This window comes from Pseudoalteromonas sp. T1lg76, from assembly GCF_002964725.1.
Taxonomy (GTDB): Bacteria; Pseudomonadota; Gammaproteobacteria; order Enterobacterales; family Alteromonadaceae; genus Pseudoalteromonas.
Map to the genome: position 1 here is coordinate 1 of NZ_PQCE01000018.1, position 57,671 is coordinate 57,671.

General features: G+C 50.3%; 47 protein-coding genes, 1 other RNA gene and 2 pseudogenes (1 of these 50 running past the window's edge). 15 read left to right on the forward strand and 35 right to left on the reverse strand.

Features of this window, described 5'->3' with window-relative positions; translation table 11 throughout:
- Positions 1–222 precede the first annotated feature (222 nt).
- The 4 genes from ggt to secA all read right to left on the reverse strand — a co-directional run bounded on the left by ggt (position 223) and on the right by secA (position 7,446).
- The gene (ggt, locus tag C2M35_RS07350; RefSeq protein WP_105264973.1) at positions 223–1,932 is read right to left on the reverse strand and encodes a gamma-glutamyltransferase; all 1,710 of its coding nucleotides are present in this window, start codon (positions 1,930–1,932) and stop codon (positions 223–225) included.
- 183 nt (positions 1,933–2,115) lie between these two features.
- Entirely contained in the window at positions 2,116–4,203 is a 2,088-nt protein-coding gene (locus tag C2M35_RS07355; RefSeq protein ID WP_105213436.1) for a M13 family metallopeptidase, read from the reverse strand.
- 94 nt (positions 4,204–4,297) lie between these two features.
- Entirely contained in the window at positions 4,298–4,687 is a 390-nt protein-coding gene (mutT, locus tag C2M35_RS07360) for an 8-oxo-dGTP diphosphatase MutT (RefSeq protein ID WP_105264974.1), read from the reverse strand.
- Positions 4,688–4,743: 56 nt separating this feature from the next.
- Positions 4,744–7,446: a preprotein translocase subunit SecA gene (secA, locus tag C2M35_RS07365; protein ID WP_105264975.1), complete on the reverse strand. Its 2,703-nt coding sequence runs from the start codon at positions 7,444–7,446 to the stop codon at positions 4,744–4,746.
- A gap of 436 nt (positions 7,447–7,882) precedes the next feature.
- On the opposite strand from secA, the gene C2M35_RS07370 reads away from it, so the two are divergent.
- Positions 7,883–8,389, forward strand: a complete 507-nt coding sequence (locus C2M35_RS07370) for a DUF721 domain-containing protein (RefSeq protein WP_105265000.1) — start codon at positions 7,883–7,885, stop codon at positions 8,387–8,389.
- 44 nt (positions 8,390–8,433) lie between these two features.
- Here C2M35_RS07370 and lpxC read toward each other — a convergent pair whose 3' ends face one another.
- From lpxC to C2M35_RS07460, 18 genes and pseudogenes are all read right to left on the reverse strand, one after another.
- Positions 8,434–9,345 carry a UDP-3-O-acyl-N-acetylglucosamine deacetylase gene (gene lpxC, locus C2M35_RS07375; protein ID WP_105199373.1) on the reverse strand — a complete coding sequence of 304 codons (912 nt, stop codon included), beginning with the start codon at positions 9,343–9,345 and terminating at the stop codon, positions 8,434–8,436.
- Positions 9,346–9,431: 86 nt separating this feature from the next.
- Positions 9,432–10,700: a cell division protein FtsZ gene (gene ftsZ / locus C2M35_RS07380; RefSeq protein WP_105199372.1), complete on the reverse strand. Its 1,269-nt coding sequence runs from the start codon at positions 10,698–10,700 to the stop codon at positions 9,432–9,434.
- Between the two features lie 22 nt (positions 10,701–10,722).
- Positions 10,723–11,952 carry a cell division protein FtsA gene (gene ftsA, locus C2M35_RS07385; RefSeq protein WP_105199371.1) on the reverse strand — a complete coding sequence of 410 codons (1,230 nt, stop codon included), beginning with the start codon at positions 11,950–11,952 and terminating at the stop codon, positions 10,723–10,725.
- Entirely contained in the window at positions 11,949–12,728 is a 780-nt protein-coding gene (locus C2M35_RS07390) for a cell division protein FtsQ/DivIB (protein ID WP_105199370.1), read from the reverse strand. Before C2M35_RS07390 ends, ftsA begins: the two co-directional genes overlap by 4 nt.
- A complete protein-coding gene (locus tag C2M35_RS07395; protein ID WP_105264976.1) occupies positions 12,729–13,640 on the reverse strand; it encodes a D-alanine--D-alanine ligase in 912 nt (303 codons plus the stop codon). It lies immediately after the preceding gene.
- Positions 13,637–15,109, reverse strand: a complete 1,473-nt coding sequence (gene murC / locus C2M35_RS07400) for a UDP-N-acetylmuramate--L-alanine ligase (RefSeq protein ID WP_105264977.1) — start codon at positions 15,107–15,109, stop codon at positions 13,637–13,639. Before murC ends, C2M35_RS07395 begins: the two co-directional genes overlap by 4 nt.
- Positions 15,109–16,164, reverse strand: coding sequence for an undecaprenyldiphospho-muramoylpentapeptide beta-N-acetylglucosaminyltransferase (murG, locus tag C2M35_RS07405; protein ID WP_105264978.1), 1,056 nt, complete (start codon positions 16,162–16,164; stop codon positions 15,109–15,111). The genes murC and murG overlap by 1 nt, the downstream gene beginning before the upstream one ends.
- Complete coding sequence (gene ftsW / locus C2M35_RS07410; RefSeq protein WP_105213441.1) at positions 16,161–17,381, reverse strand: cell division protein FtsW; 1,221 nt, start codon at positions 17,379–17,381, stop codon at positions 16,161–16,163. Before ftsW ends, murG begins: the two co-directional genes overlap by 4 nt.
- Positions 17,378–18,712 (reverse strand): UDP-N-acetylmuramoyl-L-alanine--D-glutamate ligase, encoded by a 1,335-nt coding sequence (gene murD / locus C2M35_RS07415; RefSeq protein ID WP_105264979.1) that lies wholly within the window; start codon positions 18,710–18,712, stop codon positions 17,378–17,380. Before murD ends, ftsW begins: the two co-directional genes overlap by 4 nt.
- Positions 18,713–19,795, reverse strand: coding sequence for a phospho-N-acetylmuramoyl-pentapeptide-transferase (gene mraY, locus C2M35_RS07420; RefSeq protein WP_105264980.1), 1,083 nt, complete (start codon positions 19,793–19,795; stop codon positions 18,713–18,715). It lies immediately after the preceding gene.
- Positions 19,795–21,180 carry a UDP-N-acetylmuramoyl-tripeptide--D-alanyl-D-alanine ligase gene (locus tag C2M35_RS07425; protein WP_105199363.1) on the reverse strand — a complete coding sequence of 462 codons (1,386 nt, stop codon included), beginning with the start codon at positions 21,178–21,180 and terminating at the stop codon, positions 19,795–19,797. The genes mraY and C2M35_RS07425 overlap by 1 nt, the downstream gene beginning before the upstream one ends.
- A pseudogene (gene murE / locus C2M35_RS07430) lies at positions 21,177–22,647 on the reverse strand (UDP-N-acetylmuramoyl-L-alanyl-D-glutamate--2,6-diaminopimelate ligase). The gene C2M35_RS07425 and the pseudogene murE overlap by 4 nt, the downstream one beginning before the upstream one ends.
- Positions 22,640–24,463 (reverse strand): peptidoglycan D,D-transpeptidase FtsI family protein, encoded by a 1,824-nt coding sequence (locus C2M35_RS07435; protein ID WP_105258065.1) that lies wholly within the window; start codon positions 24,461–24,463, stop codon positions 22,640–22,642. Before C2M35_RS07435 ends, murE begins: the two are co-directional and overlap by 8 nt.
- A complete protein-coding gene (gene ftsL / locus C2M35_RS07440; protein WP_105188517.1) occupies positions 24,460–24,786 on the reverse strand; it encodes a cell division protein FtsL in 327 nt (108 codons plus the stop codon). The genes C2M35_RS07435 and ftsL overlap by 4 nt, the downstream gene beginning before the upstream one ends.
- Positions 24,783–25,721 (reverse strand): 16S rRNA (cytosine(1402)-N(4))-methyltransferase RsmH, encoded by a 939-nt coding sequence (rsmH, locus tag C2M35_RS07445; RefSeq protein ID WP_105264981.1) that lies wholly within the window; start codon positions 25,719–25,721, stop codon positions 24,783–24,785. Before rsmH ends, ftsL begins: the two co-directional genes overlap by 4 nt.
- A gap of 23 nt (positions 25,722–25,744) precedes the next feature.
- A complete protein-coding gene (mraZ, locus tag C2M35_RS07450) occupies positions 25,745–26,203 on the reverse strand; it encodes a division/cell wall cluster transcriptional repressor MraZ (protein ID WP_105213444.1) in 459 nt (152 codons plus the stop codon).
- A gap of 499 nt (positions 26,204–26,702) precedes the next feature.
- The gene (locus C2M35_RS07455; protein ID WP_105264982.1) at positions 26,703–27,683 is read right to left on the reverse strand and encodes a glutathione S-transferase family protein; all 981 of its coding nucleotides are present in this window, start codon (positions 27,681–27,683) and stop codon (positions 26,703–26,705) included.
- 9 nt (positions 27,684–27,692) lie between these two features.
- On the reverse strand, positions 27,693–28,526 hold the full coding sequence (locus tag C2M35_RS07460) for a pirin family protein (protein WP_105264983.1): 834 nt from the start codon (positions 28,524–28,526) through the stop codon (positions 27,693–27,695).
- 285 nt (positions 28,527–28,811) lie between these two features.
- Between C2M35_RS07460 and C2M35_RS07465 the strand changes: the two genes are divergently transcribed.
- From C2M35_RS07465 to C2M35_RS07475, 3 genes are all read left to right on the forward strand, one after another.
- A complete protein-coding gene (locus tag C2M35_RS07465; protein WP_105264984.1) occupies positions 28,812–29,384 on the forward strand; it encodes a TetR/AcrR family transcriptional regulator in 573 nt (190 codons plus the stop codon).
- A gap of 133 nt (positions 29,385–29,517) precedes the next feature.
- Positions 29,518–30,498, forward strand: coding sequence for a DUF2860 family protein (locus tag C2M35_RS07470; RefSeq protein WP_105199356.1), 981 nt, complete (start codon positions 29,518–29,520; stop codon positions 30,496–30,498).
- Positions 30,499–30,683: 185 nt separating this feature from the next.
- A complete protein-coding gene (locus tag C2M35_RS07475; RefSeq protein WP_105258070.1) occupies positions 30,684–32,087 on the forward strand; it encodes an MBL fold metallo-hydrolase RNA specificity domain-containing protein in 1,404 nt (467 codons plus the stop codon).
- A gap of 69 nt (positions 32,088–32,156) precedes the next feature.
- Here C2M35_RS07475 and rnpB read toward each other — a convergent pair.
- Together rnpB and rsmI are read right to left on the reverse strand one after the other, a co-directional pair.
- Positions 32,157–32,527: RNase P RNA component class A (rnpB, locus tag C2M35_RS07480), an RNA gene on the reverse strand.
- 40 nt (positions 32,528–32,567) lie between these two features.
- A pseudogene (gene rsmI, locus C2M35_RS07485) lies at positions 32,568–33,436 on the reverse strand (16S rRNA (cytidine(1402)-2'-O)-methyltransferase).
- Positions 33,437–33,502: 66 nt separating this feature from the next.
- On the opposite strand from rsmI, the gene C2M35_RS07490 reads away from it, so the two are divergent.
- From C2M35_RS07490 to dolP, 4 genes are read left to right on the forward strand one after another with little or no spacing between them, the layout of a single operon-like run.
- Entirely contained in the window at positions 33,503–35,443 is a 1,941-nt protein-coding gene (locus C2M35_RS07490; RefSeq protein WP_158677935.1) for a penicillin-binding protein activator, read from the forward strand.
- On the forward strand, positions 35,409–35,780 hold the full coding sequence (locus tag C2M35_RS07495; protein WP_105213452.1) for a YraN family protein: 372 nt from the start codon (positions 35,409–35,411) through the stop codon (positions 35,778–35,780). The genes C2M35_RS07490 and C2M35_RS07495 overlap by 35 nt, the downstream gene beginning before the upstream one ends.
- Positions 35,781–36,371, forward strand: coding sequence for an SIS domain-containing protein (locus C2M35_RS07500; protein WP_105213453.1), 591 nt, complete (start codon positions 35,781–35,783; stop codon positions 36,369–36,371).
- Positions 36,372–36,941: a division/outer membrane stress-associated lipid-binding lipoprotein gene (gene dolP, locus C2M35_RS07505; RefSeq protein WP_105213454.1), complete on the forward strand. Its 570-nt coding sequence runs from the start codon at positions 36,372–36,374 to the stop codon at positions 36,939–36,941.
- A 122-nt stretch (positions 36,942–37,063) separates the two neighbouring features.
- On the opposite strand, the gene C2M35_RS07510 is transcribed toward dolP, so the two are convergent.
- Genes C2M35_RS07510 through C2M35_RS07530 form a run of 5 tightly spaced genes read right to left on the reverse strand, consistent with a single transcriptional unit; the run spans position 37,064 to position 41,948 of the window.
- Positions 37,064–39,199, reverse strand: a complete 2,136-nt coding sequence (locus C2M35_RS07510; protein WP_105264986.1) for a type IV pilus secretin PilQ — start codon at positions 39,197–39,199, stop codon at positions 37,064–37,066.
- Complete coding sequence (locus C2M35_RS07515; RefSeq protein ID WP_105199348.1) at positions 39,183–39,719, reverse strand: pilus assembly protein PilP; 537 nt, start codon at positions 39,717–39,719, stop codon at positions 39,183–39,185. Before C2M35_RS07515 ends, C2M35_RS07510 begins: the two co-directional genes overlap by 17 nt.
- Complete coding sequence (locus C2M35_RS07520; protein ID WP_105264987.1) at positions 39,719–40,318, reverse strand: type 4a pilus biogenesis protein PilO; 600 nt, start codon at positions 40,316–40,318, stop codon at positions 39,719–39,721. The genes C2M35_RS07515 and C2M35_RS07520 overlap by 1 nt, the downstream gene beginning before the upstream one ends.
- Positions 40,315–40,881 (reverse strand): PilN domain-containing protein, encoded by a 567-nt coding sequence (locus C2M35_RS07525; RefSeq protein WP_105264988.1) that lies wholly within the window; start codon positions 40,879–40,881, stop codon positions 40,315–40,317. The genes C2M35_RS07520 and C2M35_RS07525 overlap by 4 nt, the downstream gene beginning before the upstream one ends.
- Entirely contained in the window at positions 40,869–41,948 is a 1,080-nt protein-coding gene (locus C2M35_RS07530) for a pilus assembly protein PilM (RefSeq protein WP_105213457.1), read from the reverse strand. Before C2M35_RS07530 ends, C2M35_RS07525 begins: the two co-directional genes overlap by 13 nt.
- A gap of 134 nt (positions 41,949–42,082) precedes the next feature.
- Here C2M35_RS07530 and C2M35_RS07535 point away from each other — a divergent pair, with 134 nt between their 5' ends.
- Positions 42,083–44,668 carry a penicillin-binding protein 1A gene (locus tag C2M35_RS07535; RefSeq protein WP_105264989.1) on the forward strand — a complete coding sequence of 862 codons (2,586 nt, stop codon included), beginning with the start codon at positions 42,083–42,085 and terminating at the stop codon, positions 44,666–44,668.
- Between the two features lie 58 nt (positions 44,669–44,726).
- Here the strand turns inward: C2M35_RS07535 and metL are convergent, their stop codons facing one another.
- Together metL and metB are read right to left on the reverse strand one after the other, a co-directional pair.
- On the reverse strand, positions 44,727–47,072 hold the full coding sequence (gene metL / locus C2M35_RS07540; protein WP_105264990.1) for a bifunctional aspartate kinase/homoserine dehydrogenase II: 2,346 nt from the start codon (positions 47,070–47,072) through the stop codon (positions 44,727–44,729).
- 15 nt (positions 47,073–47,087) lie between these two features.
- Complete coding sequence (gene metB / locus C2M35_RS07545) at positions 47,088–48,248, reverse strand: cystathionine gamma-synthase (RefSeq protein WP_105264991.1); 1,161 nt, start codon at positions 48,246–48,248, stop codon at positions 47,088–47,090.
- A 177-nt stretch (positions 48,249–48,425) separates the two neighbouring features.
- On the opposite strand from metB, the gene metJ reads away from it, so the two are divergent.
- Positions 48,426–48,746, forward strand: a complete 321-nt coding sequence (gene metJ / locus C2M35_RS07550) for a met regulon transcriptional regulator MetJ (protein ID WP_105199341.1) — start codon at positions 48,426–48,428, stop codon at positions 48,744–48,746.
- A gap of 63 nt (positions 48,747–48,809) precedes the next feature.
- Here metJ and C2M35_RS07555 read toward each other — a convergent pair whose 3' ends face one another.
- Both C2M35_RS07555 and rpmE read right to left on the reverse strand, forming a co-directional pair.
- Positions 48,810–50,057, reverse strand: a complete 1,248-nt coding sequence (locus C2M35_RS07555) for a malic enzyme-like NAD(P)-binding protein (RefSeq protein WP_105264992.1) — start codon at positions 50,055–50,057, stop codon at positions 48,810–48,812.
- Positions 50,058–50,664: 607 nt separating this feature from the next.
- Positions 50,665–50,880, reverse strand: coding sequence for a 50S ribosomal protein L31 (rpmE, locus tag C2M35_RS07560; RefSeq protein WP_105188542.1), 216 nt, complete (start codon positions 50,878–50,880; stop codon positions 50,665–50,667).
- Between the two features lie 193 nt (positions 50,881–51,073).
- On the opposite strand from rpmE, the gene priA reads away from it, so the two are divergent.
- From priA to C2M35_RS07585, 5 genes are all read left to right on the forward strand, one after another.
- Positions 51,074–53,326 (forward strand): primosomal protein N', encoded by a 2,253-nt coding sequence (gene priA / locus C2M35_RS07565; RefSeq protein ID WP_105264993.1) that lies wholly within the window; start codon positions 51,074–51,076, stop codon positions 53,324–53,326.
- Between the two features lie 19 nt (positions 53,327–53,345).
- Positions 53,346–53,879, forward strand: a complete 534-nt coding sequence (locus tag C2M35_RS07570; protein WP_105213462.1) for an SPOR domain-containing protein — start codon at positions 53,346–53,348, stop codon at positions 53,877–53,879.
- 205 nt (positions 53,880–54,084) lie between these two features.
- Complete coding sequence (gene hslV / locus C2M35_RS07575; RefSeq protein WP_105199337.1) at positions 54,085–54,603, forward strand: ATP-dependent protease subunit HslV; 519 nt, start codon at positions 54,085–54,087, stop codon at positions 54,601–54,603.
- A gap of 13 nt (positions 54,604–54,616) precedes the next feature.
- A complete protein-coding gene (gene hslU, locus C2M35_RS07580; protein WP_105264994.1) occupies positions 54,617–55,945 on the forward strand; it encodes an HslU--HslV peptidase ATPase subunit in 1,329 nt (442 codons plus the stop codon).
- Positions 55,946–55,987: 42 nt separating this feature from the next.
- Positions 55,988–56,362: a gamma-butyrobetaine hydroxylase-like domain-containing protein gene (locus C2M35_RS07585; protein WP_105264995.1), complete on the forward strand. Its 375-nt coding sequence runs from the start codon at positions 55,988–55,990 to the stop codon at positions 56,360–56,362.
- A gap of 87 nt (positions 56,363–56,449) precedes the next feature.
- On the opposite strand, the gene C2M35_RS07590 is transcribed toward C2M35_RS07585, so the two are convergent.
- Entirely contained in the window at positions 56,450–57,478 is a 1,029-nt protein-coding gene (locus C2M35_RS07590) for an MJ1255/VC2487 family glycosyltransferase (protein ID WP_105264996.1), read from the reverse strand.
- Positions 57,475–57,671 carry the 3' end of a phosphatase PAP2 family protein gene (locus C2M35_RS07595; protein WP_105199333.1) on the reverse strand. The gene runs 328 nt beyond the window's last position, so 197 of the gene's 525 nt are visible here — the last part of the coding sequence; its start codon lies beyond the right edge, outside the window; its stop codon occupies positions 57,475–57,477. The genes C2M35_RS07590 and C2M35_RS07595 overlap by 4 nt, the downstream gene beginning before the upstream one ends.

Consider the following 57,671-nt stretch of genomic DNA (forward strand, 5'->3'; position numbering starts at 1 on the left):
ACGCATTCTGATCACGACGCTCGTTATGCTGCATAGTCATTCTATGTACATAGCGAGCAACACAGAGCAGGATGCGTTTAGATGAACCCGTAGGGCAGCGCTTGTAGTGCATTTCTACTGTGTTGTTACATGCTTATGTAGAATAACTACACCACACATGTGCCGCCTTGTATAAATACACTACAAGCTGCTGCAGAAACGAACAACAAAGGTCAACAGACCCTAGTAACCGGCGGCTTGGCCATCCTTTCTGGATTCGGAAGCGCCATAATAAACGCCGCTTTGCGGGTCTTTGAGAATCGCCTGATAGCCACCATAGGGGCCCACGGCTTCTTGCAGGGTATGGCCTTTTTTCATTAATTCTCGGCGCGTTTCCATGCTAAAACCGGACTCCAGGGACACTACACCACCATCTGTCATGATCTCATCGGTGGGCTGAGTTGAGCCCGAGTGCAGAATACGCGGCGCATCCCCCGCCTCTTGCAGATTCATACCAAAATCAATCATATTGATCAGGATCTGCGCATGCATTTGTGGCTGCGTCGCGCCGCCCATCACCCCGTAGCTCATATAAGGTTTACCGTCTTTGGTGACAAACGCCGGGATAATGGTGTGAAAGGGCCGCTTGCCCGGCTCATACTGATTGAAGTGCCCTTCTTTAAGCGAGAATAATTCACCGCGGTTTTGCAGCACAAAGCCAAGCTTTTCAGGTGTCATACCCGAGCCCATGCCACGGTAATTGCTTTGGATCAGCGACACCATGTTGCCGTACTTATCCGCCGTGGTCAGGTAGATGGTATCCCCTTCAACCGGGCCGGCATGGTCGCGCTTGGCCGCCTTATTGGGGTCGATGAGTTTGCGACGCTCGGCGGCATATTCCTTGGAAATCAAACGCTGCACCGGAATATCGTTAAAAGCAGGATCGGCGTAGTACTTGGCCCTATCGGCAAAGGCGAGCTTCTTGGCCTCAACAAAGGTGTGAATATACTCGGGGCTGTCAAAGCCCATGGCGGCAAGATCATAGTCTTCGAGGATATTCAGGATCTGCTGGGCGGCGATACCCTGGCCATTGGGCGGTAACTCCCACAAGGTGTGTCCGCGATAGGTGGTGGCCACCGGCTCAACCCATTCACTGGTGTGGGCCGCCAGGTCTTGGTAACGGATATAACCGCCATTTTCCTGCATATAACGGTCGATTTCCTTGGCGATATCGCCCTTGTAAAAGGCATCGCGACCACCTTCTGCCAGTTGCTTGTAGGTGTTGGCCAATGCCGGGTTTTTAAATATCTCACCTTTTTTCGGCATCTCGCCGTCGGCCATAAAGACCTCTTTAAAACCCGGGTATTCGCCCCGAGCACCGACACTGCGCTGCATGTAATAGGCGATCACCTCGCTGACGGGAAAGCCCTTTTCGGCATACTCGATGCTGGGTTTTAAAATTTCTGTCATGGGCAGTGAGCCAAACTTTTCGTGTAACTCAAACCAACCATCAACGGCACCGGGCACGGACACCGGCAGCGGTCCATAGGCGGGGATCTTCCCCTCGTCCTTGGTTATTTTCTTAAGCTCTTCAAAGCTCAAACCAAGCGGTGAGCGACCCGAGGCATTCAAGCCATGCAGCTTGCCGTCCTCGGCGGAATAAACAATGGCAAAGAGATCACCGCCAATACCACAGCCGGTAGGCTCAACCAAGCCCAGCATGGCATTGGCGGCTATGGCCGCGTCAATGGCATTACCGCCCTGGCGCAAGATATTCAGCGCAACCTGGGTGGCTAAAGGCTGAGAGGTGGCGGCCATGGCCTCGCTGGCAATGACTTCGGAGCGGGTGGCAAATTCCTTGCCGGTAATGCGGTCGTGGGCAAGCGTGGCTGAAGGTGCCAGTAGACTTAGCGAAATCCCTGCTAGAAAAAAACCTCGTTTTATTCGCTTCATAATTCTCTACTCTTTGCTTTTATTTATTAGATAACAAAGTTAGTAGATAAATAACGACCAAGGCAATGGGTTTGCGTTAACGGGGGAAACAAGTGCGATAAAAAACAAAGGCGCCGCCCCATTACCCTTGCCCTTATTTGGCGAGGATAACAAGACTGGCGCCTTGGCAGTAATTAGCCGAACTTACCAGATCTTAACGCGATCTTCCGGCTTAATGTACATTTCGTCGGTCTCTTTCACGTCGAATGCCTTATAGAACTCAGGCATATTTGGTAGCACACCGATAACACGGTAGTGACTTGGTGAGTGCGAGTCCGTCATCAGGCGGTTGCGCAGCTCTTCATCACGGTACTTACGACGCCAGATCTGCGCCCACCCCATAAAGAAGCGTTGATCGCCGGTGTAACCATCCAGAACCGGGGCTTCTTCGCCACCCAGTGATAACTGGTAGGCTTTATAGGCTACGGTTAGGCCGCCTAGGTCACCGATGTTCTCGCCCAGCGTCAGCTGGCCGTTCACATTAGCGTCTTCAAACGGGGCATATTCGTTGTACTGCGATACCAGTTGCTGACCACGCTCCTGGAACTGCGCCAAATCTTGCTCGCTCCACCAGTTACGCAGGTTACCGTCACCATCGTATTTTGAACCCTGATCGTCGAAGCCATGACCTAGCTCGTGGCCAATTACCGCACCGATGGCGCCGTAGTTCACCGCGTCGTCCGCTTCCAGGTTAAAGAATGGCGGTTGCAGGATGGCCGCAGGGAACACGATTTCGTTGTTCACCGGGTTGTAGTAAGCATTCACCGTTTGTGGTGTCATAAACCACTCGCTGCGATCCACCGGCTTGCCCAGCTTGTTACGCATATCATCGTATGCCCACTCACTGTGACGAATAAAGTTACCCGCCAGGTCGTCCGCTTTGACCTCTAGCGCCGAGTAGTCTTTCCACTTGTCTGGGTAACCAATCTTAGGCGTGAACTTGTTCAGCTTCTCTTTGGCTGCCACTTTGGTTTCGGCACTCATCCACTCAAGACCGTCGATGGCTTGGTCGAAACCCTTGATCAGGTTGGCAACCAACTCTTCCATGCGTGCTTTTGCTTCAGGTGGGAAGTTATCTTTAACGTACACCTTACCAAGCAGCTCACCCAGTACCGAGTTGGCTGAGTCTACCGCTTTTTTCCAACGCGGTTGCTGTTCTTCAACGCCACGTAAGGTGGTGCTGTAGAAAGCAAATTTACGGTCAACAAATTCCTTGCTTAGCTCATCGGCGTAGTTGCTAACAAAATGGAATGTTAGGTAATTCTGCCAAGTAGCCAGGTCGGTTTGCTCATAGATACCACCTAGCTTTTCAAAATAAGAAGGCTGACGTACAACTAAATCTTCGGTGTTGATTTTTGATTGCTTTAAGAACTGGGCAAAGTCGAATGCACCGGTTAGCTCATTGGCTTCGGCAACCGTCATCTTGTTGTATGACTTGGTGGCATCGCGGCTTTCTACTCGGCTCCACTGCGCCGTAGCCAGCTCGGTTTCAAGAGCAAGAATACCCTTTGCCGCTTGGTCTGCGTTTTCAACGCCGGCCTTGGTTAGCATGTCCGTGATATAAGCCAGGTATTGCGTGCGGATGGTAGAGAACTTCTCGTCATCTTTAAGGTAGTAATCACGATCCGGTAAACCTAAGCCCGACTGAGACACATAAAGGGCATACTGGCTTGAGTTCTTGGCATCGTTATTGACATACCAAGCAAACGGCGTGGTGCCCCCTTGAATGCGCAGATCCGCCATCAGCGATACTAGCGCTGATTTATCGGCAACCGTGGCAATCTTATCCAGGTAAGGCTTAAGCGGAGCGATGCCTTTTTCTTCCAGGGCATCGGTATTCATATAGCTGCTGTAGAAGGCGCCCAGCTTTTGCTCATCGCTGCCCGGTGCCGCCTTGGTGTTTTTAGCCGCCGCTTCGATCACTTCTTTCAGTGCCGCTTGTGACTGATCGTATAGGGCGGTGAAAGAGCCATAGTTAGACTTGTCGCCCGGAATTTCGGTGCGCTCTAGCCATTTACCATTGATGTGGTAGTAAAAATCATCTTGTGCACGCACCGCGGTATCGATGTTTTCTAGCTCAATACCCGAGCTAAGTTGTTGCACTTGTTTTGTTTGTTCTGCAGCAACGCTTTGCGCCTGAGTTTCGGTCTTCGCACTTTGTGCTTGCTCACTACAACCGGTAAGTCCTAGTGCCAGCGCCGTTGCGGCCGCTGCTAAGGTTACTTTAAACATATTGTTATCCCATTTTTAATTATGAAAGAGGTGATCCCCAACTAGCCCATATTAAACCTATGGGCGCAGAGCGAGAAACCCAGTTTGTAACAATTTATGAACATAGTTTTTCTAGGATGGCCTGGTTTGCTTTGGGGAAGGCATAACGGTGTAAATCGTTGAGTGCCACCCACTCCCCTTGCTGGCCTTCCGCACCATGAGGCTCACCACTAAAGTCGCTGACCTTATGGATATCCAGGCGCACCTGCTTATCGCCATAGTCATGCTCAATCAGCATAAAGGAGTCGCTGCTGTGCACCTCAATGGCGACTTCTTCCAACAGCTCTCTGGCCAAGGCCGCAGTGGTCGTTTCACCGGCTTCGATTTTACCGCCAGGAAACTCCCACAAGCCGCCTTGGTGTTTGTCGTCCGGGCGCTTACATATGTAGGTTTGCGCGCCGCGAAGAATAATGCCTACGGCAACATTAACCACTTTCTGACTCATTAACTGCTCCATAAAAAAAGCGGCATAGGCCGCTTTTTATTTAACTAAGAGAATGCTTAGCTGAGTTTGCCACAGCATTGCTTGTATTTCATACCCGAGCCACATGGACAAGGCGAATTACGACCCACCTTAGGCTCGACGCGCGCCGATACCGGCGCAGGTGCTTCACCACCAACCTGCTCGGCTTCAGCGTGTTGATACTGACGCGGCGCTTCTTCAGACTTGCGATGTTGTTCTTCAACTCGTTCAACATCTTCCTCGGCACGTACCTGAACCTTGCTTAGGATGTTTACTACATCTGTTTTCAGGTTCTCTAGCATGGCTGAGAATAGCTCGAATGATTCACGCTTATATTCTTGCTTCGGATTCTTCTGCGCATAACCACGTAGGTGGATACCCTGACGCAGGTGATCCATGGCAGCCAGGTGATCTTTCCAATGCTGATCCAGGCTTTGCAGCATAACCGCTTTTTCGAACTGGCGAAGTACCTGTGGACCCACCATTTCTTCTTTTGCTTTATATGCGTTAGTTGCTTCTTCGACGATGCGATCACGCAGTTTTTCTTCAAACAACTTGTTGTCTTCGGCAAGCCATTGCTGGATAGGCAAATCAAGCAGATAGTCTGCCTTCAAGCGATCTTCCAAAGCAGGCACGTCCCACATTTCCGCCAGCGATTGCGGTGGAATATACTGATCGATTACGCCGTTGATCACGTCGTTGCGAATAGCATCTATGGTTTCTGAGATATCACCCTCTTCCAGCAGCTCGTTACGCTGAGCGTATACCACGCGGCGCTGGTCGTTGGCCACATCATCGTACTCAAGCAACTGCTTACGAATATCGAAGTTACGGGCTTCTACCTTACGCTGGGCGTTTTCAATGGCACGGTTAACCCAAGGGTGTTCGATGGCTTCGCCACGTTGCATGCCTAGTTTACGCATCATGTTAGTCATGCGCTCACCGGCGAAGATACGCATCAGGGCATCTTCCATCGACAGATAGAAGCGGCTTGAACCGGCATCACCCTGACGACCCGAACGACCACGTAGCTGGTTATCGATACGACGAGACTCGTGACGCTCGGTACCTATGATGTGCAGACCACCGGCAGCGATGACATCGTCATGACGCTTTTTCCATTGTTCTTTAATTTTTGCGATTTGCTCTTCACTTGGATTATCAAGCTTTTCGGCTTCGCTCTGCCAGTTACCGCCTAGCATGATATCGGTACCACGACCGGCCATGTTGGTGGCGATAGTCACTTTACCCGGCAGACCCGCATCGGCAACGATGTCGGCTTCCTGAGCGTGGAACTTGGCATTCAATACGTTGTGCTGAATTTTCTCTTTACGCAGGAACTGCGACAGGTATTCCGAGCTTTCGATTGAAATAGTACCCACTAGCACCGGCTGACCGCGCTCTTGGCAGTCTTTAATGTCGGCCAAGATCGCTTCGTATTTTTCTTCCTGAGTCAGGTAAACCAGGTCGGCACGATCATCACGGATCATCGGTTTGTTGGTTGGAATAACAACCGTGTCTAGGCCGTAGATAGACTGGAATTCGAACGCTTCGGTGTCCGCCGTACCCGTCATACCGGCTAGCTTGTCGTAAATACGGAAGTAGTTCTGGAAGGTGATTGAAGCCAGGGTTTGGTTTTCATTCTGGATCTTCACGCCTTCTTTGGCTTCTACCGCCTGGTGCAGGCCTTCAGACCAACGACGGCCTTCCATGGTACGACCCGTGTGTTCATCAACAATGATAATTTCATTGTCTTTAACCACGTAATCGACGTCTTTTTGATACAGTTTGTGGGCACGCAATGCGGCGTACACATGGCTAAGCAGGGTAATGTTACCCGCCGAGTACAGTGAGTCGCCCTCTTCAATCAAGCCGCGCTCGGTAAGAAGCTCTTCAACCTTGATCTGACCGCGCTCGGTAAGGTGAACCTGCTTGCCTTTTTCGTCTATGGTGTAATCACCGTCGCCTTCAACGCCTTCCTCATCTTCTTTTTCCTGCTGTACCAGCTCAGGAACTATCTTGTTGATTTGCGTGTAAAGCTCAGATGAATCTTCCGCAGGACCGGAAATAATCAGCGGCGTACGGGCTTCATCGATAAGGATTGAGTCAACCTCATCCACCACCGCGAAGTTAAGCGGACGCTGCACGCGCTCATCAATACTGAACGCCATGTTGTCGCGCAGGTAGTCAAAGCCAAATTCGTTGTTGGTACCATAGGTAATGTCGGCGCTATAGGCGTCTTTTTTCTGCATTGGCATCATGCCAGGCACATTACAGCCCACGGTTAAGCCCAGGAATTCAAACAGCGGACGGTTGGTTTCGGCGTCACGCTTGGCCAGGTAGTCGTTCACGGTAATTACGTGTACACCCTTACCCGACAGACCATTAAGGTAGGCTGGTAGGGTTGCGGTCAGGGTTTTACCTTCACCGGTACGCATCTCAGCGATACGGCCTTGGTGCAACACCATGCCGCCTATCATCTGCACATCGAAGTGGCGCATGCCATACACACGCTTTGATGCTTCGCGTACCACCGCGAAGGCTTCTGGTAAGAGGTCATCTAAACTTGTGCCGTTGTCATAACGCTCACGAAATTCAGCGGTTTTTGCTTTTAGTTCTTCATCGCTGAGTGATTCTAGTTGGCCTTCTAAGGCATTGATTAGCGCGACCGTTTTACGTAAGTTTTTAATTGTGCGGTCATTGCGACTACCAAAGATTTTGGTAAATATTTTCGTGATCATGATTTAACCGTTACATTCTCATCTGCGTTAAGCGCTCTGGTTCATCCTTCGGGGTCACCCCTAAGGACACTGCCAAGTCACTTGCGAACTTCGTTTATCCAATTTATACCGCACTCAAGTTACATAAGAGCGACTATTGTGGAGCTATTGAGTGTGACTGCTTGAGCGGTGTACTTTTGAGCGACATCATAACAAACTCAATGAATTGCAGCACCTAATAATACCAATTCCATTAGCACTTCCGGTAACTTGCCTTTACAGCAGAAAGCCTATTAAAAACTAATGGCATTGGTATTATCGCTGGCCTATCATAACGTTCAGAGAAATCTTTGCAAACTTAGCAATATAAAGTGGGTCTAAAGTACAGCAATAGAGACTCAAGCATTGCAATAGAAGTGGTGACGATTCAGTCAAATTCAAGAGGTGGATGCCGTTTATGGCAAAAGATCGCTATGCGCCAAAACAACTTAACGAAGTGCTGGGGCAATTAAACCCGCGGTTCGGCTCGCGCATCGCCAACTATGGCGCCAAAACTCAGGAGCTGGCCTCGCAACAGCAGACTCTGCACCAAGCGGTGGGGGAAAACCTGGCGAAGAAATGCCGGGTAGCCAATATTCGCGACGGCGCCCTGATCATCGAGGCGCATAGCGCCACGGTGGCAATGAAGCTGAACTATATCAAGATGGATATTCTCTCGGCCTTTCGCCAGCAGGGCTTGGTGGATTTATGCCAAGTGAAAATAGTCACCTCTCCCAATGCGGCGCAGCGCGCACCTTTGGCGCAGGCACAAACGCAAGCGAAAAAGACCAGCCAGGAACCCAGTAACAAGCGCGCCATGAGCGAGCAAACGGCTCACAATTTAGAATTGCTTGCCGAGCATGCACCACCCTCGCTACAGCAAAAATTAATGCGCTTGGCGCAACACGGCAGACAAAAAAAATGACGCTCTAAAGCGTCATTTTTTTCGATAATTTTCTATCTGCAGGCTTAAGCCGTATGCAGTGCCAGAGCCGGAGCTGGCATGGTCACTGACTCTTCAAATGTTGCCCATTCCCATGCCGACTCGGTCGCCATGATTTTGCGCAGCAATTTGTTGTTCAGGTCATGACCCGACTTATAAGCGGTAAGCTTACCGAGAATGTTGTGGCCGGTCATGAACATGTCGCCCACACAGTCCAAGATCTTGTGCTTAACGAACTCGTCCGCATAACGTAAGCCGTTTGGATTTAACACCTTAAACTCGTCAAGAACAACGGCATTATCCATGCTGCCACCTAGAGCCAGGTTATTAGCATGCATATACTCGATGTCTTTCATAAAGCCGAAGGTACGGGCACGACTGATCTCTTCGATAAAGTTCTGTGCCGTAATATCCAGGGCAATGCGCTGGCGACTGTCGTTAATAGCCGGGTGATCAAAGGCGATTTCGAAATCGATATGAAAACCATCATAAGGTTCGATCTCGGCCCACTTATCACCCTCTTCTACGCGTACCTTTTCTTTGATACGAATAAAACGCTTGGCTACATTCTGCTCGGCAATACCGCCTTTTTGTAGCAGATAAATGAATGGCAAGGCACTGCCATCCATAATAGGTACTTCACCGCTATCAAGCTCAACAATCAGGTTGTCGATGCCTAATGCGGCTACCGCAGCAATCAGGTGCTCGGTAGTAGATAAGCGAACGCCGTCTTTATTAGTTAAACAGGTACACAATTGCGTATCGCCCACCGCTTCCGGGGTCGTTTCGAAATCCACAACCGGATCAAGGTCCACGCGACGAAATACTATCCCAGTATTCGCGCTCGCTGGTCGGAGAGTTAAGGAAACCTTCTCACCCTTGTGGAGACCAACACCCGTGGCTTTGACTACTTCTGCAATCGTACGCTGTTTGATCATAGGCTTTCGCTCACTTACTAAACTAAAATTAGACGGCGGATTCTACCACACATCGCACCAGTTAACAAATTAGTTTGTTTTTTAAACTAGTCTGCTTGCTTACGCAGAAACGCCGGGATATCGAAATAATCACCCGATTCTTCCTGCTTCTTCGGTGCAGCGCTGGCCTTGCTCTCTTGGCTAGTCACTACACTTGCCTGACTCGTGGTCGCACTATTACTGCTAAACGATGGCTCATCTACCGGCTTTGACTCTTCAAAGCTGGTTTGAGTTCCTTGGGTAGCAAAGCTTGGCACAAACATAGAAGTGCTTTGTGTGCTCTGCGTTCCTTGGGCGTTCACATCAGAACCCACGGCGCGCTTAAAGCCGTTGTCTACAACACCGAACTGAGGACGACGATCGCCACCTAGACCGGTTGCTACTACGGTTACGCGCAGCTCATCGCTCATTTCCATATCGATGGCAGTACCCACAACCACGGTGGCATTCTCAGAAGCCAGGGCCTTAACATGGTTACCGACGATCTCGAACTCTTCGATAGACAGGTCCATACCCGCGGTAATATTAACCAGGATACCCTTGGCACCGGTTAGATCCACGTCTTCAAGCAGTGGGCTTGAAATAGCCGCTTCCGCCGCTTCTTGTGCACGGTCTGGGCCAGATGCCGAAGCAGAACCCATCATTGCCGTACCCATGGCCGACATAACAGTACGTACGTCGGCGAAGTCGACGTTAATAAGGCCAGCGCGAGTAATTAGCTCGGCAATGCCTTGTACCGCACCGTAAAGTACGTCATTGGCTTTGGCGAAGGCATCAAGCAGGGTCGTGCCCTTACCCAATACTTTCAATAATTTATTGTTAGGAATGGTGATCAGTGAATCAACGATTTCCGCCAGTTCATTAATGCCATGATCCGCTGCTGCAGCGCGCTTTTTACCTTCGAAATCGAACGGACGCGTTACTACCGCTACGGTCAAAATACCCAGCTCTTTGGCAATGCGAGCGACAACTGGCGCCGCACCTGTGCCCGTACCACCGCCCATACCGGCAGCGATAAAGACCATATCCGCACCTTGCAGGGCGCTTTTAATGGTTTCAGCATCTTCCTCGGCACTCTTCTTACCGATTTCCGGGTTGGCTCCGGCACCTAGACCTGAAGTGATCTGTGTACCTAGTTGCACCGTGACATCAGCCGATGACTTACGTAGTGCCTGCGCATCGGTATTGGCGGTGATAAATTTCACGCCTTCGATGTGCTGCTGCACCATGTGTTCTACGGCATTACCGCCGCCGCCACCAACACCTATTACCTTGATAACAGCTTCTTCGCTGTGCTCTTCCATCATATCAAACATAGTTTACTCTCCGACTTGAGTACTAAAACTCACCTTGGAACCATTTAGTAATACGGCCCCACCAGTTACCCTCGTCTGCTTTCGCTTTTGTTGCGTTGATCGACTGCATGGTCCGACCATATTGTAACAAACCTACGGCGGTTGCAAATGAGGGATCGCTTACATAATCAGTTAATCCCGTTATCCCTAGTGGACTACCGATACGTACCGGCATTTGGAAGATGTCTTCTGCCACTTCCAAAGCACCGGTCATCTTTGCACTGCCGCCGGTAACAACCAATCCAGCAGCAATTTGATCTTCAAAACCGGAGCGACGAATTTCTTCGAGCGCCAGTTCAAATAATTCTCTAAAGCGCGGCTCAACCACCTCGGATAAGGTGTGGCGCGACATAATACGCGAAGGACGTCCGCCCACGCTAGGTACTTCAATTTGTTCTTCATTACTGGCCATTTGGCTGCTGGCACAGGCGTACTGCACCTTAATGGCTTCGGCATGAGAAATAGGCGTACGGAAAATCTTGGCGATATCGCCGGTTACCTGGTTACCCGCAACCGGGATCACCGCAGAATGACGTAAAGCGCCATTGATATAGATGGTGATATCCATAGTGCCACCACCTATATCCAGTACCGCCACGCCCAGCTCTTTTTCGTCTTCGGTCAATACCGAGTAGCAAGACGCCAGGGCATTGAAGATCAGCTGATCAACCTGCAGGCCACAACGCTCGACACATTTTTCAATATTCTTCGCCATGTCGTTGGAACAGGTGATGATATGGGCCTTGGCTTCCATACGCACACCGCTCATGCCCAGTGGGTTCTTAATGCCCTCTTGCATGTCGATGCTGTATTCTTGCGGTAAGGCATGGAGCATTTTGCGCTCCGCAGAAATAGGCACGGAACGAGCAATGTGGATGACGTTGTCTATGTCTTCATCGGTCACTTCGGTGTTGTTAATTGCCACCACACCGGTTTCGTTCTGACATTGAATGTGCTTACCGGAAATGCCCAGATACACAGAGCTGATGCGGCAGTCGGCCATCAGCTCGGCTTCGTCTATGGCGCGGCGAATCGACTCGGAAACCAGGTTCAAGTCATTCACGCCACCTTTATCCATACCATGGGATACCTGGCGGCCTACACCAACAATGCTGAGCTTGTTGTCATCGGTGATCTCACCGACCGTAGCCACCACTTTCGAGGTGCCCACATCCAAACCGATAACAAGGTTACGTTCTACTGACTTGGTCATACCTTACTCTTTTGTTCTTCTTCCGTTACTGCCAGCGGCTTAAATTGCACCGCAAGCCCGGTATCATATCGCAAATCAACGACATCTACCTGTACATCTTGACGTTTTTTCAAGTGTGGGTAGACATCAATAAATCTTTGTACGCGTTTTGCTTTATCATCACGCCCTAAATTGAGGCGAATGCCGTTATCTAACCATAATTGCCAGGCGAAACGCTCCGACAGCGCCAGGCTGGATAATTTCAAACCGTTTACCGCAAACAACTCTTCAAAACGATTAAAGGTCTGCCAGGCTTCCAATTCGCTGCCTTCGGGGCCGAACAAGCTAGGCAAGGAGTCCTTTATGCCCTCCTGCGGCGCGGTGAATACCTGCCCCTTGCTATTAAGCAGTTGGTCGTCATTCCAAAGCGCTACAGCCTGATGCTCCACCACGTACACCTGCAGGGTATCCGGCCATTGCTTACGCACCGAGGCGCTGGCAACCCAAGGTAAATCGGTGACTAACTCCTGCACCTGCTTTACATCGAGCTCAAAAAAGCTGTCCAAATCCGCCTGTTTAATGGCGTCGATAATGGCGCGCTCGGCGGTGTACTTGGGCTCACCCAACACCTGCAGCTGCTTAAGCTGGGCGTCCTTATCACGAACCAGCCAGTCGGAGAAGTTGAAGGTCAACTTCAACACCATAAACACCACCAGCAGAAAAAAGCTCAAGCCAAACAGCAGTGACCAATTGGTTCCCTGTTTTAGTCCGCTCAGCTTTTCCCTTAATGTCGCCATTTACAGAGTTTGCTCCAAAATCTTCACTACCAGTGCGGTGAAATCTACGCCCGTGGCCTTGGCCGCCATAGGCACCAAGGATTTCTCCGTCATTCCGGGTACCGTATTGACTTCAAGCAGATAGAACTCACCGTCGGCGCCTTGCATGGCATCAACACGTCCCCAGCCCTTAGCGCCCACAAGCGCAAAGGCCTGCTCCGCCATCTCTTGCAACTGCGCCGTTTGCGCTTCGCTTAGATCCGCCGGGCAATAATATTCCGTGGTGCTTGATTGGTACTTGGCCTGATAGTCATAGAAACCGCTCGGCGTACGCATTTCAATCACAGGCAAGGCCTTATCACTCAAGATAGACACGGTAAATTCGCGGCCGCTTAGCCACTGCTCTACCAAGACCTCGTCGTCAAACTTAAAGGCGGCTTCCAGGGCTTGCGCCAGCTCTTCGGCATTGTTGGCCTCAGCCATGCCGATACTCGAACCTTCGTGCGAAGGTTTTACCATCACATGGCCCAGCTGCGCCATAATCTCTGCACAATCAAAGCCTTGGCTTTGCGACACTACTTTATAAGGAGCGGTGCGCAGGCCAGCCACCTGAAACAGGTGCTTACAGCGGATTTTATCCATCGCCAGGGCCGAACCCAGTACGCTTGAACCTGTGTAGGGCAAGCCCATAAATTCCAATGCCCCTTGCAGGGTGCCATCTTCACCACCGCGACCATGTAGGGCGATAAAGACACGGTCAAAACCCTCTTGTGCAAGCTCATGCAGAGGGCGCTCAACCGGGTCAAACTGGTGCGCATCGACACCAGCCTCAACCAAAGCCGCGTGCACGGCTGCACCTGATTTAAGCGATACTTCGCGCTCGGCAGATGACCCACCTAGTAAAACTGCTACTTTGCCAAATGCCTGACTCATGAGGATACCTGCTGTAACTTTTCAATCTGTAATTCGGTTGCGGCCAGCTTTTTCACCAACTGACCTATGTTGCCCGCACCTTGGGTGATCACCAGATCATCATCGGCCAAGGTGGTGGCTAATACGCTTGCTAACTCGTTGTTATCCGCCACATGCAAGGGCTCCTTACCGCGCTGGCGCAGACTGCGGCACAGGCTTTTCGAGTCGGCACCGACAATCGGCTCTTCACCGGCGGCATAGACATCAAGCAAAATAAGCTGGTCGACGTCGCCCAATACCTTAACGAAGTCTTCGTATAGGTCTCGGGTGCGGCTATAACGGTGCGGCTGATAGATCATCACCAGGCGCTTTTGCGGCCAACCGTCGCGGGCCGCCTTAATGGTGGCTGCCACCTCACTGGGGTGATGACCATAGTCATCCACCAGCATCACCTTGCCACGCTCATTGGTAAACTCACCATAATGCTGGAAGCGACGGCCAATGCCTTCGAACTTCTCCAACGCCTGTAAAATCGCGGTGTCCCCAATCCCCTCATCCTTAGCAACGGCGATGGCCGCTGTGGCATTCAGGGCATTGTGTTTACCCGGCATATTCAGGGTCACCTCAAGACGCTCCCCCTGTTTCGAGGTCACCGTAAAGGAGCAGGTGCTGGCATCCTGGGTAAAGTCGGCCAGACGATAATCCGCATCTTCATGTTCACCGTAGGTGGTGACCTGACGAGAAAAGCGTGGGATCAGTTCACGGGCCACAGGTGAGTCGATGCAAACCACGGCCAAACCGTAAAACGGCAGGTTATGGATGAATTCCACATAGGTGTCCTTCATTTTCTCCAGACTGCCCTCATAGGTATCCATGTGATCTTCTTCAATGTTAGTGATCACAGACACCATGGGCTGCAGATGCAAGAAGGAGGCATCACTTTCATCCGCTTCGGCAATGAGGAAACGACTTGAGCCCACTTTGGCATTACTGCCGGCGCTATTAAGCAAGCCACCGATGATAAAGGTGGGATCCAGCTTAGCCTCGTCAAAAATACTGGCAACCAAACTGGTGGTGGTGGTTTTACCATGGGTACCGGCAATGGCGATACCATGACGAAAACGCATCAGCTCGGCCAACATTTCCGCACGGCGCACGATAGGAATACGCGCGTTACGGGCGGCGATAATCTCTGGGTTCTGTTCATTGATGGCGGTAGAGACCACCACCACAGAAGCATCTTTCACATTGTTCTGATCATGACCGATAAACACTTCGGCACCGGCTTTGATCAAGCGCTCCGTCATCGCACTTTGAGCAATGTCAGAACCCGTGATGCGATACCCTTCATAGGCTAGTACTTCGGCAATACCGCCCATACCTGCACCACCTATGCCGATAAAATGAATGGTTTCAACGCGGCGCATGGCCGGTCGTTGCCCTTGTTGTTGCGTGCCCTGCTGTTGGGCTGTGCCTGTTGTTACTGTCATTAACTATACTGCTCACATTGTTTTGCAACCGCTGCGGTTGCATCGAGTTTGGCCAGCGCCTTCGCGCGCTTACCCATCTCGGTAATTAATTGGGGCTGCTGAAAATACGGCGCTAGCGCCTCAACCACGGCGGCTTGATAAAAATCGCCTTGCTGCATACACAAGGCTGCATCGCCACCCACTAAATACTGGGCATTGGCGGTTTGATGGTCGTCCACGGCATGTGGAAATGGCACAAACAGGGCCATGCGTCCGGCCGCCGCTACTTCGCTCACGGTCAAAGCACCGGCGCGACAAATAACCAAGTCAGCCCAGGCATAGGCGGCATCCATATCGTCGATAAAGTCGCTCACCTTGGCCTCAAGCTGCTGCGCCTGATATTGCTCCTGCACCTTACTGGAGCGCCCCTTGCCGGTTTGATGCCACACAGCTAATTCATGCTTTTTCGCCAGCTCGGCAAACACCGTTGGCAAGGTATCATTTAACACCTGTGCTCCCAACGAGCCACCCACCACCAGAATATTGATGGGCGAGCTGACCTCAACCGGGGCAATATTCATCAGCGACTGACGCACCGGGTTACCCACCACCTGAAAATCACTTTGTGGCAGAGCACCGGGAAAGGCACCCAAACAGCTGTTAGCCAGCTTGGCCAAAAGCTTGTTGCTCATGCCGGCCACAGCATTTTGCTCATGGATCACTAAGGGGATCCCTAAGCTTTTCGCCGCTAGGCCCACAGGCCCGGTAACATAGCCACCCATGGCCAACACCGCCGCCGGACGACGTTGCTTTAAAATCTTACGTGCCGCAAAAAAGGCCTTGATGATCATCAAGGGCGCTTGGAAGAGACGTTTTAAGCCATTGCCACGCACGCCCTGAGCACGAATAAAATCGATTTCTATGTCGTGCTTAGGCACCACATCCGCTTCCATTCTGTCGTCCGTGCCAATCCAGGAGACCTGCCAATCCTGCTCGCGCAGGTATTGGGCCACGGCGATGCCGGGAAAAATATGTCCGCCTGTGCCACCGGCAACCACTACCAGGGATTTATTCATACTGCCTCCTGTACTGCTGCGGGGCTAGGTACAACACGACGATGACCCCGGCCGTGACCTCTGGAGGTCGCCTGCTTGGTCGCCATCTTGGTTTCAAAGTCGATACGGAATAACACCCCAGCGGCAATGGCCATCACCAACAAGCTGGAGCCACCGTAAGAGATAAAGGGTAAGGTCAGTCCCTTGGTGGGTAAGATCCCGGCGCTGGCGCCGACATTAACCATGGACTGGAACGCAAACCAAATACCGATTCCCAGAGCTAAATAGCCCTCATATTCTTTATTGGCCTTAAGCGCACGCTGACCAATAAGCAAGGCTCTAAATACCAAGGTGCCCAGTAGCACCAAGACGGTAAACACACCGACAAAACCCAGCTCTTCGGCCACCACGGCAAAAATAAAGTCGTTATGGGCGTGTGGCATATATTGAAGCTTCTGTACGCTGTTACCTAGCCCCTGACCAAACCAGCCACCCTGACCGTAGGCCATCAGCGACTGTACTAATTGATAACCTTTACCAAAGGGGTCGTCCCAAGGCTCTAGAAAGCCCACAACCCGGGCCCAACGATAGGGTTCAAATACGATTAGGGCGATCACCAGACCTATACCAGAAAGCATCAGGACAAAGAACTGCCACAACTTGGCACCGGCCAGAAACAGCAGGCCAACCGTGGTCACAAACATTACTACTACGGTACCAAGATCCGGCTGCAATAGAATCAAACCTGCGTACAGAACAAAGACGCTAATGGGCTTCACAAAGCCTTTAATATTCTCCTGCACCTCGTCGCGCTTACGTACCAGGTAACCTGCGAGGTAACTAAAGAAGAACAGCTTGGCCACTTCCGAGGCCTGAATATTGATGGGACCTAGTGGGATCCAGCGCTTCGAACCATTGATTTCACTACCCAAGACCAATACCGCAACCAAGAGGCCTAGGCCTACAAACAAGAGATAAGTATTGGCTACCTTCCACCACTGCATTTTCAAACTGGTTGCCAGGGTAAACAAGAACAGTGCCATCCCCATAAACACGGCCTGGCGCACCATAATATGATACGGATTGTCGAACAGGCGCTCGCCTTCAGGCATGGAGGCGCTGGTCACCATGACAAAACCAATTCCCACTAAACACAGCAGGGTATAAAGCAAGGGCACATCGTATAGCTGACCCGAGGGCTTCAGATGCAGTAGATCTTTAATGCGATCCCAGCTCATGCCTCCCCCTCATGCACTTGTTGTGCAAAGTCGTTACCGCGCACCATGTAATTGGCATAGATGTCCAGGCTGGCACAAGCTGGCGCCAGTAAAACTATGTCGCCATCACGGGCGCAGGCCTTGGCGCAACGTACCGCTTCGGCCATGTCACCGACCTGGTGACTACCGGGCTTTAGTGCGGCAATGGCAGCGCCATCTTTACCCAGGCAAATCAGCTCAGCGACCTGATTGAGTAACGGCTCTTGCAAGGGCGTTAAATCGGCGCCCTTGGCATCGCCACCGGCAATTAAAATCAAGCGTCCCGGTTCATCGGCAAAGCCGTTAATCGCGGCTATGGTGGCGCCCACGTTGGTGGCCTTGGAATCGTTGAAGTAGCGCACCCCGTTTAGGGTATCTACATACTGACAGCGGTGATCTAAACCTGGGAATTCTTGCAGCGCCCGCTCATACACACCAGCGTCAAAGGCAAAGGAATGACACATGGCCATTACAGCCAACACATTCAAACGGTTGTGACTGCCTGGTAGTAAGCTGCTGGCGCAGGGCAAAATAGGCTGCTGACGAAAGGCAAAGTAGGCTTGACCCTGGTGCATCATAATATGGTAATCGCCCTGCTCTAACCCAAAGCTGATACGCTCGGCGTTATTGCTCTGCAGCGGCGCCGTGTCGGCGTCTTCACTATTGAAAACGGCCAGCTCACAGCCCTGATAGATACGCTGTTTGGCATCGATATAGCCGCCCATATCCTCGTATCTGTCCATATGATCTTCACACAGATTCAAAATACAGGCGCTTTTGGCCGCCAGGCTGGAGATGGTCTCCAGCTGGAAGCTAGATAATTCTAAAACATAGGCATCGGCGTCCAGGGCCAGTAAATCCAGCACCGCGGTGCCGATATTACCGCCCAAGCCTATATGCAGGCCGCCGCGCTCAAGTACCTTGGCGAGCAAGGAAACCACGGTTGACTTGCCGTTTGAGCCGGTTACCGCCAGCACAGGCTTGGTATTGATGCGGGCAAACAACTCGACATCACCTATCACTTCTACGCCGGCGGCAATGGCTTGCTGCACATCGGGGGTGGCTAATGCCAGTCCAGGGCCGATCAAGATTAAGTCGAAGGATGTCAGGTCGGCTTCTGCTAAGGGGCCAAAACGCTGCTCCAGATGCGGCACATGAGAGTCTAACCACAACTGAGTAGGCACCTGCTGACGCGAGTCGACAAGCACTGGCGCCAATTTATGAGCATGCAAAAAACGCACTGTGCCCAGACCGGAAACCCCCAGTCCAAGCACCGCGATACGTTTATTTTTAAGCGTCTTTAAATAGCCCATTTACCTGATCTTCAATGTTGCCAATCCAGCAAGTACCAGCACGATGGAAATAATCCAAAAGCGCACGATCACGCGCGGCTCCGGCCAGCCCTTTAATTCATAATGATGGTGAATAGGTGCCATGCGGAAAATCCGCTCGCCCCGTAACTTGTATGAGCCCACCTGCAAGATCACAGACACAGCCTCCATCACGAAGACACCGCCCATAATCACTAGCACCAGTTCCTGACGTACCAGCACGGCAATAATGCCAAGCGCACCGCCCAGAGCCAATGAGCCCACATCGCCCATAAAGACCTGCGCCGGGTAGGTGTTAAACCACAAGAAGCCCAGGCCGGCACCAACGATGGCGGTACAGACCACAACCAACTCACTGGTCAGTGGCAAATGTGGCAGGTGCAGATAGCTTGAGAAATTCGCATGCCCGGTCACATAGGCCATTATGGCCAGCGCCGAGGCCACTAAAATGGTTGGCACTATGGCCAGGCCATCAAGACCATCGGTGAGGTTTACGGCATTGGACGTACCCACCACCACAAAATAGGTCATGATGATGTAGAAAAGCCCAAGCTGCGGCATCACATCCTTAAAGAAGGGCACGATTAATGCGGTTTCCGCCGCCTGTTGCGAGCTGGCATACAGGGCAAAGGCTACGATCAAGGCAATCACCGACTGCCAGAAGTATTTCCATTTGGCAATCAGACCCTTAGGGTCTTTGCGTATGACTTTACGATAATCATCGATAAAGCCGACGATGCCCAGAGAGCCAATCACAAACAAGGTGGCCCACACATATTTATTGCTTAAGTCGGCCCAAAACAGGGTGCTGACAAAAATGGCGCCCAGAATAAGCAAACCACCCATGGTAGGGGTACCCGACTTGCTTAAATGAGACTGAGGACCGTCGTCACGTACGGTTTGACCAATCTGCATGCGCTGCAAGGCGGCGATCAGCTTAGGGCCAAAATACAAAGACAGCATCAGCGCCGTCAGAATTCCCAGGATGGCTCTGAGCGTTAAATAAGAAAATACATTAAACCCGCTGTAAAACTGGGTTAGGTATTCAGCCAGCCACACTAACATTACTTCTCTCCCTCGCCGGCTAACTGTTTGCCATGCGCCACTAAATCTTCCACTAAAAGCTCCATGCGAGAACTGCGCGATCCCTTCACGACTACCGTTATTTTTTGTTGTGTCTGTCGTAAGTCCTTCAGCATTTGCTCAAGAAGTTGGTCGCGCCCAGAAAAGTGGCGTCCGGCTTGTTCATAGACATCACTGGCGTAACGGCTTAATACGCCCAGAGAATAGACGGCTTCAATGCCCTTTTGCTTGGCATATTCACCTACTTGTTGATGGTATTGTCGTGCACCTTCGCCGAGTTCATTCATATCGCCGAGGGCCAATACCCGGAAACCTGGAACCTGAGCCAATAAATCAATGGCCGCTTGTACCGATCTCACGTTGGCATTGTAAGTATCATCAATGACTGTAAGCTGACTTGTTACCTCGATAATGTTCACTCGTCCTTTGACCTGCGCCATATTGGCAAGGCCGCTGGCCACATCAGCCAGGCTGCAGCCCAGGCTGCTGGTTAATGCCGCGGCGATAAGCACATTAGTAACATTGTGCTGACCCGGCATGGCCAGAGTCACGGCAACACGCTCATCCTTATTGCAAAGCATAAAGGAAGCACGAGCCAGGGCATCCAGGGTCACCTCTTCGGCCCACACATCCAGATGCTCTTTAGTTGAAAACTGTTTTACCTGGCGGGTACCCAGACCATCGAGCCATTGTTGTTTAAACTCGCTGTCGGCATTGATCACCGCCACGCCATCCTCGGCCAAACCAGAGAAGATTTCGCCCTTGGCGGTGGCCACCCCCTGCAGGGAGCCAAATCCTTCGAGGTGCGCTTCGGCCACATTACAGACCACGGCCACGTCCGGCTTGGTCAACGCCGTGGTATAAGCGATTTCGCCAAGGTGATTAGCACCGAGTTCAATCACAGCATATTGATGTTGTGGCTCAAGGCGTAACAAGGTCAGTGGCACGCCAATATCGTTATTGAAGTTACCCTTGGTGGCCAGCACCGGGCCTTTTTGCGCCAAAATGGCGGCACACATTTCTTTAACCGTGGTTTTACCCACGCTGCCAGTGATAGCGATGGTTTTCGGGGCTACCTCGGCTTTGACAGCGGCGCCTATCTGTCCAAGGGCTATACGAGTGTCGGACACCACCAGCTGAGGCAAGTGAGTTTCTACCGGGTGCGCTACGATCACCGCCACCGCGCCTTGGCGCTCGGCAACATCGATAAAGTTGTGGCCATCAAAGTTAGGGCCTTGCAGCGCTAAAAACACCTCGCCGTCGCATAAGGTGCGGGTATCTGTATTGATATTGCTCAGGCTGCTGTTGCTACCCTGATAGCTAATACCTAAGGTCTTGGCTAGCCAATCTAAGTCCATACTGATCATGATGTTGCTCCTTGTGCCAATAACTGCTGCACCAGGGTGCGATCACAAAACGGCAATACCTGATCGCCGATAATCTGGTAATCCTCATGGCCCTTACCGGCGATAAGCACTATATCGCCTGGCTGCGCCTGAGTAATGGCCAAGGCAATGGCCTTGGCGCGGTCAATTTCATACTGCACATCGACGTTAGCGCTAAAACCGGCGCGGATATCATCGAGGATGGCTTGCGGGTCTTCACTGCGCGGATTGTCACTGGTGACCACAATACGGTCGGCGTACTTTTGCGCCGCCTTGGCCATCAAGGGACGCTTGCCCTTGTCGCGGTCGCCACCACAGCCGAATACGCAGGTGACTTTACCATGGGCATGCTGATGCAGCGCCTGCAGGGCCAACTCTATGGCATCCGGGGTATGCGCATAATCGACCACGCAGGTCAGGCCATTAGCGGCGCTATAGGCCTGCATACGACCTGCAATAGGTTGCAGCTGCTTGCACGCCGCCAACAACTGCTCCAAGGGGTAACCCAGCCCCAGCAAGGTGGCCAACGCGGCACCCAGGTTATAGAGGTTAAACTCGCCAAACAGCGGTAAGGTAACTTCACCCTCGCCCCAACTGCTGTCGATATGCGCCTTTAAGCCATGAGGCAGGAACTCCACCTTACTGAAATACAGGTAACGGCCATGGGTTGGCGGCAGCGTTTTACGGCCATACACCACCAACTCGGGGAAGTCGTATTTTTCCAGCCAGGTTTGTGCCACCGCATCGTCCTGATTGAGCACTACCAGCTCGGCATCGCAATCGCGCATCAGGATCAGCTTGGCATCGCCGTAGCTTTGCATATCGCCATGATAGTCCAGGTGGTCGCGCGATAGGTTAGTAAACACCGCGGCCTTAAAACGGCTGTTGGCAACTCGGCCCTGGATCAGGCCATGAGAGGATACCTCAATCGCCACCAGCTGTTTTTGCTGCTCTTTTAGCTGAGCAAAAATCTGTTGTAACTCAACGCTAGACGGCGTGGTATTAGCCAGCTCGTTAAGATTTATCCAGCTCACCCCAGCCCAAGGTACCGATAATGGCACTGGGGCGTTGGCAATGCTGTGCCAGAGTAGCGATCATCGCCGTGGTCGAGGACTTACCATTGGTGCCGGTCACCCCAACCAAATCAAAGGCGTGGCTGGGCTGACCATAAAAGCTTGCCGCCAGCTCGCTCAAACGCAGACTGAGACGTTCAATAACGATAATGCGCTCATCGTCGCAATTAAGTTCACAGCGACTGTCGGCAATCACCGCACTGGCACCCTGGGCGAGCGCTTGCTCGGCAAACTGACCGCCGTCGAGTTGATGACCTTTGATGGCCACAAACACATCGCCACGTTGAACGCGGCGACTATCTAATTGTAATTCGTTGACCAAGCCTATCTCGGTATCGATTCCCCAAGGGGCGAGTACTTCGCGAAGATTACGCATCTCCACCTCCCTTTACTGCTAGGTTGGCTACCGGTTCTAAATCGGGCGCCACGTTAAGGATACGCAGCGCATTGGAAATTATTTCGGCAAAGGCCGGACCCGCGGTGGCACCGCCATAATACACGTCGCCACCGGGTTCATTGACCATAACCACTACGGCCAGGCGCGGGTCGCTTACCGGACCGACGCCGGCAAAATAGCCGACATATTCGTCGCCGTAACCACCGGCGACCGCTTTCTTAGAAGTACCTGTCTTCGCTGCGACGCGATAACCATCGACCTTCACCTTGTTCGCTGTGCCGCCTTTCTCAAATACGCTTTCCATCATTTCGACAACGGCTTTGGCATCTTGTTCTTGAAAAACGCGCTCTCCGGGTAAGGGTTCTTCTTGTTTTAATATGGTCAGTGGACGTGAAATGCCGCCGGCACCTAAGGTCGCATAAAAACGCGCCAACTGGGCCGTGCTTACCGAGATGGCATATCCGAACGACAAGGTGGCAATTTCAAAATCAGACCAGCGACGGTTAGGATAAAACAGGCCGCTGCTTTCGCCTATCATGCCGGTGCCGGTGTCGCTGCCAAAGCCTACGCGCTCGAACAGGCCGACAAAGTAGTCTTTAGGCAGGTCTTGTGAGATCTTCGCCACACCCATGTTACTTGAAACCTTAAGGATCTCGCGCAGCGACATCTCGCCACGGTTACGGGTGTCTTGTACCAGACTGCCACCGACGCGCATCCAACCCGGGTAGGTGTCTATGGTGTCGTTGGCGTCAATATTGCCATAATCCAAACCGGCCAGGATAGTCAGTGGCTTAATGGTTGAACCCGGCTCAAATAAATCGGTAATGGCGCGGTTACGACGTTTGTGCGGCGCCGCATCTTCTAAATTATTGGGGTTAAACGAGGGGCTGTTAACCATGGCGAGGATCTCGCCGGTTTTAACATCCACCACCATGGCGGAGCCTGATGTGGCCTTGTAGGTCAACACCGCAGATTTAAGCGCTTTGTAAGCAATAACCTGGATACGCTGGTCGATAGACAGCTGAATATCTTCCGGTTCCACGCGCTGACGCTCGTCCAGAACGGCAACTTCGCGGCCACGGGCATCCTTACGAATAGTGCGGCGCCCTTCTGTGCCGGTCAGCGCTTCGTCATAGAGCTTTTCAATGCCTTCGATGCCCTGACCGTCGATATTGGTAAAACCAAGCACATGGGCGGTGACTTCACCGGCGGGATAATAGCGTTTGGATTCGTCAAGCAGGTGCACGCCCGGTAGATTCAACTCATTGATATAGTTGGCCACAGCGGGTGTTACCTGACGTTTTAAATAGATAAAGCGACGGTCTTTATCGCCGATTAAGCGGGTGTCGACATTGGTGCGTTCTAAGCGCAGCACATCGGCCAGCTCACGCCAGCGCATATCTTGCTTGTAAAAGGCGGCTTTTAGATCGGCCAGATGCTCTGGACGGTCGAGAATATCCTGCGGATCTTCCCCTTGCTTTTTCGCGCGCTTAACCACCTTGCTTTGCAGGTACTTGTCAATGGCTTTAGGGTCGGCATAAACACTGACCACGGGCACACTTACCGCCAGCTCTTTGCCCTGACGGTCGAAGATCATGCCGCGCTGCACATGCAACTTTTCTACCCGCACGGTGCGCTTGGCATTTTCGCTGCGCGCCTTATCCGGCTCGATCACCTGCAAATAGGCGGCGCGGGCCACCAAAGTCACAAAAACCAGCAGCACAGCAGCGCATACCAGCACAAAGCGCCAGGTAATTAAATTGTTTGCATTGCTTTTGCGTTTCGCTGCTCTCATGGCACTATCACCACTTCTTCATCTTCGCTGGTTGGTCTTTTCATATTCAGCTGCTCGGTGGCAATTTGCTCTATCCGTGCATGCTGAGAATAAAATTCTTCTTCTACCAATAAATAACGCCAATTTAGGTCAAGCTCGTCACGTTCTTGCAGCAGCTTGTCTTGAGCAATCAGCTGCGCCCGTGATAAGTGCGTTACCTGGACTATGGCTAACGCACTGAACAGAATAGAAAAAAGCAGCCCCAACGTTAGCTTGTTGTCAATCAATCCCCGTATTATCTCGACGAAGAGGTTTGGTTGGCGTTTTACTGGTTGTTGGCTCATCCCAATCTCTCGGCTACACGAAGGACGGAGCTGCGCGCACGGCTATTGCGAGCGATCTCTTCATCGCTCGGCTTAATGGCTTTGCCTACTGCCTTTAACGTCAGTTCTTTATTTAATTGTGCATCGGTTAATGGCAGACCTCTAGGCACAGCCTCTCCCTTGCTCTGCTTCTTGATAAATTGTTTTACGATTCGGTCTTCCAACGAATGGAAGGAAATTACCACCAGGCGACCACCGGGCTTAAGCACCGACAAGGATGCCTGCAGCGCGGTTTGAATCTCTTCCAGTTCGCTGTTGATATAAATTCGAATGGCCTGGAAGGTACGTGTCGCCGGGTGCTTGTGTTTGTCTTTCACCGGCACCGCCTCGTCAATTAACTGCGCCAATTGCGCCGTGGAGTTAATCTCGGTGTGTGCTCTGGTTTCGATGATTTTAGTGGCGATGCGACGGGCGAATTTCTCTTCGCCGTACTTTTTAAACACAAACACCATGTCTTCTAATTCGGCCTCGGCCAACCATTGGGCGGCACTGCGCCCCTGACTTGGGTCCATGCGCATATCCAATGGACCGTCTGTCATAAAGCTGAAGCCGCGTCCGGCATCATCCAGCTGCGGCGAAGAAACGCCGATATCCAGCAGGATACCGTCGACCTGACCTGTGATCCCAGCCGCCTCGGCGACCTCATCAAGACGCGAAAAGCGACTATGGGCAATGCTAAAACGAGGATCATCGGCAAAGCGCTTGGCGGCGGCAATGGCCGTAGGGTCCTGATCTATGGCCTGCAAGCGGCCCTTTTCTCCCAAACGGGCAAGAATCTCGCTGGAGTGGCCGCCACGGCCAAAGGTACCATCGATGTAAATGCCGTCTGGCTTAATCGCTAAGGCATCAATGGTTTCCGTCATCAGTACGGAGATGTGTTGAAATTCTTCGCTCATGCGTGTGCTCGCGCCCTATAGAGTTAGAATGAAAAATCGCCTAGATCTTCATCCTGATCAAAATCTTGTTCTAATTCGATGGCAATATCTTTGGCCATCCGCTCTTGCCACAACGTCTCATCCCAGATTTCAAACTTGTTCGATTGCCCTACCAAAACGATTTTCTTATCGAGCTTTGCATAATCGCGCAAATGCGGCGCCAGCAACACACGGCCATTCTTATCAAGCTGATAATCCATGGCGTTACCCAGCACCAAGCGCTGCATGCGTTTGGCCCGTTCTTTCATATTCGAGAGGGCGGCGAGACGCTGTTCAACGATTTGCCATTCACTGAGGGAGTAGAGCAACAAACAGGGGTCGCCAATATTGATGGTGCATATAATTTCGCCGCCATTATCCGCAAGCAGCTGATTACGATACTTGGTTGGTATCGCAAACCGGCCCTTGTCATCAAGGCTGAGTGTGCTTGTGCCGCGAAACATGAGTTAAAAATGCCGTCCGTTTGTTGCTTGTTATTGTTTGCGGGTTATAGATCCATAAAGATCCACTTATACCCACAATTTCCCACTGAACTACAGTCTAGGGCTTGACAAGGCTTTTTGTCAAGCAATGAAAGTGTGGAAAATGGCGTCTAACCCTAGATAAAATGCGGCTTTAAGGGAAGTCCCTGAATTAGGTGGAAAAAAGTGGAGCGGATGATTAGAGAGGCATCTTTCGTTCACTTTTTATTCAAGTTTGACACCAAAAAGTTCAGGCTGTCCGCCCTCTAGCGCGGATAAAAGCTAGGTATTTTGTATTAACAATTGCGCGTTTAAAAGACAAAAAACGGCTGTTGTTAGCCGCCATTTCTGCCCTCAAAGTGCCTTTATAAGGGACGGAATTGAATGTAAATAATTTTACTCTCACTGGAGCAAGCGGATAAAAAACAGGCAAGAAAATGTCGCGCCGGACAGTTCCGACACGACATAGGTTATCACACGCCTAAGCGAAAAAGCGGCGGTTATGAGGGCGGGTAAAGTCTAGTCTGGGTCCCTTAGGCACCACGCGTGTAGGGTTAATTTGGCCATGGCTAAAATAATAATGACGCTTTATATGGTTGAAGTCTGTAGTGTCGGCCACACCCGGGTGCTGATACAGCTCACGCACATATTGAGATAAGTTCGGATAACTCTCTATGCTGCGCAGATTGCACTTAAAGTGGCCGAAGTACACGGCATCAAAGCGGATCAAGGTGGTAAATAAACGCCAGTCCGCCTCGGTGAGCCTATTGCCCACCAAGTAGCGCAGTTTACTCAAGCGCAGCTCTAGGTGGTCGAGGGCCTTAAACAAAGCATCAAAGGCTTGCTCATAGGCTCGCTGCGTGGTTGCAAACCCAGCACGATACACGCCATTATTGATATTTTCGTAAACAAAGGCGTTGATCTCGTCTATTTCACTGCGCAACTCTTGCGGATAAAAATCCTGTTCGTCCCCGGTCAGGGCGTTAAACGCCGAATTAAACATACGTATGATTTCTGCCGATTCATTGCTGACGATGCGGTTGGTTTGTTTGTCCCACAGCACGGGCACGGTCACCCGGCCGCTGTAGTCGGCTTTATTGCGAGTGTAGATCTGGTGCATAAACTCACTGGCAAACAATGCATCGCCGCTGCTGCCCTCTCCTTGATTGAAGGTCCAACCGTTTGAGAGCATATCCGGGCTGACCACGGACACACCTATGTAGTTCTCCAGGCCCTTAAGTTTGCGAAATATCAGGGTGCGATGGGCCCAAGGACAGGCCAGAGACACATATAAATGATAGCGCCCCTTTTGTGCCTTAAATCCCGCCTCGCCACTTGGGCCCGCTTCACCTTCGGCCGTGACCCAGTTACGCAACTGAGCCGCTTCACGATTAAATTCACCCTGACTCGATTCGGTGTCATACCATTGATCACGCCATTTACCTTGAACTAATAATCCCATGCTGCTCTCCTATTCAATTGTGCCAAAACGACCGGCCTGATAATCACGCACCGCTTGCATTAACTCTTCTTGCGTGGTCATCACGAAGGGCCCCATATGGGCGATCGGCTGCTTCAAAGGTTCACCGGCCAAGATCAACGCGCCGCCTCCGTGCTCCGAGCTAAGGGCAATGTCACTGCCCGGCTCAAGGATCAAGAGATCACCCGCCTTATATTGGCCCTGCGCCAAGCTGCCCGTATGGATATAGACCATCACCTTTGACTGATGTAGCGGCGCTAAATCCAGCCGCCCACCGGGTTGCAACTCCACATCGGCCAACGCCGCATCAGCCGCCAGATTAATAAGCGGCGACTCGGCAATTTGCTCTGCCACTTGCCAGCTACCACCAAGTGCACGCAAGCGGGCACCAGTGTCATTTTTAATGACCGGCAAGGGTGTAGGAGTAGAATCCTGGTAGCGAGGCGGACGCATTTTCTCGGTACTCGGCATATTGATCCAGATTTGAAAACCATGCAGGCCCTCACTTTCGGCCAAGGGCATTTCACTGTGTATGACCCCACGACCCGTACTCATCCACTGCACATCGCCACTGCGAATGGCCTTTTGATTACCCAGGTGATCCCTGTGCTCAAAGCCGCCTTTTATCAGATAGGTAAAGGTTTCGATGCCGCGGTGGGGATGCGGCGGAAAGCCCCCCATATAATCTTTGCGATCATCGGACTTAAGCTCATCTAACATAAGAAACGGATCAAGATAACGCCCATCAAAACCGGCCACGCGGCGAATATTAACGCCGTCACCATCCTGTGTCGGCAAGGCCTGTAATACTTTTAAAACCTTCATTGAGTCTCTCCAAAGTTCTGTTACAGCCAGTTTAGTGTGCGTTTTTACTAAATGTAATGCGGGAAATCAGCATGGAGGGTGCTAATTTTTAGCATTCAAATTTAGCTGCCTCACAGGCAAGAGTAATCAGTTGTAACTGCCCCGCTCAAAGCGGCTCACCAGGTTAAAAAGCGTGCCCACAATTGACAATTTGTAACCTAAGTTTGCCATACCCGTGTCGGCCGTTGACAGGCCAAGGCCCTAAGGCTGATAATCCCCTCGCCTTAAGTGAACGTTCGTTTTGTTATGAGATTAAAAGACGATAATAAAAAGCAAGCCATCTATCGCGCCGCCATGAGCGTGGTTACCGAACAAGGGCTCGCCGGTGCATCCATGTCGAAAATTGGCCGGGCGGCCGGCGTATCGGCATCAACCTTATATGTTTATTTTGAAAATAAGGAAGACATGCTGAACAAGCTGTATGTGATGCTCAAGGAAGAATCGGCAAATGCCTATTTCGGCGACGTGAATAACGACACCTCGGTAAAGAGCGTTTTTTGCCAATATATTCGCAATATGTTTGCTTTTTTTATCGCTAATCCCATTATGTTTTCTTTTCAGGAGCAATTTAAAAATTCGCCCAATGTAAGTGCCCAAGCGCGTGCACGGGGCCTAGAGTGCGATACACCTTTACATGAGCTCTACACCCGGGCGGTAACTGAAGGATTGGTAGTCAGTTACCCGAAACCGGTTGTGCATGCACTGACCATAGCCCCCATCACCTACCTGATCCAGGCTCATCTGAACCGGGAAATCGAGGTGGATGCGCAATTGCTCGAGGCGACGGTCGATATGGCATGGCGGGCGGTAAGCCGCTAACTCTATTTAGAGCCAAATACACAAGCAGGTAATACACACCTGTTTTTTTACACCCCTTAAAAGAACGAACATTCGATTAATTAAATTACTTACCAAGTCATCGAAAAGTTTTTAACCGTGGAGACACAGAAGTATGAAGATTCAATATTTAGCACCTATCGCCTTTCTAGCCAGTGGCAGTGCCTTCGCCGATTTAGGTGAGGCGGGCTGGAGTGGCGACGTATCCTTTATGGCCAGTGCCCGCAGCCACAAAAGTAACCTCTACAGCGGTGATGATGAGGTCAAAAATGGCACCTTGAATAGCAAGGGCAACAAAGAAGACGACGTAGTTGCCTTCCCTATAGGGTCGGTCAAATACACCTTTGGCGATACCAATAACCAGCAATTTTTTATTAACGGCGAAACCCGTGATGGTGTTCGCACCGGGTTATTCTCCGTTGCCTTAGGTTACCGCGTGGAAGTGGGCGAGAAATCCACCCTGGCTGTGGCTCTGATCCCCAATGTGATCGCCGATGAAGTATGGCGCGACCCCTATATGACCGACGAGCGCCGCCACGACACAGATATGGGTGATGACGCGGTGCGCATTACTTATAACAACATTCTCGATACCAACTTTTACGCCCAATTAACCGGCTTTAACCGCGAGGTAGACGATGAGGATTCGGGCCTCAACAGCTACTCGGCGTTTCAAGACCAGCTAGAGCGTGAAGGCGACGGTTACTACCTCGAAGCCGGTTATGTGTTTGATCTAGGCCCACAGTCAAAATTCAAACTAGGCGCCAACTATAACGATTTCGATGCCGATGGCGATGCCATGTCTCTTGATGGTTACGGCGTAGAGCTAACCTACACTGCGGTATTCGGTAATCACTCTTTGGCCCTGTCAGCACGCTACCGCAGTACGGAAAACGATGAAATGAACCCCATTTTCAATCAGGTACAAGAAGACGATCGTTACTCGGCCATCCTGGCTTACAGCTACGACAAAATTGAGGGCTGGGACAATTGGTCAATTGTCGCCTCCGGTGGTACACGTCGCACCGACTCCAATATTGAGTTTTACGATGAAACCGAAAACTTTGCCGCCATGGGTCTGCGCTACCGTTTTTAAAGCTAAGAGCGATGCACAAGGACGTGATTTAAAGCGAGCTAGATGCTCGCTTTTTTCATTTTTATAGCGCCAAAACCTAGTGCTGATCTTGCCTATTTCGCCAAAACCTAAGGCCCGGCTCACACTTAGTCATTTTCCTCACTAAACTCATACTAGAAAAGCGAGTTATTTTGTGAGTTTATTTTATGGCTAAAATTACATTTCATGGCGCGGCGCAAGAAGTAACAGGCTCATGTCATCTGCTCTCCACACCGGCTCTTGGTGAAGTGTTACTCGATTGCGGCATGTTGCAAGGCATGAGAGGCAAACATAAGGTATCCAAAAAGCAGTTTACCTTTAATCCCAAGAGCATAGATGCCGTTATTTTATCCCATGCCCATTTAGACCATTCCGGCCGTTTACCCTCTTTAGTTCATGATGGCTTTGAAGGCCCCATCTATTGCACCGAAGCAACCTCACAGTTACTCCCTGTGATGCTTTTAGACGCCCTGGGTCTGTATGAAAACGATCTGATGCGGGAAAACCGCAGGTTAATGCGCAAGGGCAAGCCAGAAATTGAGCCTCTGTATTCTAAAGCCGACGTCTTAAAGGTGTTCGATTTACTTAAGCCCATCGCTTATAAAGAAAAGAAACAATTAGGGGATGGGGCCTTACTGTGCTTCTACGATGCCGGACATATTCTCGGCTCGGCCATTGTGGAATTAAAATTCGATGATGAGGGTCTACAAAAAACCTTGGTTTTCTCTGGGGATTTAGGCAACAAGGACACCCTGCTGATGAATGATCCCACCTTGCTTGAACATGCCGATATAGTTCTTATGGAAGGCACCTATGGCGATCGGGAGCATAAGTCACTCGGCGATACCCTAACCCAGTTTAAAGAGGTATTACACCAAGCGTTTGAAAATGGCGGTAATGTGATGATCCCAGCCTTTGCCGTGGGCCGTACCCAGGAGCTATTGCTGTATCTGGGTAAATTGCAGATGGCCGGTGAACTGGATAACTGGCAAATCTTTTTAGACAGTCCGATGGCGATAGAGGTCACGCAAATTTACGATCAGTGGCTGCCTACCTTGGATTGTGAAGGGGTTAAACCCTTATGCACGGGGGAGCAAACCCTGCTGAAAAACTTTCTTTCCACCCTGCATTTAATGGTGAGCGCCGAAGAATCCATGTCCATTAATAAGATCAGCAAGGGCGCGCTTATAATTGCCGGTAGCGGCATGTGTACCGGCGGGCGTATTACCCACCACTTTAAGCACCGTATTTGGGACAGTCGCAACACCTTAATTTTTGTTGGTTTTCAGGCCTACGGTACGCTCGGGCGCATACTGGTTGAAGGTGCGCAGCACATTAAACTCTTTGGTGACGATTTTATTGTTAAGGCCAATGTAGAAACCCTGGGCGGCTTTTCTGCTCATGCCGGACAAAGGGAACTGATTAACTGGGTCGCCAATTTTAAAAGCTTTCCCAAGGTGGTGTTGGTCCATGGCGAACCGGATGCCCTCACGGCACTGTCAGAAAAACTGCTACAAGAGCACAATATTAAAGCCGAGATACCCATTTTAGGACAAAGCATCGAGTTTTAATGGGGTTGTAATTTGTCGAACTAAGGTGAGATCCCAAAAGCCGCCTGAATAATCAGGCGGCCATGGAATTTGTTGAGTCAGCGTATAAGCCGGGTTCTGTTCTTTCCCGAGGGAAAGCGATAATCATTCGTCTAGGCCTAAGATCGCTCTTAGGCTCAAGCAACCTACCCGGTTCCGATGTGGGCCACACCATAAGGAACCCTATTTGGTCTTGCTCCGGGTGGAGTTTACCCTGCTGCCAACTGTTACCAGCGGCCCGGTGCGCTCTTACCGCACCCTTTCACCCTTACCGGTCCCGAAGGACTTAGGCGGTCTTCTCTCTGCTGCACTTGTCGTAGGCTCGCGCCCCCCAGCCGTTAGCTGGCACCCTGCCCTGTGGAGCCCGGACTTTCCTCCCCCTGATCATTTTCGTCACAGGCAGCGATTATCTAGCCGACTCGGGCGCTATTATACCTATTTACGCCTAACTAGCCAGCACGATCACTCCTGCTCCAGCATGCTTTTATAGAGGGCATTTTTCTTAAGGCCAAAATAATCGGCGGCAACGCCACAGGCTTTTTTAAGCGGCATATCCGCTTTTAACAGTTCGATAAGGCGAATGGCCTCAGGGTCAATATCTGTTTTGTCCGCCACCTTGCCCGGCAGCATAAGCACTATTTCCCCTTTTTGACGGCCGGATCTTCTTCTAAGAAGGCGATCAGCTCAACCACAGTGCCGCTGAAAAAGGTTTCAAAGCTTTTGGTCAGCTCCTTGGCCAGTACAACCTGCTGTTGCTCACCCAAAGCCTGCTGTAAATCGTCCAAGCTGGCCATAATCCTGTGCGTGCTCTCATACATTATGCTAGTGATACCCGTGCTATGAGCTTGCTCATAGAACTCTTGGCGAGCCTTGCTCTTAGCTGGTAAAAAGCCAACGAACTGGAATTTATCCGTGGGTAATCCAGAGCAGCTTACCGCGGCAATGGCGGCGCAGGCACCTGGAATAGGCGTGACCCGAGCACCTCTGGCGCGACACAGACTCACTAGGGCATAGCCTGGATCGCTAATAAGCGGCGTGCCGGCATCGCTAACCAAGGCGACATTCAGCCCCTCTTCAAGCCACTGCAGAATTTGCTGTGCTTTTTGCTTTTCATTATGGTCGTGCAGAGCCATAGTGCGCTTACTGATCCCCAAATGCGATAACAGCTTAGCGGTATGACGGGTGTCTTCAGCCGCGATTAAGTCGACCTCGGCTAGGGTTTTGATTGCACGCTGGCTGATGTCATCTAAATTACCTATGGGCGTGGCAACTATATATAAGGTGCCGGCGTTTGTGTGGGGATGATGGGTTGAAATATCCGCATTGGACATTGAGCTCTCCTGCATCAGTCAGTAAGATAAGCGAATCACACTATGGCCAATTGGAACACAAAGACTGTGCGACTCAAATCGATTGCTGGTTTAGTGCTATTGTCAGGCTTATCCGCCTGCAGCACAACACAAAAGCCCCAAGAAAATATAAATACCACGACAAATATCATCGCCCCGGCCGAACCCGAGGTTTTGTCGGCTCAGCAGCTCTATAGTCAGGCGCTGGAATTAAAGGGTGACCAGCAGCGATTTAAACTGGTGGCAGCACAGAAGCAAGCCCTTGCCGAGCAAGATTGGCAAACCTTGCAGGATGTCAGCGATACCCTGCTAAAGAAGCATCCACGCTGGCATACACAAGCCTTACTGGTCCGTGCCTATGCACAAATAAAACTAGGCAATCCGAATAACGCCTTACGCGAAAGTGCCTCGGTGCAAGCTCAGCTCAGCACCCCAGAGCATTTTTATTGGCATCAATTGGTGCAGGGAGCAACCTACGCCTATATGCGTTTAAATAATCAGGCCGTGCCTTTTTTACTACGCGCTTCGGAAAGTGCCGACCGTTACGGTATTGATGACGCCGAAGTTAACCCGCTGCTGTGGCAAAGCCTGCAAGGACTTACCACTGAACAACTGCAAGGCTTTAACAACGGCTCCAGTATCCAGCAAGGCTGGATACAGCTGGCGCTTATTAAACAGCTTTATCTTGGCCAACCAGTGGAATTACACAGCGCTTCCAATAATTGGCAGCGTCGTAATCCAGATCACCCAGCCAGATTTGCCCTGGATGAGAAAGTTGCCCAGCTAATGCAGGTCGAACCTTATAAAGTTGCCAACCTTGGCGTTTTTCTTCCTCTCAGTGGTGGTAACCGCACCCTGGGTGAAGCGGTTAAAAACGGCGTGATTGCGGCATTGGACAAGCATAAGTTTAATGATGTGTATTTTATTGATGCCAATCTTAGCAACGAAGAAATTCAAGCGGCCATCAGCGCTAATAGTATCGACTTTGCCATAGGCCCGCTGTTAAAGGACAATATCAATCGCTTTGAACAACAGGCGCTGCTCGAAGGCATTCCCAGCATCTACCTAAACCGTAGCGATTACCTGCGCCAATCATCGCAGCACTTTTATTTTGCCTTGGCGCCGGAGCACGAGCTGGATCAGGCCCTGCAACACTTTATGGCTCAAGGCTTTAAAAAGCCGCTGATTTTGGCCAGCAATGATCGCTCGGGCACGCGTTTAAGTGAATATTTCAGCACTCAATGGCTGCGTTATAACGAGCAGGCTCCCTTGGTGGGCTTGTTCGATGACAATAAGGCCATGGAGCAGGTGATAAGCGATATCCTTGAAGTTGGCCAAAGTGAGGCCCGCATTGAGCTTATTGAAAGCCTGTTTAAGCAAAAGGTGGAAAGCGAAACCCGCTCACGCCGTGATATCGACGTGATCTACCTGCTTGCCGATGCCACGCAAACACGCTTGTTAAAACCTTATTTAGATGTCAATGTCAGCACCTTTGTCGATCGCATTCCCCTGTATGCCAGCTCTAAGAGTCATAGCACGCAAATAGACAGCAGCGACAAGCGCGACCTGAACGGCTTATACTTTACCGAACTGCCCTGGATGCTGCCGACGACAGGCGTAAATAATATGACCAACCGTCAGCTTAAAGAAACTGTGCAAGGGCTGTGGCCAAATCAGGCCGATATAGAGCAACGCCTGTTTGCCATGGGCTATGATGCTATCACTGTTATTCCAGAGCTGCGCCAGTTAAGCATGCTACCGGGTAAAAGCCTGCCAGGATTAACAGGACAATTAAGCGTAAACAACGAGGGCGAGGTGGTACGTCACCTGGCTTGGGCTCATTATCAGTCGCGGCAAATCGCCCCGGTGAATCTTGAGCATATCAGCCCAACGCCACTGTTAAGGCAAGAGTTAAAGCAGGACCCAGAGCAACAGCCGCAAGAGGAATCAAGCGATGTTTTGGCTACCGAAGGAATGGCGCAACACTAGAGCAAAAGGACAACACTACGAGCTGCTGGCCGAGGACTATTTAAAGAAGCAGGGCCTGACGCCGGTCGCTCGTAATTATAATTGTCGCTACGGCGAGTTAGACCTGATCATGAAAGAAGGGCTAACCTGGGTGTTTGTCGAGGTTAAGTTTCGCCGCCAAGCTGGCTTTGGTGGTGCACTCAATGCCTTAACGGAGCAAAAAAGGCAGCGACTAAGGCGCACCATCGCCCATTATGTACAAAAGCATAACTTGGCGCACTGTATACTCCGCGCCGACTATGTGGCCATTGAAGGCCAGTCGGCACCCCAATTTCACTGGATAAAAAACGTACTATAAATGCAGGAACAAATTAAAGAGCTTTTTACCGAAAGCATCCAAGCGCAAATTGCCGCCGGAGAGGTATTACCCGGAGTTTTGGAATCGGCGTCACTTAGCATTGCCCAAGCACTGATCAATGGCAATAAACTGCTTTGCTGTGGCGCTTCCAGCTGCCATATGCTGAGCGATCATTTTGCCGCCTTGCTGGTAAACTTTTTCGAAACAGAACGCCCTTGTTTGCCAGCCATTTCCTTATCACCACAGGCATTAAACCTAAGCTCACAACCCAGTACTAACCGCAGCCGGGATATTTTTGCAAGGCAGATACGAGCGCTGGGTGAGCAAGGCGATCTGCTGCTGGTACTTGCCATTAATGGTAATGAAAAAGCGGTGATCAGCGCCGTGGAAGCCGCCTTAACCAAGGATATGACGGTAATCGCCTTAGTTGGCGATGATGGAGGCGAATTAGCCGGATTACTGAGCGCTAATGACGTGGAAATTCGCATCCCCGCCAAGCGTCCAAGTCGTATTTTAGAATCACACCTTGTCAATTTGCACTGCCTTAGTGAGCTTGTTGACATGACGCTGTTTCCTCAGGGAGAAAACTAAATGAATAATAAGAGTCTTATCGCCGTTCTCGTTGGCACCTTATTGCTACAAGGCTGTGCCGCCGCCGTAGTCGCCGGTACTGCAGGTGCAGTCACCGCTGCTAATGATCGCCGCACCATAGGCAGCCAGATAGACGATAACAATATAGAAATTAAAGCCACTTTAGCCATCAAGGAGCGCATCGGCCAACGAGATGATGCCAATGTCACAGTGGTAAGCTATAACGGCATCGTCTTGCTACTCGGCCAGGTGCCCAGCGAGCAGATGAAGTCACAGGCCCAAAGTGCCGCCGAGGGTGCCGATGGCTTACGTCGCCTTCATAACCAGTTGCGCCTAGGCTCACCGACCAGCATCAGTACACAAAGCCACGACGCCTGGCTCACCTCTAAGGTGAAAACTCAGCTCTTAGCGGCAGACGATGTCAGTGGTAACAATATTAAGGTAGTCACAGAAAATGCTGAGGTCTTCTTAATGGGCCTGGTTAGCAAAACCGAAGCCGAACGTGCGGTGCAAATTGCCCGTAATATCTCCGGTGTTGAGCGCGTGATCAAGGTGTTCGAGTACATCTAATAGCCTCTAAAATATTCGCCATATTAAAGGCCACTGCAAAGTGGCCTTTTTCATGTCTAACGCTTTATAGCAGGCATAAAAAAAGCCACTCTAATAAGTGGCTTTTTACTAAGCTGTGAGGTTTACAGCGTACTCTCTACCATGATCTTCGGTGTTACGAAGATAAGCAGTTCACGCTTCTCGTTACGCTCACTGGTTGAGCGGAATAGTGCGCCTAGGTAAGGAACGTCGCCCAATAGCGGTACCTTACGAGCTGAGTTGATGATCTGCTGCTGGTAAATACCACCTAGCACCACGGTTTGACCGTTTTCAACCAGCACCTGAGTCTCGATACGTTGAGTATCGATAGCTACCGCCGGACCCGTTGCCGTGTCTACGGTGTCGCCTCGGGTATCCTGCGTGATAGCCAGGTCAAGGATTACCTTGTTATCAGGAGTGATATGCGGAGTAACCTCCAAGCTTAGCACTGCCTTTTTAAAGGTAACCGTTGTTGCACCACTTGAAGCCGACTGCACATAAGGGATTTCAGTACCCTGCTCGATACGCGCCTTTTTCTGGTTTGCTGTAGTGATACGCGGGCTGGCGATGATCTCACCCTTGTTCTCTTGCTCCAGAGCAGATAGCTCTAGGTCAATCAATTGGCCATTTGCTAACTTAGCCACGTGCATACCAATGCTACCCGCAGGGTTGATAACTGGTAGGTTAACATTGAGTCGGTCGCCAACGCTTGGCGAGGCATTGTTAGCTATGTCAGTAGCACCAATCAGGTTACCCGATACACCTGTTAGTGTACCAGTGGCATTAGTAGGTGAAGTGCCATTTAACCAGCCGCCATTACTATCACTGAAGCCCCAACGAATACCTAGGTCTTCTTGGATATTATCGCGTACCGTTACCATACGTGATTCGATAACCACCTGCTTAACCGCTACATCCAGGGTCTCAACCATACGACGCACGTTTTCGATGCTCTTAGCCGTATCCTTGATTAATAAGGTGTTGGTACGGGCATCAACCGACACGCTACCACGGTTAGATAGAATACTGTTTACATCGGTTTGTAGTAGGTCTGCAAATTCCTGTGCCTTGGCATAGTTAAGCTGAATATACTCGCTGTATAGCGGCTCCAGATCTTCAACCTGTTGCTTGGCTTTTAACTCTTTCGCTTCACGAGCAGCCAATTCTTCGGTTGGAGCAACCATCAGAATCGAACCTTCCATACGCTTATCCAGGCCTTTTACTCGTAATACGATATCAAGGGCTTGGTCCCAAGGAACACCGTCTAAACGTAGAGTGATATTACCTGAAACCGAATCGCTCACTACCAGGTTGAAACCATTGTAGTCGGCGATGATCTGCAATACCGCACGGATAGAGATATCTTGGAAGTTCAATGACATAGGGCGACCTTGGTAGTCTTTACCATTGCCAAGGAAGCTGCGCTTCGACTCATCTTTTTCCAAGGTAATGGTAAAGATGTTGTCAAGTTGCTGATAGTTGTAATCGAATGCGTCTGTGGTGTCGATTTCGATGCGGCTGTTAGAACCTTCTTTAAAGGTTTCTACCATGCTCACCACGGTACCGAAGTCCATAACATCCAATTGATACAGCAGGTCGTCAATGATATCCGTATTGTGGAATTCAACAACTACCTTGCCCGCTTGTTCTTGTACGTCGATAGCGGCCATGTTTTCTTGTAAGAATACCAATACGCGCGCTTCACCCTTTTCGCCGCGACGGAAATCCAAGGCTTGAATACGGTTGATGTAGTTAGCACCTTCGTTTTCTTCAGCAATGGTTTGCGATGCGTCTTGTACTGGGTTATCGGAAACGTGTAGATAGAACAGGTTTTTATCGATACGCGTCTGATAAATCTTCAGGCGATCTAGGAATACAGTTACCTTAAAGCCGTCATTAACGAACTCGCTGGTTACCTTCTCTACGCCGGCCTTATTGATCAGTACTTCTTCAAGGCTTTGCTCATAATCAGCCTCATCAAAGAAAAGCTCAATACGCGCTGGCTCACTGAATACCTGAATCTGTGGTTCGATATAGATTTCTTCATCGAATACAAACTCGACCTCAGTTTCACCTTCCAGCAATGGGTTATAACGAACGTCGTACAACAAGGGTACGGCGGTCGCAAAACTCGACATAAACAGGGTAGCTACTGCGAGTACCAAAGAATAGATACGATTCATTTTGAATGCGTTATTTTGCATTGTGCTGTTACCTTGATTTTTATGAACTGGAATCATCACCTGCCTCCAACATTTCTAGCTTGGTCAGGCGTTCTTTCCAACATCCTGCTCCATCAGGGATTAACTCTAATAATTCTATGTAGTTATTGCGTACCTGAGTCACTTTGCCGTGATACAAGCCAACGTAATTGCCTTTTGAAATACGGTGCAATGTTGCGTCCGATGCCTTGACCAGAGCCCAAGTTGCAGGCCCTGAACCGAGTGTGCCTTTCATTGACAGGTTATCCAGTGGATAACGCTCCAAAGGCTCTTTCTTACGCTGTGGATCCGGGTGTAAACAGTTTTGCACCTGGATCAACTTATCCTGAATAAGCTCAGGCTTTGGCGCCACAAACGGGCTACGTAAGTCTGATGCGCTGTAGGCAAAATGCTCAAACTGGGCAATTTCAGGAATTGGCTCCACCTTGGGCTGCGTACTGGCTTTTACTCGGTTGATAAACTCTCTTTGCTCGGTCGTGTCATCAAAACACCCACTCACTAACAGTGTTAACGAGGCGACTGCGAGGAGTTTTTTCATTATTCATCCCCCTCATAACGGTAAGTCTTAGCGACCACACTAAACACTAGCTGGTCATCACCTGTAGCTTCGATGTCAAAGTCGTGCAAGCTGATAATACGCGGTAGCTGCGCTACCTTACCTACGAATTCACCAAACTCGTGGTAGCTTCCTTCAACCTCAATCTTGATGGGTAGCTCGGTGTAGAATTCTTTTTTAATCTCCGGCAACCAACCAATTTTAACAAAGGTCAGGCCACTGGTTGTACCTACATAAGAAAGGTCATCCAGTAATCCGGGAGTTTCATTCGAAGTCGGCAGCTTTTTCAATAGCTGAGAGAATTTCTCTTCCATCTCTTGCATCTGCTGCTTGTACAGTTCCAAACGACTGGCCTTGGAATACTTCACTCGGTAGCTGTCGCGCAATTCAACTTCTTTCTTTTGCACGCTTTCATAGCCACTGACTTTATCTTCCACCAGAAGTTTATAGCTAAAGAACAAGACTAAACCGGCGGCTAATAGACAGACCAAGCCCTTTACCAAGGCCGGCCATTCGCCTATGTTGTCGAGCTCCAGCTCACCCCACTCGATATCACTAAAGGCTTTAAAACCTGAACTCATTGTTGCACCTCGCCAATCTCACCGAAGGACTTCACACTGAATTGCATATTGAAATCACTCAACAAACGAGCTTCTTCTTCCCCGGCAACAATGCCTCGCAGGGATGCTCTTTCTAGTAGGTATGAGCCTTCAACTTGACGAATCATGGTTGATAAGCGGTTATTAGACTCACTCTTACCCGATATCTGAATTGCATCACCGCGACGTTCTAAGGTCGTAAAGTAAACGCCAGAAGGAACGATTTTCGCCACTTCATCCATAATGCGGGTACCCAGGTTACGGTTACTCTGTAGCTCTTCAATCAGGCGCATACGCTGTTGCAAGCTTTCTTTTTTCTTATCCAGCTCACGAATTTCGGCGATCCGCTGATCCAGCACTTGAATTTCTCGTACTAGAAAGTTGTTACGCACATTCTGACCATCGATCATGGCGCCGTAGACTTGGCTAAGCGCAAACATGGAAGCAAAGGCAATCACAATCACCGCCACCAAGATGGTGACGAAGTTTTGCTGCGCTTCCTGTCGTGCGGCTTCGCGCCAAGGCAGTAAATTTATATGTGGCATGCTGAGAAGCTCCTCAATGCAAGACCCGTGGCAACGGCGAATTGGGCCTTATGCTTGCTGATCAGCTCCTGATCAACACGCGAACCAATTTCCATATGGGCAAAGGGGTCAACAACAACGGTATGAATACCCAATTCATCGACAAGCAGCCTATCCAGGCCATCGATCATGGTCGTACCGCCAGACAAGACAATGTAATCCACTTGTTCTTTACCACTGGTGGTCAAAAACATTTGCACCGCGCGACGAACCTGCTGCAACAAAGAAGTTTGGAATGGAGCCAATACCTCAAAGGTGTAGTTGGGCGGTAAGTCGCCCGTGCATTTAGCACGTTCGGCTTCATCAAAGTTTTTGTTGTAGTAGGAGACTATGGTGTTGGTGTATTGCTCCCCACCAAATACCTGGTCACGGGTATAGATGGTCTCACCTTTTTGCACCACGCTGACCAAGGTCATCATCGCACCGATATCAACCAAAGCCACCACCTTGTCTTTGGCATCTTCTGGTAATGCCCCGTAGGCCACATCCAGACTCCTGCTCAAAGCATAGGTTTCCACATCAACCACCTTGGGTGTGAAACCACCGGCCTCAACCGCTCCGGAACGCGCTTCCACGCTTTCCGTACGCGCTGCCGATAGCAACACATTGACCTTTGACGGGTCGGCTTCGTTGATGTCGAGCTTTTCGAAATCAATGCTGACCTCATCCAGGGGATAAGGGATTAAGCTATCCGCCTCGATTTCGATCTGCGATTCCAGTTCAGCATCACTTAATGACACGTCCATAAAGATCACCTTGGTAATCACCGTCTGACCAGACACAGCAACAACGGCATGACTGACAGACTTTGGAATGCGTCTTCTGAGTTTTGCGATTACGCGGCCAATCGCCTCAATATCTTGTATGTTACGTTCGGCCATAGCCCCTTTAGGCATAGGTTCGATCGCAACAGCATCGAGACGATAACCCTGATCCTGCTGTGTTAATAACACTGCTTTAACAGAGTGTGAGCCGATGTCGATGCCCACCATGGCGGGCACTGACTTTTTGAGAAGTCGATTTAACATAAGAGCAACGTGAAACCTTTTTTTATAATTATAATAGACTTATAAATTATTGATGAAAAAATTTTATTCACTTTCTAATCAAGATATACTAGCAACCTCTGCGCTCAATTGGGAGTCCAAATAGGGAATTATCCGTGAAAATATTCAAAAAATTTTTACAAATCCTTTGCATATGTGGCCTCCTGGGCTGTATTACTCTGGTTGCTTTATACCTTTACGTGAAGCCTGACATCCCCAGCGTAGCGGTATTAAAAGATGTAAAGTTACAAACACCAATGCAAGTTTTTACGCGGGATGGCAAACTGATCAACCAGTTTGGTGAGAAGCGGCGAATCCCTGTAAAAATCAACGACGTCCCGGAACCACTCCTAAAAGCATTCCTGGCTACCGAAGATAATCGTTTTTATGAACACTACGGTATCGACCCTATAGGTATAGTACGTAGTGCTTTAGTACTAATATCCACCGGCGAAAAGCGCCAGGGAGCCAGTACTATTACAATGCAATTGGCTCGAAACTTCTTTTTAACTCGCGAAAAAGCATATATTCGAAAAGTTAAAGAAATATTTATCGCCATTCACATTGAACAATTATTAAGCAAAGATGAAATTTTCGAGCTTTATCTTAATAAAATAGAATTAGGAAACCGCGCTTTTGGTATTGGTGCGGCAGCCCAAGTTTATTATGGTAAGTCGCTCGATGAATTAACTCTAGCACAAATGGCGATGATTGCAGGTTTACCTAAAGCACCTTCGGCATTAAACCCTATTCGTAATCCAGAACGAGCAAAAGCACGCCGTAATGTGGTGCTCTCACGCATGTTGGATGAAGGTTATATCAGCACTTCTGAATATCAGGAAGCAACAAGTGCTCCGATCACTGCCACCTTCCATGGTGCCGAGATAGAACTCTATGCGCCTTATATTTCCGAAATGGCCCGTGCAGAGCTGGTTGCCATGTACGGCACCGAGCAGGCTTATAATTCCGGCATCAAGGTATATACCTCGGTAGAATCGACCATGCAGGCGGCGGCACAAACCGCGTTAAGGGATAACCTTTATGCCTATGATATGCGACACGGTTATCGCGGCCCAGTTGCTTACCTGTGGCAAAATGACAGTGAAGAAGCTGTTGCCGAACAAGAGTTAGTGCAATACCTAAAAGGGGTGAATACACAGGCCGACCTTCATGCCGGTGTCGTCGTGTCTGTTGAAGAGCAGGCTATAACGGTACTGAACAAAGACGGTGAACGCCTCACCATAGATTGGGAAGGTCTGAAATGGGCACGTACCTATATCACTCAGTCACGCCAGAGCTTTGCCCCCAAGACCGCCGCCGATATCTTGAACCCTGGGGCGCAAATTTGGTATCGCTTCGATAAAAATGACCAGCCTTTACTGGCACAAATTCCCGATGCGTCCAGCGCCTTGGTATCTATCGACCCTAAAGATGGCCGCATCAAAGCCATAGTTGGCGGCTACAGTTTTGAACAAAGCCAGTACAACCGTGCCGTACAGGCTAAGCGTCAGGTCGGTTCAAATATCAAACCCTTTATTTATTCCGCGGCGCTGGAGCATGGCTATTCACTGGCAACCATAATCAATGACGCGCCAATCAACCATTGGGATAAAAGTCAGGGGGTTGCCTGGCGTCCAAAAAACAGCCCGGAAAAATATGTAGGCCCAATTCGCGTACGTCGCGCCCTGGCTCAATCTAAAAACGTGGTTTCGGTACGTCTGATCCGCGGTGTAGGTGTCGACACCACAGCCGATCACCTGCTTAAATTCGGCTTTAAGGACGAAGATATTCCACACAATGAAACCCTGGCCCTGGGTAGCGCCTCGTTAACACCGCTGGAATTAGCACGTGGTATGAGCGCCTTCGCCAATGGCGGTCACTTGGTGGAACCCTACTTTATTAGCTCCATAGTCACCAGCGAAGATGAAGTGCTTTATCAGGCCCAGCCTTTGCTTGCCTGTAGCAATGAACAAAGACGCAAAAATGAAGTGTTGGCCGAGTTTGCTGAGCTTGAAAAATTGATCGCTGAGGAAACCAACACAGATACACAATTAGCAATCGACCCGCAAATCGATGAACTAGAGCAACAGCAAGAGCAAACCATGCCTAGCTGTGCGCCACGGGTGATCTCAGAGCAGAATGCCTTTTTGATTGCCGATGCCATGAATAGCGCCATTTGGGGTGGCGGCAGTTGGCAGCATGGCACCGGCTGGAACGGCACGGGTTGGCGTGCCACCGATTTAAAACGTCGTGATTTATCAGGTAAAACCGGTACCACCAACAACTCGGTAGATACCTGGTTTAGCGGCTTCAATGCCAATGTTATGACCACAATTTGGGTTGGCTTCGATAACCCGGGTAACCCATTAGGGCGAACCAGCTACAACAATAATCTCGACCGCGGTCAGATTTTTGGTGCCGAGTCCGGCGCCAAGACTTCACAACCGGGCTGGATCGACTTTATGCGTGTGGCCCTGGAAGATCAGCCCTATGCGGCGATTGAGCCACCTGAAGGCTTAGAGTCGGTACGTATCGACTTGAAGACCGGACTGCTGAGCCATAACAATGATCATACCAGCCGCTTCGAGTACTTTATTAAAGGCACGGCACCGACCCGTTACGCGGAAAAGGCTCCGCCCGTGCTATTTGAAACTCAAACATCAGGCGATAAACCCCTGCCCTCTGAAGATGAATTGTTCTAACCCAAAAATAAAAAAGCCAGCAAATGCTGGCTTTTTTATTTCTCAACCTGAGTTGGCGTTAGCTTAACTTACTAGCAAGCCAATATAGATCTGAGTGTACTCCCGCGGCGGTCACTTCCTTGCCCGCTCCCGGCCCTTGAATAACCAAGGCATTATCCTGGTACCAGTTGCTGTTAACGACAAAGATATTGTCACCTGGCTGCAAACCCGCCAAAGGATCGCTTGTCGGCACTGCCACCAGTCCTACCTTGGCCTCGACTTTCCCCTGTTCAATACGCAAATCGGCGTTGTAGCGCAGAACCTTCTGCTCCGCTGCCGCTTGCTGCTCCCGCGTCGCCACAAATTCATCGAGCACATCTAAGTTAGTCTGGCACTCCTGCCAACTGCCAGCGGCCAGCTGAGTTGGCATTAAGGCGCTAAGCTCAATATCATCCAGTTCCAGCTCTAAGCCCAGCTCACGGGCGAGTATCAATAGCTTACGCTGTACATCGCGGCCTGATAAGTCTTCACGGGGATCCGGCTCGGTAAAGCCAAGCTCCTGCGCCTTAAGCAAGAGCTGAGAAAAAGACTCGCTGCCATCATATTGGCTGCACAGCCAAGACAAGGTGCCGGAAAAAACGCCCTGTACTCGGGTCACCCGGTCGCCACTATTTTGCAGATCAGCCAGGGCAAAGTTAATAGGTAATCCCGCGCCAACGCTAGTGTTATAACGCCACTGCAAATTACGCTGAGCCAGATCCTGCTTCAAACTCTGATACCAGGAAAAGGGAGCGGTACCGGCATATTTATTGGCGCTGATCAAATGGCAATCGGCCTTGGCAAATTGCGGATAAAGCTGACTAAAGGCCTCACTGGCGGTGATATCGATCACCACCTTATGTTCATAGTCTAGCTGCGCCAGACGCGATAACAGTTCATCCTTGGTATAGGACTGAGCACCTTGCTCCCAGGCTGTTTGCCATTGCTCGGTATCTAGACCGCAAGGGTCAAAAAGCAGGGTTTCACTGCGCACTAAGGCCACCACCCTGACATCGATATGCTGACGTAAACGCGCCAATTGCTGGGCAAATTGCGCCACGAATACCTCACCAACATTACCCAAACCGGCCACCACCACGGCCAACTGCCGCTGAGCGCCAAGCAAACGCTGATGTAAATAGCTCAAGCTATCGGCACCGATTTCTTCATCGGTTAACTGTAAGCAGTAACCTTCACCCACATGCGTAAAACGGCCATTTAGATTAAGCTCTCTCAAACCCTGCTCTACCTGCTGCTGGCATTTTTCCAGCTCTCGCTGCGGTGCAACCAGGGCGAAGCCGTTAACATTGGACTCCAGCAATTGGGCACGCTCACCAAAGTGATGCAATAACTCGGCACTGTGCTGCTGCGGTACCACCAGATGCCACACACCTTTCACATCACAGTCGATAAGGCTGATCTGTAGTTGACGCCGTAGCAGCTCCAGCTCACCCTGCTCTAAGTGAACAAGCTTAATAACGTCTTGCTGCGCCAAGGTGGTAATAAAGTACTTATGCTTACACCCCCCCTCGCGCACCACTTCGGTACCTAGGGCATCGCTATCATAAGAGCTGCGCACCGCCAGTTTGATATTGGTGCCATGCAGGGGAGACAAGGTCTTGGCATGTAAAACCGGGTTACCCAGAGCCGCCAATAATTGCGCTTGGGCGCGGCAGATTTTATGGTACTTCTGCGCGCTTGCAACCTTTCTCGGGTCGGTGCTAAACACCCCTTGAGTATCCGTCCAGATACAGACCTCATCGACATCCATATAACGGGCAAATAAAGTGGCACTGTAATCACTGCCATTGCGTCCCAAGGTCACCGTCTGACCTTGTTGATCGGCGGCAATAAAGCCGGTGATCACATTAATCTTATCCGCACCAATAAGGCGCTGACATTGTTGCTCATTCACACGATGCAACAACTGCCCTTGTTGAGCACAGAGTAGTTGCCGTGCATCTAACGCCTGTGCCTCTACGCCGAGTTGCTGCAAATAGCTGGATAACAAACGCGCCGACCAGAGTTCACCATGAGCCAGCAGCGCTGCCTCTTGCAAGTTTCCTTGCTCAAATCCTAGCCATACATGCGTTAATTCTTGTTCCAGCTGAGTTAACACCTGAGCTTTGCGTTCGCCACTTAGCAGCTCCTGGATCAGCTCCTGCTGGTGATTGCGCAACAGGCTTATCACATCCATACCGCTATGCTGATCTTGCTGCTCGAATGTCTGCCAGAGCTTAACCAGGGTGTCCGTGGTTTTACCGGCGGCAGACACCACCACTATGTCACCGACCTGACTATGAGCGAGAACAATATTAGCAACCGCATGATAACGCGCCGCACTGCTTAGGCTAGAGCCACCAAATTTATGTACTACCTTGGCCATTTTATCTGCTCCAGCCTAGCTCTGATGAAGTTGTGCAAAAGCACGTTCAAGGTCGGCGATCAAATCTTGCTGATCTTCAATGCCCACAGAAATACGAATAAGGGTGTCACCCACGCCCGCCGCTAAGCGTGCTTCCTTGTCCATGCCCGCATGAGTCATGGTCGCCGGATGACAAATTAGGCTTTCAACACCACCCAAGGACTCGGCCAGGGTAAATTGCTGCACTGAGGTAAGGAACTTGGCGCTGTCTTTTAGTTCGCCTTTGATATCAAAGCTCACCATGCCGCCAAAACCACTTTGCTGCGCTTTAGCTAATTGGTGCTGTGGGTGACTTGCCAAACCAGGATAGTAAACCTTTTCTACCTCAGGGTGTTGCTGCAGGTATTCGGCGATAGCCTGGGCGTTTTCCTCATGCTGACGCAAACGCACTTTCAGAGTACGTAACCCGCGCAGAATCAGGTAACTGTCAAAAGGCGCACCGGTAATACCAATATTATTGGCCCACCAGGCCAGCTCTTCGCCAAGCTCAGGAGTTTTACAAACCACAGCGCCACCAACCACATCCGAGTGACCGTTGATATACTTGGTTGTTGAATGCACCACGATATCGCAGCCCAGCGCCAATGGGTTTTGCAGCGCAGGTGACAAGAAGGTGTTATCCGCTGCCACCAAAGCACCCACTTGAGCTGCGGCCGCGCATACGGCCTTAATATCGGTCAGGCGCAATATTGGGTTACTGGGGGTTTCAATCCATACCAATTTAGGTTTGGCATCGATAAGCTGCTGATAACACTCGGCAGTGGTGAAGTCCACCACCTTCACTTTTAATAAACCGCGCTTGGCCAAGGAGGTGAATAATCGGTAGCTGCCGCCATAACAATCATGGGGGATCACAAGGGTATCTTCGGGCGTCAGCAACTGTGTTACCAGATGCACCGCCGCCATGCCGGTAGCGGTAATGATGCCACGGGCGCCGCCTTCAAGCTCGGCCAAAGCCTCTGCGAGAATATCGCGATTGGGATTACCGCTGCGGCCATAGTCGTACTGACGTTTGGTATCAAAATCGGCAAAAGAATAGGTAGTGGATAAATAAATTGGGGGCACAACTGCACCATGATGTTGGTCGGCTTCAATGCCGTGGCGCACCGCTATGGTTTGTTTACTTAACTTAGGCATAGTGCCTCCAATCAGAAATGGATGTTTAGACGTCCAAAAGGTTAAAATATCCAAATATAGAAGTCAAAACATTTATACGTCTAAATAGCTATATGAGGAATATTTGACTATCCTTTCCAACACGATAGAATTTCGCCCTTATTGATGCCTAAGTGACCAAAGAACAAGACGCAAATTATGGCCAAGTGGAATGGTGAGTATATTCACCCTTATGCGGAACACGGTAAGAAAGCCCAACAGGTAAAAAAAATTACCGTTTCAATCCCGCTCAACGTTTTAAAAGTATTAACAGATGAACGCACTCGACGCCAGGTGAACAACCTGCGTCATGCCACCAACAGTGAATTGCTCTGCGAAGCATTTTTACATGCTTTTACCGGACAACCGCTGCCTGGCGATGAAGACTTACGTAAGGATAATCCGGAGAAGGTGCCGCAAGAAGTGCGTAAGATCATGGCTGAAATGGGCTTAGAGATCCCAGAGATCGGTGATGATTGATTTTCCAAACACATAAAAAAAGCCCCAAGCAAAACTTGGGGCTTTTTTTTGGCGACAAGGAAATTACTTATCGCTCATATAATTCTCTGGCAGCTCGATTTGCGCTACACCAGTTGCCACTGCGGCTTCGGCTACCGCCTTAGCAACGCGAGGCAATAAACGCGGATCCATTGGCTTAGGAATAATGTACTGCGGGCCAAACTCCAGCTCGGTCACACCCGATGCGGTCAATACCTCTTGTGGTACCGGCTCTTTAGCTATGCTACGAATAGCTTCAACAGCGGCAATCTTCATTTCATCGTTAATAGCCGTGGCGCGCACATCCAGGGCGCCGCGGAAGATAAACGGGAAGCACAGAACGTTATTTACCTGGTTTGGATAATCAGAGCGACCGGTTGCCATGATCAAATCTTGACGGGCAGCGTGCGCCACTTCTGGCTTAATTTCAGGATCTGGGTTTGAACAGGCAAATACAACTGGCTTGTCGGCCATCAGCTTTAACTCGTCCGCAGAAAGTAGATCTGGACCAGATACACCCACGAATACATCGGCATCGGCGATCACGTCTTGCAGAGTGCGTTTATCCGTGTTGTTTGCGAACATTTGCTTATATTCGTTCAGGTCGTCACGACGAGTGTGGATCACACCTTTACGGTCAAGCATATAGATGTGCTCGCGCTGGGCACCACATTTAATCAACAGCTCCATACAGGCCACAGCCGCTGCACCAGCACCTAAACAAACGATCAAGGCATCGTTGATATCTTTACCCTGAATCTCAAGAGCATTAAGCATGCCCGCCGCAGTTACAATGGCGGTACCATGCTGGTCATCGTGGAATACAGGTATATTACAACGCTCGATCAGCGCTTTTTCAATTTCAAAACACTCAGGTGCCTTGATATCTTCAAGGTTAATACCGCCAAAGGTATCGGCAATATTTTCAACCGTGTTGATAAAATCTTCCGTGGTGCGGTGTTTAACTTCGATATCGATTGAATCAAGGCCGGCAAAGCGCTTGAACAATAAGGCTTTACCTTCCATTACAGGTTTTGATGCCAACGGACCTAAATTACCCAAGCCTAAAATTGCCGTGCCGTTAGAAATAACCGCAACCATATTGCCTTTCGCAGTGTATTTATAGGCATTGTTGGCATCGGCGGCAATTTCGCGCACCGGCTCAGCCACACCTGGGCTGTAGGCCAAAGCTAGGTCATTGACCGTTTCCGCACTTTTAGTCAGCTCAACGCTGATTTTGCCTGGAACGGGATAAGCGTGATAATCAAGAGCTTGTTGACGAAAGTCTGACATGAAAAAGTATCCTGCTAGAAATATTGGTGAGAGATCAGGTATCAGGCAACAATACTGCTTTTCCGGCTATATTCCAAGTAATATCAGGTCTATCCTGTTACGCGAAATTAAGCGGTTTTAGCATCATTATCCCGGTTAATTATTTTAATTTCCCCTAGCATGAGCGATATTCCCATGCCTTTTTTGGGTCAAAAAAAGCAATAAAAACTGCGTTAATCATAACTAAAGATATAAAAAATGCAATTTATATAACGATAGCGAATAAAAACACAAAAAATGCAATGATTTAACTGGATTTACCCACAAATCTGCATGTTCATGCTTTTTAGCTGCATTATCGCCGCTTTTCATTAATACCTTTACAAAGAGTAAATGCAAAATGGCTTATATCAATACTGGGAATGGACCAGAGTAATTGTGTTAATCAAGCGATCAGAGAGCAAACAGGATAGGATACCAATTCACTTACTTCTAGCGGGCTAAATATCATGCTCACGGCGTTGGAATTTTTCTATGTAGAAGACAGAATTGGTATTGGATAGCTGCCGTAAAAAGTAAGAGGCACAAAAAAAGCACCCTAGGGTGCTTTTTTCTAATAAGCAATGAATTACTTCTTGCTGCTAAGCGCACCGAAACGCTTATTGAAGCGGTCAACACGACCACCTGTGTCAAGAATCTTCTGCTTACCAGTGTAGAAAGGGTGACACTCTGAACATACGTCAAGGTGAATGTCTTTACACAAAGTTGAACGAGTTTCGAACTTGTTGCCACAAGAGCACGTTGCATTGATTGCTTCGTACTTAGGGTGGATACCTTCTTTCATGGGGATTACCTCTAAATAGGCCGTATCGCTCTCCAAACCCGAAGTTCGGCACCATACGCGTTAGTTTCAATGTGCCAAGACCAATAATATTCGCTCAGCACCCTTAAGGCCGCGTATTTTATTGAACTCCTGTTTAATGTTCAAGCATTAATTGCCGCTATTCACCTTGCCATGAATTTAGTACATTAACAGCATGTCTGATGCTGTGAGTTCACCCTTGTCGTCTTTACCAAGCGCCCTACAAACCGACCTATTGCCAACTCAGGAAGAATGCTATGTGGAAGTGGCAATCAAGGTGCCTCTGCACCGCAGTTTTGACTACCTGGTCGACCCTAAGCTGGCGGCAAGCCTTGAGCCCGGCATGCGGGTTTCTGTGCCCTTTGCTAACCGCCAGGTGACCGCCTTGGTATTGACTCGTAAGGCCAGTACCGACCTACCCAAAAACAAGGTTAAGGCGGTGCTTGGGGTGCTTGATAGCGCCCCAATTATCGACGCCACTCATATACAATTGCTGAAGTTTACCGCCCGTTATTATCACTACCCCCTGGGTGAGACTATTTTTACCGCTCTGCCTAAGGCGCTGCGCCAGGGCGACGACATAGATAAAACCAGCATTAACTATATTCAGCTTACCGAAAAGGGCCGCGCCTTACCCACCTTAAGGGCGAAAAAACAACAGTCGCTGATGTCGCAGTTAGCACAGTCCGGTAAATCGCCGGTAACCGAGGTAAAAGCCCTGGGCTTTACCAAGGCCACTATCGATGCCCTAGTTAGTAAAGACCTGGCCGAGATAAGCATCGAATTTTCCAGTCATTGGCGGGACAATGAAATAAAGGTAGCAAGCAAGCCACGACTTAACGCCGAGCAGGCGGTGGCCTGCAGCGCCATCAATCAAAGCTCGGGCTTTACCAGCTTTTTACTCGAGGGCGTCACCGGCAGCGGAAAAACCGAAGTCTACCTGCAATGCCTGGAAGAAGTGATAAAACAGGGGAAGCAGGCGCTGGTACTGGTGCCGGAAATCGGCCTGACGCCGCAAACGGTTAACCGTTTTCGCCGCCGCTTCCCCCACACCCCGATTATGCTCTGGCACTCGGCACTGACCGATAACGAGCGCCTGCAAACCTGGCGCTTTTGCCAAAAAGGCAGCTGCGCCATAGTCATAGGTACTCGCTCGGCCATTTTTATGCCGTTTTTATCCTTGGGCATGATCATAGTCGATGAGGAGCACGACGCCTCATTCAAACAACAAGACAGCCTGCGTTACCATGCCCGCGATCTGAGCGCCTATCGCGCCCAACAACATAATATTCCGCTGGTTTTAGGCAGTGCCACACCGGCGTTGGAAACCCTTCACCGGGCAATTGAGGGCAAATACCACTTGCTGTCATTAACCCAGCGCGCCCAAACCAGCAGCGATAACCACTTTGAGCTTATCGATATCAAGGGCCAATATCTGCAGGCGGGTTTAAGCCATGCCAGCCTGGCCTATATGCAAAAAGAGCTAAGCCGCCAAAAGCAGGTCATGGTGTTTCTAAACCGCCGCGGCTTTTCACCTTCGCTTATCTGTCACGAATGTGGCTGGCTTAGCGACTGCCCCCGTTGCAGCACCAGCGCCACCTATCATAAATCCATGCGCCGACTGGTCTGCCACCACTGTGGCGAACAAACGCCGCCACCGATGCAATGCCCGGACTGCGGCAGCACACAGATACACCCGGTAGGCCTGGGCACGGAGCAACTGGAAGAAGCCTTAACGACCCAGTTCCCTGACGTTGCCATCAGCCGCATAGACAGGGACTCAACCCGTAAGAAAGGAAGTTTGGAAGAAGAGCTCGAACGTATCAACCAAGGCGGCGCCCGTATTTTAGTGGGCACGCAAATGCTCGCCAAGGGTCACCACTTTGCCGACGTCAGCCTAGTGATTATTCTCGATGTCGATGCCGGACTGCATTCCTGCGATTTTCGCGCCACCGAACATCTGGCGCAGTTGCTTACCCAAGTGGCCGGGCGTGCGGGTCGAAGCGGTGAGCCGGGCACAGTCTTATTGCAAACCCACTTTCCCGAACATCCGCTATTGCAGGATCTGGTTAATAACGGTTATCAACATTTTGCCCGCTACGCCCTGCAGGAACGACAGGAAACTGAGCTGCCACCTTATAGTCATTTGGCCTTATTACGCGCCGAAGCCCACGATTTATCGCTAGTACTTCGTTTTTTAACGGATTTAGTTCCCGCAACCCGCATCCCTAAGATACAATTATTGGGACCGATCCCCGCCCCCATGGAGCGCGTTGCTGGTAAATTTAGATACCAGCTGCATATTCAGGGTGCCGATCGAGGCGCATTACACGCCTTTGTGGCACAACTTATCGATTACCTAGGTTCGCATAAGCTGGCACAAAAGGTGCGCTGGAACTTAGACATTGACCCTATAGATATGATGTAAAGAGAAGCAACACACAGGTATGGCTCAACACGACTACATAAATCGCAAAAGACCCCAGCGCGGTGCTAAGAAAAAAGCACCGCCGAAAAGGAAGCTGCCTATCTTGCTAATTATCGCCGCCATTATTTTATTCGCGGGCTTTGGTTATGGCCTGTGGTATATCAAGAATAATGCCGACCCACAAGCCGTGGAACAGGTAAAGCAACCGCCCAAGCAAGAGCCGAAAGCCATTATAAACAAACCGGAAACACCGGAGTTTATCAATGAGATAAAGCAGGCCGAGATAGAGGTTGAGGTCAAAGAAGTTGAGCAAAAAGGCCCTTACGTTATGCAGTGCGGTTCATTTAGAACCTATGCTCAGGCGGAAACCTTAAAAGCGAAAATTGCCTTCACCGGCCTGGTCGCCGAAATCCGTCATACCGAAGGCACTAACGGTGTCTGGTATAAAGTACGCTTAGGCCCATACGCCACCAAGCGCGGTGCCGAGAGTGATAAAAACAAACTAAAACGCCAAGCCAAAATCATGGGCTGTGGCATCTGGCTGTGGCAATAAGTCTCAGCCCCCAGCAAAAACACAGCCAATCTGCGGGGTTTTCGCCTTATACCAATTCCAACGCCGTGAGCATGATATTTAGCCCGCTAGAATGCTTAGCTATTCAAGTGAATTGGTATTATACCTTGAAATCCCCGAACCTCGCCCATACTTCCTCGCTATTAGACTCAGCAAAGCCCAGTTTGATTTGGGGCAAAGGATTCACATGACTACGATAGTTTCTGTACGCCGCGAAGGCAAAGTCGTTATTGGCGGCGACGGCCAAGTTTCCCTTGGCAACACGGTAATGAAGGGTAACGCCCGCAAGGTACGCCGCTTGTTTAACGGCAAGGTGATCGCCGGTTTTGCCGGTGGCACAGCAGACGCCTTCACCCTGTTTGAGCGTTTTGAAGCCAAGCTGGAAATGTATCAGGGAAATCTGACCAAGGCAGCGGTGGAAATGGCCAAAGACTGGCGCAGCGACCGTGCTCTCAGACGCCTTGAAGCCCTGTTGGCGGTAGCCGATGAAACAGCCTCACTGATCATTACCGGTAATGGCGACGTGGTACAACCCGAGCACGACCTTATCGCCATCGGCAGCGGCGGCAACTTTGCCCAAGCCGCAGCTATTGCACTGTTAGAGAATACCGAGCTATCAGCACGAGAAATCGTTGAAAAGAGCCTTAAGATAGCCGGTGATATTTGCGTATTCACTAACAACTTCCAAACCATTGAAGAATTGTAATTAAGGAGCAGCCATGTCAGCCATGACTCCCAGAGAAATCGTCCATGAACTTGATCAGCACATTATTGGTCAAGCTAATGCCAAAAAGGCCGTCGCCATCGCCCTTAGAAACCGCTGGCGCCGGATGCAGCTTGATGAAGCCCTGCGCCAGGAAGTGACCCCAAAAAACATCCTGATGATAGGTCCAACCGGTGTGGGTAAAACAGAAATTGCCCGCCGTTTGGCCAAGCTTGCCAATGCTCCTTTCTTAAAGGTTGAAGCCACTAAATTCACCGAAGTGGGCTATGTTGGTAAGGAAGTTGAGACGATTATTCGCGATTTGGTCGAAATTGCCTTTAAAATGGTTCGCGACCAACAGGCTAAGAAGCACAGCTTCCGCGCCGAAGAAGCGGCCGAAGAGCGCATTCTTGATACCCTGTTACCACCGGCAAAAGACAGCTGGGGTGAAACACAGCCAAGCGAGAACAACTCAACGCGCCAAGCATTCCGTAAAAAGCTGCGCGAAGGCCAGCTGGATGACAAAGAAATTGAGATCGATATTGCCGAGCAAGGTGCCAACGTTGAGATCATGGCGCCTCCAGGCATGGAAGAGATGACCAATCAGCTACAGAGCATGTTCCAAAACATGTCTGGCGGCAAAACCAAAAAGCGCAAGCTGAAGATCAAGGAAGCCTTTAAGCTCCTGGTTGAAGAAGAAGCGGCGAAATTGGTCAACCTAGAAGATGTGAAAGAGCTGGCCATTGATGCAGTTGAGCAAAACGGCATCGTCTTCCTAGACGAAATCGACAAGATCTGTAAACGTGGTGAGAGCAGTGGTCCGGATGTAAGCCGTGAAGGCGTACAGCGCGATCTGCTACCTCTTATCGAGGGCTCTACGGTGAGCACCAAGTACGGCATGGTAAAAACCGACCATATTCTGTTTATTGCATCGGGTGCATTCCAAATGGCCAGACCGTCGGATCTGATCCCCGAGCTACAAGGTCGTCTGCCGATTCGTGTCGAGCTTGACGCTCTAACTGCTAACGACTTTAAACGCATTCTCACCGAGCCTCATGCGTCATTAACGGAGCAACAAATCGCCCTGCTGAACACCGAAGAGGTGTGCGTTGAATTTACCGAGGATGCCATTGAAAGCATTGCTCAGGCCGCGTGGCAGGTTAATGAGAAGACCGAGAACATAGGTGCCCGTCGTCTGCATACTGTGATGGAGCGTCTGATGGAGGAGATCTCCTTCGAGGCCAGTGATAAAGCCGGTACAACCCTAATCGTGGATGGCGATTACGTTAACCAGCATCTGGGTAACCTGGTTCAGGATGAAGACTTAAGTCGCTTTATTCTATAAGCGTAGGGGCCTTGCGCCCCTTCTTTGTTTTAAGGGAACAGTATGCTGGTCAAGACGTTACATTATCATCGCCGTACCAAGGTATTGGATATTCATTTTGATAATGGCGAGCAGGTAAGTCTAAGCGCCGAGTTTTTGCGCGTGCACTCGCCCTCTGCCGAGGTGCAGGGGCATCACCAGGGGCCACCAAAGCTGGTAACCAATAGAAAGGCGGTGGCTATCGGTGAAATTGAGGCCATTGGCCACTACGCGGTACGCCTGCACTTTGATGATGGCCACCAAAGTGGGCTCTATAGCTTTGGTTACCTTGCCGAGCTTTGCAGCCATGCCGAGCAACTCTGGCAAACCTACCTTGAGCGCTTAAAAGCGGCCAATGCCCAGCGCGATGCCAGCATTGCTATTCGCGTCACTCCCTAAGTGAAAGGCGCGATACACAAGCATTAAAAAAGCCGCATCTGCGGCTTTTTTGTGTTCAGTGAAGAGCAGTAACAAAACTACTTCGAGCTACAGCACGCCCTGCCAGAGTTGCTGATTCAGGCTTTGTCTATCCTGCCATTGTCCCGCCATCAGCCAGGAAATAAGTGGCGCCGGATCATGAGGGAAGTTGATGCGCTCTTTTTTATCCATATTAAGCCAATCATCGAGGGCGTCCTGATCCAGAAAATGCATCACATGGGCGCGTTCCATATTTTGCAGAGTCAGGGCATTAGAGTGCTGTTCAAACTGACCGTTAAGAGGTTTCAACAGCAGTTTTTTACCTAGGGTCAGGGCTTCGCTCGACAATTCAAAGCCGGCATTAGCAATAACACCACTGGCACTGGCCAGATCCCGTAAAAAACCCAGCCTGGACGGTTTACGTAAATGGATATGGGCCTCGGATCTATCTTCCGCTTTAGGGTGGTAGCAATAAAACTCCTTGCCCGGGAAGTCCTTGAGATAGGCAATAACCTCATCGAGATCTTCAAAGGGTAGATAAACCAACACCTTGTTATCCACATACTCGCTGTCGACCGGCCCGGCATGCTCAATAAAAGGCGGAATAATGGAGTCATCAAAAGGCTGCCAGTGCACGCCCAGGTAAACATCGGCGGGCGCAAAGTTACGTATCATGGCCTTAGTAAGTATGTTGTCGCCGGTCACAGGCACACTGTTCGAGAGAAACGCGGCCTGATGACTCATGCCCACCACGGGTACCTTTTGGCGCTTGGCGGCCCAAGCAGTCACAGGCTCAAAGTCGTTCATCACCAAATCATACTGCTTAAGGTTTAGCTCGCGTATATCTTTAATTAGCTCGCACACCTTGGCATTTTTCAGCGTTTTTAAACCATTTACACGGCCACGTTCGGTAACAAAGGTTAAGCCTTGACGGGCCTGGAAAGAGCCAAACTCCTGCATATCAAAATATTGGTCGCGACTGCGCCCGGAAAACAAATAATCTACTTCCACACCAGCCTTGGCAAATGCCTTTGCCATCACCCGAGCGCGGGTGGTATGGCCATTCCCTGTGCCTTGTACGCCATAAAGAATCTTCATAAAATCCCTGTGATAAGTAATGCAAATACGGCGCAGCCGTACCCAAGTAACGAGCCTAAAACTATGTCTAACGGGTAATGCACCCCGAGAAACACCCGCGAGCAGGCCACCAGTGTCGCCCAAGCATATAAATAGGGTGCAAGCTGCGGATAAAAATGACCAACAATCACCGCAAATACCCAGGCCCCGGCAC

Excerpts from the sequence above, each read along its gene's own strand:
- ggt (WP_105264973.1), bottom strand. The coding sequence starts at position 1,932 with ATGAAGCGAATAAAACGAGGTTTTTTTCTAGCAGGGATTTCGCTAAGT.
- C2M35_RS07355 (WP_105213436.1), bottom strand. The coding sequence starts at position 4,203 with ATGTTTAAAGTAACCTTAGCAGCGGCCGCAACGGCGCTGGCACTAGGA.
- mutT (WP_105264974.1), bottom strand. The coding sequence starts at position 4,687 with ATGAGTCAGAAAGTGGTTAATGTTGCCGTAGGCATTATTCTTCGCGGC.
- secA (WP_105264975.1), bottom strand. The coding sequence starts at position 7,446 with ATGATCACGAAAATATTTACCAAAATCTTTGGTAGTCGCAATGACCGC.
- C2M35_RS07370 (WP_105265000.1), top strand. The coding sequence starts at position 7,883 with ATGGCAAAAGATCGCTATGCGCCAAAACAACTTAACGAAGTGCTGGGG.
- lpxC (WP_105199373.1), bottom strand. The coding sequence starts at position 9,345 with ATGATCAAACAGCGTACGATTGCAGAAGTAGTCAAAGCCACGGGTGTT.
- ftsZ (WP_105199372.1), bottom strand. The coding sequence starts at position 10,700 with ATGTTTGATATGATGGAAGAGCACAGCGAAGAAGCTGTTATCAAGGTA.
- ftsA (WP_105199371.1), bottom strand. The coding sequence starts at position 11,952 with ATGACCAAGTCAGTAGAACGTAACCTTGTTATCGGTTTGGATGTGGGC.
- C2M35_RS07390 (WP_105199370.1), bottom strand. The coding sequence starts at position 12,728 with ATGGCGACATTAAGGGAAAAGCTGAGCGGACTAAAACAGGGAACCAAT.
- C2M35_RS07395 (WP_105264976.1), bottom strand. The coding sequence starts at position 13,640 with ATGAGTCAGGCATTTGGCAAAGTAGCAGTTTTACTAGGTGGGTCATCT.
- murC (WP_105264977.1), bottom strand. The coding sequence starts at position 15,109 with ATGACAGTAACAACAGGCACAGCCCAACAGCAGGGCACGCAACAACAA.
- murG (WP_105264978.1), bottom strand. The coding sequence starts at position 16,164 with ATGAATAAATCCCTGGTAGTGGTTGCCGGTGGCACAGGCGGACATATT.
- ftsW (WP_105213441.1), bottom strand. The coding sequence starts at position 17,381 with ATGAGCTGGGATCGCATTAAAGATCTACTGCATCTGAAGCCCTCGGGT.
- murD (WP_105264979.1), bottom strand. The coding sequence starts at position 18,712 with ATGGGCTATTTAAAGACGCTTAAAAATAAACGTATCGCGGTGCTTGGA.
- mraY (WP_105264980.1), bottom strand. The coding sequence starts at position 19,795 with ATGTTAGTGTGGCTGGCTGAATACCTAACCCAGTTTTACAGCGGGTTT.
- C2M35_RS07425 (WP_105199363.1), bottom strand. The coding sequence starts at position 21,180 with ATGATCAGTATGGACTTAGATTGGCTAGCCAAGACCTTAGGTATTAGC.
- C2M35_RS07435 (WP_105258065.1), bottom strand. The coding sequence starts at position 24,463 with ATGAGAGCAGCGAAACGCAAAAGCAATGCAAACAATTTAATTACCTGG.
- ftsL (WP_105188517.1), bottom strand. The coding sequence starts at position 24,786 with ATGAGCCAACAACCAGTAAAACGCCAACCAAACCTCTTCGTCGAGATA.
- rsmH (WP_105264981.1), bottom strand. The coding sequence starts at position 25,721 with ATGAGCGAAGAATTTCAACACATCTCCGTACTGATGACGGAAACCATT.
- mraZ (WP_105213444.1), bottom strand. The coding sequence starts at position 26,203 with ATGTTTCGCGGCACAAGCACACTCAGCCTTGATGACAAGGGCCGGTTT.
- C2M35_RS07455 (WP_105264982.1), bottom strand. The coding sequence starts at position 27,683 with ATGGGATTATTAGTTCAAGGTAAATGGCGTGATCAATGGTATGACACC.
- C2M35_RS07460 (WP_105264983.1), bottom strand. The coding sequence starts at position 28,526 with ATGAAGGTTTTAAAAGTATTACAGGCCTTGCCGACACAGGATGGTGAC.
- C2M35_RS07465 (WP_105264984.1), top strand. The coding sequence starts at position 28,812 with ATGAGATTAAAAGACGATAATAAAAAGCAAGCCATCTATCGCGCCGCC.
- C2M35_RS07470 (WP_105199356.1), top strand. The coding sequence starts at position 29,518 with ATGAAGATTCAATATTTAGCACCTATCGCCTTTCTAGCCAGTGGCAGT.
- C2M35_RS07475 (WP_105258070.1), top strand. The coding sequence starts at position 30,684 with ATGGCTAAAATTACATTTCATGGCGCGGCGCAAGAAGTAACAGGCTCA.
- C2M35_RS07495 (WP_105213452.1), top strand. The coding sequence starts at position 35,409 with ATGTTTTGGCTACCGAAGGAATGGCGCAACACTAGAGCAAAAGGACAA.
- C2M35_RS07500 (WP_105213453.1), top strand. The coding sequence starts at position 35,781 with ATGCAGGAACAAATTAAAGAGCTTTTTACCGAAAGCATCCAAGCGCAA.
- dolP (WP_105213454.1), top strand. The coding sequence starts at position 36,372 with ATGAATAATAAGAGTCTTATCGCCGTTCTCGTTGGCACCTTATTGCTA.
- C2M35_RS07510 (WP_105264986.1), bottom strand. The coding sequence starts at position 39,199 with ATGATTCCAGTTCATAAAAATCAAGGTAACAGCACAATGCAAAATAAC.
- C2M35_RS07515 (WP_105199348.1), bottom strand. The coding sequence starts at position 39,719 with ATGAAAAAACTCCTCGCAGTCGCCTCGTTAACACTGTTAGTGAGTGGG.
- C2M35_RS07520 (WP_105264987.1), bottom strand. The coding sequence starts at position 40,318 with ATGAGTTCAGGTTTTAAAGCCTTTAGTGATATCGAGTGGGGTGAGCTG.
- C2M35_RS07525 (WP_105264988.1), bottom strand. The coding sequence starts at position 40,881 with ATGCCACATATAAATTTACTGCCTTGGCGCGAAGCCGCACGACAGGAA.
- C2M35_RS07530 (WP_105213457.1), bottom strand. The coding sequence starts at position 41,948 with ATGTTAAATCGACTTCTCAAAAAGTCAGTGCCCGCCATGGTGGGCATC.
- metL (WP_105264990.1), bottom strand. The coding sequence starts at position 47,072 with ATGGCCAAGGTAGTACATAAATTTGGTGGCTCTAGCCTAAGCAGTGCG.
- metB (WP_105264991.1), bottom strand. The coding sequence starts at position 48,248 with ATGCCTAAGTTAAGTAAACAAACCATAGCGGTGCGCCACGGCATTGAA.
- metJ (WP_105199341.1), top strand. The coding sequence starts at position 48,426 with ATGGCCAAGTGGAATGGTGAGTATATTCACCCTTATGCGGAACACGGT.
- C2M35_RS07555 (WP_105264992.1), bottom strand. The coding sequence starts at position 50,057 with ATGTCAGACTTTCGTCAACAAGCTCTTGATTATCACGCTTATCCCGTT.
- rpmE (WP_105188542.1), bottom strand. The coding sequence starts at position 50,880 with ATGAAAGAAGGTATCCACCCTAAGTACGAAGCAATCAATGCAACGTGC.
- priA (WP_105264993.1), top strand. The coding sequence starts at position 51,074 with ATGTCTGATGCTGTGAGTTCACCCTTGTCGTCTTTACCAAGCGCCCTA.
- C2M35_RS07570 (WP_105213462.1), top strand. The coding sequence starts at position 53,346 with ATGGCTCAACACGACTACATAAATCGCAAAAGACCCCAGCGCGGTGCT.
- hslV (WP_105199337.1), top strand. The coding sequence starts at position 54,085 with ATGACTACGATAGTTTCTGTACGCCGCGAAGGCAAAGTCGTTATTGGC.
- hslU (WP_105264994.1), top strand. The coding sequence starts at position 54,617 with ATGTCAGCCATGACTCCCAGAGAAATCGTCCATGAACTTGATCAGCAC.
- C2M35_RS07585 (WP_105264995.1), top strand. The coding sequence starts at position 55,988 with ATGCTGGTCAAGACGTTACATTATCATCGCCGTACCAAGGTATTGGAT.
- C2M35_RS07590 (WP_105264996.1), bottom strand. The coding sequence starts at position 57,478 with ATGAAGATTCTTTATGGCGTACAAGGCACAGGGAATGGCCATACCACC.